Annotated in this window: 45 protein-coding genes, 1 tRNA gene and 1 pseudogene; 28 read left to right on the top strand and 19 right to left on the bottom strand. The window is 59.6% G+C overall.

Translation table 11 applies throughout. The annotated features are described in order from the left end of the window. The 5 genes from purC to ACIGDJ_RS11430 all read left to right on the top strand — a co-directional run. A partial coding sequence (purC, locus tag ACIGDJ_RS11450; protein ID WP_397504554.1) for a phosphoribosylaminoimidazolesuccinocarboxamide synthase occupies positions 1 to 674 on the top strand: 674 nt, incomplete at its 5' end. Positions 675 to 758: 84 nt separating this feature from the next. Beyond that, a tRNA-Ser gene (locus tag ACIGDJ_RS11445) sits at positions 759 to 848 on the top strand. Positions 849 to 968: 120 nt separating this feature from the next. Next, positions 969 to 2324 (top strand): chromate efflux transporter, encoded by a 1356-nt coding sequence (gene chrA, locus ACIGDJ_RS11440; RefSeq protein WP_101158523.1) that lies wholly within the window; start codon positions 969 to 971, stop codon positions 2322 to 2324. A gap of 239 nt (positions 2325 to 2563) precedes the next feature. Further along, positions 2564 to 3448, top strand: a complete 885-nt coding sequence (locus tag ACIGDJ_RS11435) for a manganese catalase family protein (RefSeq protein ID WP_101158524.1) — start codon at positions 2564 to 2566, stop codon at positions 3446 to 3448. A gap of 77 nt (positions 3449 to 3525) precedes the next feature. Further along, the gene (locus ACIGDJ_RS11430) at positions 3526 to 4035 is read left to right on the top strand and encodes a ferritin-like domain-containing protein (RefSeq protein WP_101158525.1); all 510 of its coding nucleotides are present in this window, start codon (positions 3526 to 3528) and stop codon (positions 4033 to 4035) included. A 48-nt stretch (positions 4036 to 4083) separates the two neighbouring features. Here ACIGDJ_RS11430 and ACIGDJ_RS11425 read toward each other — a convergent pair whose 3' ends face one another. Next, on the bottom strand, positions 4084 to 5073 hold the full coding sequence (locus tag ACIGDJ_RS11425; RefSeq protein WP_397478408.1) for a ribonuclease Z: 990 nt from the start codon (positions 5071 to 5073) through the stop codon (positions 4084 to 4086). Positions 5074 to 5291: 218 nt separating this feature from the next. Here ACIGDJ_RS11425 and ACIGDJ_RS11420 point away from each other — a divergent pair, with 218 nt between their 5' ends. The 3 genes from ACIGDJ_RS11420 to ACIGDJ_RS11410 all read left to right on the top strand — a co-directional run bounded on the left by ACIGDJ_RS11420 (position 5292) and on the right by ACIGDJ_RS11410 (position 8189). Next, positions 5292 to 6869, top strand: coding sequence for a histidine kinase famiy protein (locus ACIGDJ_RS11420; RefSeq protein ID WP_256589768.1), 1578 nt, complete (start codon positions 5292 to 5294; stop codon positions 6867 to 6869). A 91-nt stretch (positions 6870 to 6960) separates the two neighbouring features. Then, the gene (locus ACIGDJ_RS11415; protein WP_101158528.1) at positions 6961 to 7191 is read left to right on the top strand and encodes a hypothetical protein; all 231 of its coding nucleotides are present in this window, start codon (positions 6961 to 6963) and stop codon (positions 7189 to 7191) included. 20 nt (positions 7192 to 7211) lie between these two features. Then, positions 7212 to 8189, top strand: coding sequence for an SDR family oxidoreductase (locus tag ACIGDJ_RS11410; protein ID WP_101158529.1), 978 nt, complete (start codon positions 7212 to 7214; stop codon positions 8187 to 8189). Positions 8190 to 8205: 16 nt separating this feature from the next. Here the strand turns inward: ACIGDJ_RS11410 and ACIGDJ_RS11405 are convergent, their stop codons facing one another. The 3 genes from ACIGDJ_RS11405 to ACIGDJ_RS11395 form a co-directional block, all read right to left on the bottom strand. Next, on the bottom strand, positions 8206 to 8724 hold the full coding sequence (locus ACIGDJ_RS11405) for a DUF4142 domain-containing protein (RefSeq protein WP_397478407.1): 519 nt from the start codon (positions 8722 to 8724) through the stop codon (positions 8206 to 8208). A gap of 50 nt (positions 8725 to 8774) precedes the next feature. Further along, the gene (locus tag ACIGDJ_RS11400) at positions 8775 to 8999 is read right to left on the bottom strand and encodes a hypothetical protein (RefSeq protein ID WP_397478406.1); all 225 of its coding nucleotides are present in this window, start codon (positions 8997 to 8999) and stop codon (positions 8775 to 8777) included. Between the two features lie 145 nt (positions 9000 to 9144). Continuing rightward, a complete protein-coding gene (locus tag ACIGDJ_RS11395) occupies positions 9145 to 9336 on the bottom strand; it encodes a DUF1508 domain-containing protein (protein WP_101158532.1) in 192 nt (63 codons plus the stop codon). A 202-nt stretch (positions 9337 to 9538) separates the two neighbouring features. Between ACIGDJ_RS11395 and ACIGDJ_RS11390 the strand changes: the two genes are divergently transcribed. Both ACIGDJ_RS11390 and ACIGDJ_RS11385 read left to right on the top strand, forming a co-directional pair. Further along, the gene (locus ACIGDJ_RS11390) at positions 9539 to 10468 is read left to right on the top strand and encodes a LysR substrate-binding domain-containing protein (RefSeq protein WP_101158533.1); all 930 of its coding nucleotides are present in this window, start codon (positions 9539 to 9541) and stop codon (positions 10466 to 10468) included. A gap of 167 nt (positions 10469 to 10635) precedes the next feature. Then, positions 10636 to 11001 (top strand): 5-carboxymethyl-2-hydroxymuconate Delta-isomerase, encoded by a 366-nt coding sequence (locus ACIGDJ_RS11385; protein ID WP_101158534.1) that lies wholly within the window; start codon positions 10636 to 10638, stop codon positions 10999 to 11001. A 3-nt stretch (positions 11002 to 11004) separates the two neighbouring features. Here the strand turns inward: ACIGDJ_RS11385 and ACIGDJ_RS11380 are convergent, their stop codons facing one another. Beyond that, the gene (locus tag ACIGDJ_RS11380) at positions 11005 to 11940 is read right to left on the bottom strand and encodes a LysR family transcriptional regulator (protein ID WP_101158535.1); all 936 of its coding nucleotides are present in this window, start codon (positions 11938 to 11940) and stop codon (positions 11005 to 11007) included. A gap of 189 nt (positions 11941 to 12129) precedes the next feature. Next, positions 12130 to 12786 (bottom strand): annotated as a pseudogene (locus ACIGDJ_RS11375) (MFS transporter); the annotation flags it as partial. 319 nt (positions 12787 to 13105) lie between these two features. Here ACIGDJ_RS11375 and ACIGDJ_RS11370 point away from each other — a divergent pair. From ACIGDJ_RS11370 to ACIGDJ_RS11355, 4 genes are all read left to right on the top strand, one after another. Further along, entirely contained in the window at positions 13106 to 14755 is a 1650-nt protein-coding gene (locus tag ACIGDJ_RS11370) for a phosphoethanolamine transferase (protein WP_101158537.1), read from the top strand. Between the two features lie 163 nt (positions 14756 to 14918). Then, positions 14919 to 16052: a ribonuclease D gene (gene rnd / locus ACIGDJ_RS11365; RefSeq protein WP_071174688.1), complete on the top strand. Its 1134-nt coding sequence runs from the start codon at positions 14919 to 14921 to the stop codon at positions 16050 to 16052. Beyond that, complete coding sequence (locus ACIGDJ_RS11360; protein WP_101158538.1) at positions 16049 to 16342, top strand: YcgL domain-containing protein; 294 nt, start codon at positions 16049 to 16051, stop codon at positions 16340 to 16342. Before rnd ends, ACIGDJ_RS11360 begins: the two co-directional genes overlap by 4 nt. A 105-nt stretch (positions 16343 to 16447) precedes the next feature. Then, the gene (locus ACIGDJ_RS11355; RefSeq protein ID WP_397478405.1) at positions 16448 to 17380 is read left to right on the top strand and encodes a D-2-hydroxyacid dehydrogenase; all 933 of its coding nucleotides are present in this window, start codon (positions 16448 to 16450) and stop codon (positions 17378 to 17380) included. 123 nt (positions 17381 to 17503) lie between these two features. On the opposite strand, the gene ACIGDJ_RS11350 is transcribed toward ACIGDJ_RS11355, so the two are convergent. Then, entirely contained in the window at positions 17504 to 18097 is a 594-nt protein-coding gene (locus tag ACIGDJ_RS11350; RefSeq protein WP_101158540.1) for a nitroreductase family protein, read from the bottom strand. Positions 18098 to 18262: 165 nt separating this feature from the next. On the opposite strand from ACIGDJ_RS11350, the gene ACIGDJ_RS11345 reads away from it, so the two are divergent. Continuing rightward, a complete protein-coding gene (locus ACIGDJ_RS11345) occupies positions 18263 to 18712 on the top strand; it encodes a YcgN family cysteine cluster protein (RefSeq protein ID WP_101158541.1) in 450 nt (149 codons plus the stop codon). Between the two features lie 121 nt (positions 18713 to 18833). On the opposite strand, the gene ACIGDJ_RS11340 is transcribed toward ACIGDJ_RS11345, so the two are convergent. The 4 genes from ACIGDJ_RS11340 to ACIGDJ_RS11325 form a co-directional block, all read right to left on the bottom strand. Then, positions 18834 to 19211 (bottom strand): DUF2892 domain-containing protein, encoded by a 378-nt coding sequence (locus ACIGDJ_RS11340; protein WP_101158542.1) that lies wholly within the window; start codon positions 19209 to 19211, stop codon positions 18834 to 18836. Between the two features lie 81 nt (positions 19212 to 19292). Beyond that, entirely contained in the window at positions 19293 to 19763 is a 471-nt protein-coding gene (locus ACIGDJ_RS11335; RefSeq protein WP_007911337.1) for an RNA methyltransferase, read from the bottom strand. A gap of 131 nt (positions 19764 to 19894) precedes the next feature. Further along, positions 19895 to 20266 carry a YajD family HNH nuclease gene (locus tag ACIGDJ_RS11330; RefSeq protein ID WP_003222612.1) on the bottom strand — a complete coding sequence of 124 codons (372 nt, stop codon included), beginning with the start codon at positions 20264 to 20266 and terminating at the stop codon, positions 19895 to 19897. 49 nt (positions 20267 to 20315) lie between these two features. Then, positions 20316 to 21002, bottom strand: a complete 687-nt coding sequence (locus ACIGDJ_RS11325) for a spermidine synthase (protein ID WP_101158543.1) — start codon at positions 21000 to 21002, stop codon at positions 20316 to 20318. Positions 21003 to 21082: 80 nt separating this feature from the next. Between ACIGDJ_RS11325 and ACIGDJ_RS11320 the strand changes: the two genes are divergently transcribed. Continuing rightward, a complete protein-coding gene (locus ACIGDJ_RS11320; RefSeq protein ID WP_016771228.1) occupies positions 21083 to 21367 on the top strand; it encodes a hypothetical protein in 285 nt (94 codons plus the stop codon). On the opposite strand, the gene ACIGDJ_RS11315 is transcribed toward ACIGDJ_RS11320, so the two are convergent. Next, positions 21364 to 21837, bottom strand: coding sequence for a cyclic nucleotide-binding domain-containing protein (locus tag ACIGDJ_RS11315; protein WP_101158545.1), 474 nt, complete (start codon positions 21835 to 21837; stop codon positions 21364 to 21366). The two genes, ACIGDJ_RS11320 and ACIGDJ_RS11315, sit on opposite strands and share 4 nt — an antisense overlap. 195 nt (positions 21838 to 22032) lie before the next feature. Continuing rightward, the gene (locus tag ACIGDJ_RS11310) at positions 22033 to 24087 is read right to left on the bottom strand and encodes a S9 family peptidase (RefSeq protein ID WP_397478404.1); all 2055 of its coding nucleotides are present in this window, start codon (positions 24085 to 24087) and stop codon (positions 22033 to 22035) included. Between the two features lie 234 nt (positions 24088 to 24321). Here ACIGDJ_RS11310 and ACIGDJ_RS11305 point away from each other — a divergent pair, with 234 nt between their 5' ends. The 3 genes from ACIGDJ_RS11305 to ACIGDJ_RS11295 are packed head-to-tail and all read left to right on the top strand — an operon-like array spanning position 24322 to position 26166. After that, positions 24322 to 24819 (top strand): MFS transporter, encoded by a 498-nt coding sequence (locus ACIGDJ_RS11305; RefSeq protein ID WP_312996303.1) that lies wholly within the window; start codon positions 24322 to 24324, stop codon positions 24817 to 24819. A 15-nt stretch (positions 24820 to 24834) separates the two neighbouring features. After that, positions 24835 to 25611, top strand: coding sequence for a class II glutamine amidotransferase (locus tag ACIGDJ_RS11300; protein ID WP_101158548.1), 777 nt, complete (start codon positions 24835 to 24837; stop codon positions 25609 to 25611). Positions 25612 to 25623: 12 nt separating this feature from the next. Beyond that, entirely contained in the window at positions 25624 to 26166 is a 543-nt protein-coding gene (locus ACIGDJ_RS11295; protein WP_397478403.1) for a DUF2937 family protein, read from the top strand. An 82-nt stretch (positions 26167 to 26248) separates the two neighbouring features. Here the strand turns inward: ACIGDJ_RS11295 and ACIGDJ_RS11290 are convergent, their stop codons facing one another. Next, positions 26249 to 27163, bottom strand: a complete 915-nt coding sequence (locus ACIGDJ_RS11290; RefSeq protein WP_101158549.1) for a LysR family transcriptional regulator — start codon at positions 27161 to 27163, stop codon at positions 26249 to 26251. Positions 27164 to 27322: 159 nt separating this feature from the next. Between ACIGDJ_RS11290 and ACIGDJ_RS11285 the strand changes: the two genes are divergently transcribed. The 5 genes from ACIGDJ_RS11285 (at position 27323) to ACIGDJ_RS11265 (ending at position 31700) form a co-directional block, all read left to right on the top strand. After that, the gene (locus ACIGDJ_RS11285; protein ID WP_397478402.1) at positions 27323 to 28609 is read left to right on the top strand and encodes an MFS transporter; all 1287 of its coding nucleotides are present in this window, start codon (positions 27323 to 27325) and stop codon (positions 28607 to 28609) included. Between the two features lie 62 nt (positions 28610 to 28671). Continuing rightward, the gene (locus ACIGDJ_RS11280; protein ID WP_397478401.1) at positions 28672 to 29424 is read left to right on the top strand and encodes a 5-oxoprolinase subunit PxpA; all 753 of its coding nucleotides are present in this window, start codon (positions 28672 to 28674) and stop codon (positions 29422 to 29424) included. After that, positions 29421 to 30125, top strand: coding sequence for an allophanate hydrolase subunit 1 (locus ACIGDJ_RS11275; RefSeq protein WP_312996314.1), 705 nt, complete (start codon positions 29421 to 29423; stop codon positions 30123 to 30125). Before ACIGDJ_RS11280 ends, ACIGDJ_RS11275 begins: the two co-directional genes overlap by 4 nt. Further along, positions 30122 to 31039: a biotin-dependent carboxyltransferase family protein gene (locus ACIGDJ_RS11270; protein WP_312996317.1), complete on the top strand. Its 918-nt coding sequence runs from the start codon at positions 30122 to 30124 to the stop codon at positions 31037 to 31039. Before ACIGDJ_RS11275 ends, ACIGDJ_RS11270 begins: the two co-directional genes overlap by 4 nt. Before the next feature lie 118 nt (positions 31040 to 31157). Beyond that, positions 31158 to 31700, top strand: a complete 543-nt coding sequence (locus ACIGDJ_RS11265) for a hypothetical protein (protein WP_312996320.1) — start codon at positions 31158 to 31160, stop codon at positions 31698 to 31700. Between the two features lie 53 nt (positions 31701 to 31753). On the opposite strand, the gene ACIGDJ_RS11260 is transcribed toward ACIGDJ_RS11265, so the two are convergent. The 3 genes from ACIGDJ_RS11260 to ACIGDJ_RS11250 all read right to left on the bottom strand — a co-directional run bounded on the left by ACIGDJ_RS11260 (position 31754) and on the right by ACIGDJ_RS11250 (position 35007). Beyond that, positions 31754 to 32932: a VWA domain-containing protein gene (locus ACIGDJ_RS11260; protein ID WP_007956512.1), complete on the bottom strand. Its 1179-nt coding sequence runs from the start codon at positions 32930 to 32932 to the stop codon at positions 31754 to 31756. Between the two features lie 12 nt (positions 32933 to 32944). Then, positions 32945 to 33790: a MoxR family ATPase gene (locus tag ACIGDJ_RS11255; RefSeq protein WP_076566454.1), complete on the bottom strand. Its 846-nt coding sequence runs from the start codon at positions 33788 to 33790 to the stop codon at positions 32945 to 32947. Positions 33791 to 33930: 140 nt separating this feature from the next. Continuing rightward, a complete protein-coding gene (locus ACIGDJ_RS11250; protein WP_397478400.1) occupies positions 33931 to 35007 on the bottom strand; it encodes a DUF748 domain-containing protein in 1077 nt (358 codons plus the stop codon). A gap of 154 nt (positions 35008 to 35161) precedes the next feature. Between ACIGDJ_RS11250 and cysK the strand changes: the two genes are divergently transcribed. Both cysK and ACIGDJ_RS11240 read left to right on the top strand, forming a co-directional pair. Then, on the top strand, positions 35162 to 36136 hold the full coding sequence (gene cysK, locus ACIGDJ_RS11245; protein WP_101158556.1) for a cysteine synthase A: 975 nt from the start codon (positions 35162 to 35164) through the stop codon (positions 36134 to 36136). Between the two features lie 183 nt (positions 36137 to 36319). Continuing rightward, positions 36320 to 37258, top strand: a complete 939-nt coding sequence (locus tag ACIGDJ_RS11240) for an aspartyl/asparaginyl beta-hydroxylase domain-containing protein (protein ID WP_312996332.1) — start codon at positions 36320 to 36322, stop codon at positions 37256 to 37258. A gap of 42 nt (positions 37259 to 37300) precedes the next feature. On the opposite strand, the gene ACIGDJ_RS11235 is transcribed toward ACIGDJ_RS11240, so the two are convergent. Continuing rightward, a complete protein-coding gene (locus tag ACIGDJ_RS11235; protein ID WP_101158558.1) occupies positions 37301 to 37714 on the bottom strand; it encodes a hypothetical protein in 414 nt (137 codons plus the stop codon). A 441-nt stretch (positions 37715 to 38155) separates the two neighbouring features. Here ACIGDJ_RS11235 and ACIGDJ_RS11230 point away from each other — a divergent pair, with 441 nt between their 5' ends. Continuing rightward, positions 38156 to 39019, top strand: coding sequence for a DMT family transporter (locus tag ACIGDJ_RS11230; protein WP_397478399.1), 864 nt, complete (start codon positions 38156 to 38158; stop codon positions 39017 to 39019). A gap of 118 nt (positions 39020 to 39137) precedes the next feature. On the opposite strand, the gene ACIGDJ_RS11225 is transcribed toward ACIGDJ_RS11230, so the two are convergent. Beyond that, entirely contained in the window at positions 39138 to 40046 is a 909-nt protein-coding gene (locus ACIGDJ_RS11225) for a DMT family transporter (RefSeq protein ID WP_312996341.1), read from the bottom strand. Positions 40047 to 40260: 214 nt separating this feature from the next. On the opposite strand from ACIGDJ_RS11225, the gene aceK reads away from it, so the two are divergent. Continuing rightward, entirely contained in the window at positions 40261 to 41982 is a 1722-nt protein-coding gene (aceK, locus tag ACIGDJ_RS11220; RefSeq protein ID WP_397478398.1) for a bifunctional isocitrate dehydrogenase kinase/phosphatase, read from the top strand. Positions 41983 to 42171: the final 189 nt, after the last annotated feature.

The following is a 42171-nucleotide window of genomic DNA, read 5'->3' as shown; positions in this document are numbered from 1 at the left end:
CGGTTTACAAGACCGACGACGCTGACCGCTTGATCCTGCTGTTTCGCAACGATACCTCGGCGTTCGACGGCAAGCGCATCGAACAGCTCGATCGCAAAGGTATGGTGAACAACAAGTTCAACGCCTTCATCATGCAGAAGCTCGAAGCGGCCGGCGTGCCGACCCAGTTCGACAAACTGCTGGGCGACAATGAATGCCTGGTGAAGAAGCTCGACATGATCCCGGTCGAATGCGTCGTGCGTAACTACGCTGCCGGCAGCCTGGTCAAGCGTCTGGGCGTCGAGGAGGGCATGAAGCTCAATCCGTACACCTTCGAACTGTTCCTCAAGGACGACGCCAAGGGCGACCCGTTCATCAACGAATCCCACGTCGTGGCATTCGGTTGGGGCACCGCCGAGCAACTGGCGCGCATGAAGGAACTGTCGCTCAAGGTCAACGAAGTCCTGAGCAAGCTGTTCGACGACGCTGGCCTGCTGCTGGTCGACTTCAAGCTTGAGTTCGGCGTGTTCAGCGACGGCTCCATCGTCCTGGGCGATGAGTTCAGCCCGGACGGCTGCCGCTTGTGGGACAAGGACACCAAGAAAAAGATGGACAAGGACCGCTTCCGCCAGGGCCTCGGTGGTGTCATCGAAGCCTACGAAGAAGTCGCCGCTCGTCTGGGTGTACCGCTTTAATCGACGCAAGCATCTGATAGCACGGAAAAAATTTCGTTTGGGGGGTTCGCAACCAACGAAAGTGTTGTTATGATGCGCGCCGTTGGAGAGATGCCAGAGTGGCCGAATGGGACGGATTCGAAATCCGTTGTACCTTCACCGGTACCTAGGGTTCGAATCCCTATCTCTCCGCCATTATTGAACAAGACGAAGCCCCCGTAATCATTGCTGATTACGGGGGCTTTTTCGTTTCTGGCGTTTTGTTCGTTGCGCTTTTCCGGTACAACCTGCCGACTGCATGAAAGGAACAGCTCGATGAGTGAAGTTCAGCCATTGGTGGGTGATGACGACGTGAAGCCGCAGGCCGTCAGTTTGCGCGAGGCGTTCTGGTTCTGGCTGAAGCTGGGCTTTATCAGTTTTGGCGGGCCGGCCGGGCAGATTTCAATCATGCACCAGGAGTTGGTCGAGCGGCGGCGCTGGATTTCCGAGCGGCGTTTTCTGCACGCGCTGAACTATTGCATGTTGCTGCCGGGGCCTGAGGCGCAGCAATTGGCCACTTACATCGGCTGGCTGATGCACCGAAGCTGGGGCGGGGTGCTGGCCGGTGCGTTGTTCGTGTTGCCTTCGCTGTTCATCCTTATTTTCCTGTCGTGGCTGTACATCGCCTTCGGTGAAATGCCGGTGGTGGCCGGGCTGTTTTACGGGATCAAGCCTGCGGTGACCGCCATTGTCGTGCAGGCGGCGCATCGCATTGGCTCGCGGGCGCTGAAGAACAACTGGCTGTGGGCGATAGCGGCGGCGTCGTTTACCGCAATCTTTGCATTCAATGTGCCGTTTCCGCTGATCGTGCTGGGCGCGGCAGTGATCGGTTATTTTGGCGGTCGCCTGGCGCCCGACAAGTTCAGGGTCGGTGGCCATAGCGCGGCGAAAAAGTCTTTTGCCCCGGCATTGATCGATGACGACACGCCAACACCAGTACATGCCCGCTTCAGCTGGACAAAACTGGCCATGCTCGCCGTGATTGGCGCCGCGCTGTGGGCATTGCCCATGGGCGTATTGACCGCGCTATTCGGCTGGCAGGGCACGCTGACGCAGATGAGCTGGTTTTTCACCAAGGCAGCGCTGCTCACCTTTGGCGGGGCTTATGCGGTGTTGCCCTATGTCTATCAAGGCGCAGTCGGCCACTACGGCTGGCTGACCCCGACGCAGATGATCGACGGACTGGCGCTCGGCGAAACCACGCCTGGGCCGTTGATCATGGTGGTGGCGTTTGTCGGTTTTGTCGGCGCTTATGTATCGCAGGTGTTTGGCGCCGATCAGGTATTTCTCGCCGGAGCGATCGCCGCCGCGCTGGTGACCTGGTTCACCTTTCTGCCCTCGTTCCTGTTCATCCTCGTCGGCGGCCCGCTGGTGGAGTCGACACACGATGAACTCAAATTCACCGCACCGCTGACCGCCATTACCGCTGCGGTAGTTGGGGTGATTCTCAATCTGGCGTGTTTCTTCGGCTATCACGTGCTCTGGCCACAGGGTTTCAGCGCCAGCCTGGATTGGCCCTCGGCTTTGATTGCCATTGCGGCGGGCGTTGCGCTGTTTCGCTTCAAGCTCGGGGTTATTCCGGTCTTGCTGGGGTGTGCGCTGGTTGGGCTGGCGGTGCATCTACTGCGTTAAAAATTCTCTGCCAAGGGCGTTCGTGTCGTCATCATCCGCCCTGCAACCACACCGTCTCGAGCCACCCTGACTGAACAAGCGCAAGCGGCAGACTGCCGTTTCGCTTGCTCACGCGGTTCAAACCATTTGTCCTCTGATTGAAAATTTTTTGAAATTTCCTCGCGAGCAGTGCTTCACAAAAGGGTAGGCAGGCTTTTAACCCACGACTTGCCACGCTTATCCGACTGAGGAGATTTGTCATGTTTCTACATAACAAGCGACTTCAATACACCGTTCGTGTCGCCGAGCCCAATCCCGGGCTGGCCAATCTGTTGCTCGAGCAGTTTGGCGGCGCACAAGGTGAACTGGCGGCGGCTTCGCGCTATTTCACTCAAGCCCTGGCCGAGGACGATCCGGGACGCAAGGACCTGCTGATGGACATCGCCACTGAAGAACTCAGTCACCTGGAGATCATTGGCTCGATCATCGTGATGCTCAACAAGGGCGCCAAAGGCCGGATGGCTGAAGGCGTCGAACAGGAAGGCGAGCTGTATCGCTCGCTCAATGGCAACGGCAATGACTCGCACATTACCAGCCTGCTCTATGGTGCCGGTTCGCCGCTGACCAACTCGGCCGGCGTGCCATGGACGGCGGCGTACATCGACACCATCGGCGAGCCTACCGCCGACATGCGCTCCAACATCGCCGCTGAGGCACGGGCGAAAATCGTCTATGAGCGTTTGATGAACGTGACCGATGACCCCGGCGTAAAAGAGGCTCTGGGCTTTCTGATGACCCGCGAGATCGCGCACCAGTTGTCCTTCGAAAAGGCCCTGCACTCGATCCAGCCCAACTTCCCGCAAGGCAAGCTGCCTGGCATGCCTGAGTTCACCAACGTCTATTTCAACATGTCGCAAGGCACCGAAAGCATGCGCGGCCCGTGGAACCAGGGCGACGACTGGGAGTTCGTCGAAAGCCCAGCGCCGGCGGTCGACGGCGGCGATGGCCTGGCCACCGTGCAACTGGACAGCGCCGACGAAGCCCTGCTGGAAAAAATGAAAATGCGCACCATGTCCGACCCCAACAGCGAACCGGTTACCGGTGCGGACCTGGGCTCCGGCGCGCAGGCCAAGCCTGGCTTGTAAGGCACGTGGGGCGCGCCTGACATGCGATGGCGCGGCCCGGTTGATCACTGTGAAATCATCAAGAAGAGGACTCGACAATGGCTACTCCACAGGAAAACCTGCTCGACTGGCTGCGTGACGCCCATGCCATGGAGCAACAGGCCGAACAGATGCTCAAGGCGCAATCCAAGCGCCTGGAACACTACCCGCAGCTCAAGGCGCGCATCGATCAGCACATCGAAGAAACCCTCGGCCAACAGAAACTCATCGACGAATGCCTGCAACGTCTGGGTGGCGATTCATCGACGATCAAGGACCTGGGCGGCAAGTTGATGGCGTTCGGTCAGGCCGTCGGTGGATCGTTGATGAGCGACGAGGTGATCAAGGGCGCCATGGCTGGCTATGTGTTCGAGAACATGGAAGTCGCCAGCTACACCGTCCTGATCGCAGCGGCGAAAGCAGCGGGGGACACGCAGACACAGAAGGCCTGCGAACAGATTCTGCCGCAGGAAGTGGCCATGGCCGAGTGGTTGCTCAAGCACTTGCCGCAGCTTACCGAAGCGTTTCTCGAACGCTCGGCGGATCCGGACAAGGAAGCCAAGAAGTAACCCTGCCCACCGGCGTCCGCCTGCTCACCGGGCGGACGCGGTTTATAGCTAAGGCGCGACTTCCAGAGGTTTGCGCTCGATTGCCACAGGCTGCAAATGCCCAAAGCGGTCGAGGTGATAGCGCTGCAGATCCCGCGCCAGAACCAGTTGGCCGTTGTACAGCGCCGCCGCTTCGCTACGCACATCTTCGATCGACGGACTCACCGCCGGGTTGGCCTGATAGCGCGCGCTGAAGTGCGTCAGCACCAGATTGCGCACCCCGGCGGATTCGGCGAAACCGGCAACAGCGGCGGCGCTACTGTGGCCGTAACTGGCACGCGCGCGGTCGATCGCTGCCTGCACGAATGTGGCTTCATGCACCAGCACGTCTGCCGATTGCGCCACTTCTGCCAGCAGTGCAGGGCGATCGTTATCGCCACAGACGATGATGCGCCGATCAGGGCGTGCGCTGAGCAGATAGTCGCGAGCGTGCAGTGTCCGACCGTCAATCACCACGTCCTGACCATGGGCCAATTGACCCCAGAGCGGGCCGCGTTCGATTCCCTCGGCATCCAGACGCTGAACGTCCAGACGCGGTTCCGGGTCGGATTCGGTGAACACATAACCGTGACACGGCACGCGATGTGACAACTCGATGGTCTGCACCTGGACGTTGACGTTGCGCCACTGCGTGAGCGTTTCCACCGCGTGCAGGTTGATCTCGAATGGCAGGTGCGATTGCGTCACCTCCAGACTCATTTTCAGCCACGGATGCAGCGCTGCCGGCAGGATGATATCCAGCGGCCGCGTGCGCCCGGACATGCCGGTGCTCGCCAGGAGACCCGGCAGGCCCAGGCAATGATCAGCGTGCACATGGGTGATGAAAATCGCCCGCAACTCGCTCAGCGACAGCGGCGTGTGTAGCACCTGATGCTGGGTGCCTTCGCCGCAATCGATCAGGTACCAACCTTTGCCGGCGGACGCGATCAGTGCCGTGGCGCTGACATTGCGCTGGCGGGTCGGCACGCCGGCAGACGTGCCCATAAACAACAAATCCACGGTGGTTCTCCCTGGCGGTTCGGATTTGACTATGCAGACTGCCAGACGCGGTAACCGCGTGCAGTGCTCGGTGTGCTTTCGACACTCAGCGACGCGATTCGGATCCATCGATATTGTGCGGCAACTCATCGGACACCCGTGCTGTCGGCGCCCGGCCTTGGCACTCTTCTCGCTGGTAATGGTCACAGCGAAACGCAATGAGCTTAGCGGAGGTCAACTTGCCAAGAAAATCCAGGCCGATCGTCGACCGCGCCGACGCAGCGGTTCTTTCGCAAGAGCGCAAAGATGTGTTCTTCGCGGCGGTGCAGGTCAGCCGCATGGCCATGATCGTCACCGACCCTGCGCAGCCCGACGATCCCATCATTTTTGCCAACAATGCGTTTCTTGAACTCAGCGGCTACGAGCTGGAAGAAGTGCTCGGGCGCAACTGCAGGTTTCTGCAGGGCGAACAGACCGATCGCGCCGTGTTACAGCAGGTCAAGCAAGCGCTCAAGCACCAGCACGAAACCTGTGTGGAGGTGCTCAACTATCGCAAGGACGGCTCGTCGTTCTGGAACGAGTTGTTTATCGCGCCGTTATTCAACGAGCGCGGGCAACTGGTGTATTTCTTCGCCTCGCAAATGGACGTCAGCCGCCGCCGTGATGCCGAGGACGGTTTGCGTTACAGCGAAAACATGGAAGCGCTGGGGCAGTTGACCGGTGGCATTGCCCACGATTTCAACAACCTGCTGCAAGTGATGATCGGCTACATCGAACTGATCCAGCACACCGTCAAGCGGCCGAGCATTGATCCGCAACGCATTGTGGTAGGCGCCGGTCATGCGCGCGCGGCGGCGGAAAAAGCACGTCTGCTCACCCAGCATCTGCTGGCGTTTTCACGACGGCAGCGGCTCGAAGGTCGGGTGATCAATCTCAATGCCTTGCTCGAGCGGTCAACACTGCCTTCGCATGAATCCGCTGATCTTGAGCCGCGATTCGAACTGGCTGCAGACTTGTGCAATTGCCGCCTCGACCCGGCGCAGGCCGAGATGGCGCTGAATCATCTGCTATCCAATGCCCGCGATGCGCTGAGTCAGCAACAGCAGCCGATGATTACGGTGCAGACCCGCAACGTCGATGTACCGGACGCGGCGGATCCGCATCAGGCCGGACTGGTCGAAGGGCGTTACGTGTGCATCGCGATCGCCGATAACGGCGTGGGTATTGCCGCCGACGATCTCGACAAGGTCATTGAGCCGTTCTACACCACCAAAGAGGAGGGCAGTGGCGCCGGCCTCGGGCTGTCGATGGTCTACGGCTTCGTCAAGCAATCCGGTGGCGTTATCAAGATCGAATCGACGCCAGGCCTCGGCACCACGGTGCGCCTGTTCTTTGCGGCCGACGACAGTCTGCTGGTGAAGTCCGAGTCGTCGCCCGATGCCGAACAGCTCAAGGGCACGGAGCGCATCCTGATCGTCGAGGACCGTCCGGAAGTCGCTGAGCTGGCGCGTCTGGTTCTGTCCGAACACGGTTACCGCACCGACATCGCTGCAAATGCGAGTGAGGCGTTGGCAGGGCTGCAGAGCAACAAGTACGACTTGATGTTCACCGATCTGGTCATGCCCGGCGAGATGAACGGGCTGGCCCTGGCGCGGGAAATCAGCCGGCGCTATCCGACCATGAAAATACTGCTGACGACCGGGTACTGCGCCGACGAGTCGACGGCCAGTGAGCTGGCGGACAATGAATTCGAATTGATCGCCAAGCCCTACGCGCCCGTGGATCTGCTGCGCAAGCTGCGCTCGATGCTCGGCTGAAAAAACGAACTGTTTCCCCATCGCAGACGTCCATCCTTAAGACCGCTATAAGCAGCCAGAGACGGGGCCAACCCCCGGGGAGATATTTGCAATGAGCGATTATCCGATGGACGAAACCGATGCCGATCACCGCAACCGCCAGTTTGGCCAGGCGCTGGGGCTGGATGCTGACGAGGTCGAGCTGTGGGTCAGCGCGATTGAAGAGGACGGCAGCGGCATGGGCTACGTCGTGCACTTTTCCAGCGAGACGCCGGTCGATGTGCTGGCCAAGGTGCAGGGGCTGGGCGATGACCTGATGATCAACATCGGGCCAATTGACTGAATCGCCAGGGAGGACGATCCATGCAGGAGCAACCCTTGGTGGTGATAAGCGGCGCCAGTGCTGGCGTTGGGCGCGCGGTGGCTCATCGATTTGCCGCTGGCGGCTACCGCATCGGGCTGCTCGCGAGGGATCCAGCGGGGCTGGCCGCTACGCAAGAGGAGCTGCGCGCGTATGGTGTTCAGGTTGAAATCGTCAGCGTCGATGTCGCCGATGCGCTCGCTGTGCAGGAGGCCGCCCAGCAACTGGAAGCCACCCTCGGCCCCCTGGCGGTGTGGGTCAACGCGGCAATGGTCACGGTGCTCTCGCCAATTGAGCAATTGTCCGCCGCCGAGATCGAGCGCGTCACTCAGGTGACCTACCTCGGTACCGTCCACGGTACCTTGGCGGCGCTGTCGTTGATGCGTCCTCGTAACCAGGGGCTGGTCATCCAGGTCGGCTCGGCACTGTCCTATCGTGCCATCCCACTGCAGGCCGCCTATTGCGCAGCAAAATTCGCCGTGCGCGGTTTTACTGACTCGTTGCGCTGTGAGTTGCTGCATGAGCGCAGCCGTATCCGCGTGTGCATGGTGCAACTGCCGGCGATCAACACGCCGCAGTTCGATTGGGCGCGCAACAAATTGCCCAAGCGCCCGCAACCGGTGCCACCCATTTATGATCCTGACGTGGCAGCGCGGGCAATTTTCAGTGTGGTAAAGCATCCGCCCCGCGAGCTGTGGCTCGGTGGATCGACGATCAAAGCGATTATTGGCCAGTCGGTCATGCCGGGTTTGCTCGACCGTCTGATGGCGCGAAGTGCGTGGTCCGGTCAGCAGACCAATGAGCCGCAAGACAATGAGCATCCGGACAACCTGTTCGAAGCGCAGTCCGGTTTGCATCAGATTCGGGGCCGCTTCGTCGGCCGCTCGAAGGACGCGGCGATGGCGCTGACTTCGACGCAAGTCATGGCGTTATTGGCAATCATCGCCGTGCTGGTGGGGGTGATTCTTTTACAACTCTGATGAGTTCCCGGTTCGCTCAAGGGGTGACGGATTTCAGCGCGCCGGCGGAGGGCTTGAGTTTTTCCTGCAAGTCGCGTGCAGTTTTTGCCTGCTTCTCGATGCCCCGCAACGCGGCCTCGGCGAACGCTTTGAGCTGCGGATTTTGTGAAGACATGGCTTCTTTCTTGAACAGCATCAGCCTTTGCTCAAGGGTTTCGGCCTGGCTGTCGATGTAAATGCGGTCGAAAGACTCGTCCCGCGACTCAAGCCGCAGCTGCTTGGCTTTGGAAGCGACCGAAGGCTCGGCGGGAACCGCCATGTTCTGGCTTTGCCCCAGTTGCCTGATCTGTTTATCGAACCGCTCGTGGTCGGCGATCATCTGTTTGGCAAATTCCCTGACCTCGGGCAGCGCGCTTTTTTCCAGTGCTACACGCGAGCTGCTGTTCTGGAACAGGCTCTGCTGTGCCGCCTCTTCGACAAAGGCGTCAATCGTGTCAGCGTGACCCGACTGGATGCCCAATGCCATTGCGAGACAAATCGCGGCAAGTGATTTCATGGCTTGTGACCCTCGGCAGATTCGATGGACGGTGGCAGTCCCCGATCCGCTCACGGCTGCTGGTAGTGGCCAGGCGTGATGTGGCCTTCGTCGTGCCTCGTGCGTTTTTGTACCTGGACGTCACTCAATGAAACGTCTTTGAGTTCCGGAAAAGCGGTCTTGAGCAGCGTTTCAGCCAGGCCAGGTTCAAGCGTATCGCCATCATGGATCAGCGAGCGGCATTGCGGCTGATTGTCGACGATGAAGCTGATGAGGTAGTGATGCTCATGGGACATGGCTCTAATCCTTCAATGCGTGGCAGCAGAACTTGCAGTGCATGCAGCTTTTGATGAACGGCGCTGACGAGCATTCAAATAAACGCTTCGAATCGCGACAAACGGTGCCCCTCTCAAGTGGAAAAGGGCACCAGCCCTGGGTCGCTCAAATCTCCTTGACGGGCGTCTCGCCCTGGACGGCTTTGATCAGGCTGATCACATGCAGGCAATCGGCCTTGTTCACATACGATTCGCCACTGGCCACCGTCTCGTGGTTGCCCGCGCGCAGACGCCAGCGCCATTGGCCTTTGCCAGTGCTCGGGGTGCCTCGGATTTGTCGGTAGATTTCGAAATACATGCGGTTCGCTCCCTGCGATAGATAAGTGCGCCAGCCTGTGTGACGCATCGACGCAAGCCTAGCGCAGCGGGCTTTTTTGGCTATTGGGGATTTGTTTCCAATCGTTCGCGGATGTTTCTGCGAGCACCGCCGCGTAAAGGTTTATGGACGCAATGCCTGAGGCCTTTCTACACTGCCGCTATTCCGGGAGCAGGGGCAATGGATGAACCGCAATGAACTACGCAAGGCCGACATCAACCTGATGGTGGTGTTCGAGACCCTGATGCTCGAACGCAACGTGACCCGCGCGGCAGAGAAGCTGTTCCTCGGCCAGCCGACCATCAGCTCGGCGCTCAACCGTCTGCGCACGATGCTCAATGACCCGCTGTTCATCCGCGTCGGCCATCGCATGGAACCGACGGCCCGTGCCGAAGACATTTACCGCCATCTCAAACCTGCCCTGGATTCACTGTCGGCGGCGCTGAGCCTGACCCGTGATTTTGATCCCGCCACCAGCAGCATGACCTTCCGCATCGGTCTGTCCGATGACGTCGAATTCGGCCTGCTGCCGCCGCTCTTGCGCGCGTTGCGCCAAGAGGCGCCGAGTGTGGTGTTCGTCGTGCAGCATGTCGATTACTGGCGCATTCCTGATCTGTTGGCCGCCGGCGATATCACCGTCGGCATCAGCCAGACCCGTGGCCTGCCGGCGAACGCGAAACGTAAACTGCTGCGGCACATCCAGCCAAGCATCCTGCGCGCCGACGCCTCTGATACGCCGCTGACCCTCGACGAATATTGCGCTCGGCCGCATGTGCTGGTCTCGCACACGGCCAATGTCAGTGGCTACGCTGATGAATGGCTGGCGGAACTGGGGCGCACGCGGCAGGTGGTGTTGTCGGTGCCGCAGTACAGCGCATTGCCGGCGCTGCTGGCGGGCACCGATCTGATTGCCAGCCTGCCGGATTACACCGCAGCGGCCATGGCGGCGTCAGGGCTGCTGTTCCAGGAACCATTCCCGTTCAAGACGCCGACCCTGGACCTGTCGATGGTCTGGCTCAGCCACGTTGACAGCGACCCGGCCGAACGCTGGCTGCGCGCGCGGCTGGAGGCATTCATGAGTGAACGGCCAGCTGAGTACCACGATCCCTTGTAGGCGCTGCCGAAGGCTCGGGCCGCGATCGGACGATCTTTTGATCTTGATTGTGAAAAACACAGAATCAAAAGCTCGCAGCCTCGTTTCACTCGACAGCTCCTACAGGTAATGCGCTGAGCCGACTGTGGTATACGTACGCCCCCGCACCCATCGACTGGAGACCCGCAATGCCACACCTGCACATGGAATACACCGCCAACCTGACGCAGTTGAACGCCGACATCGCCCTGATCCGGCTCAACAACACCCTGGTCGGTTCCGGTCAGTTCGGCGCGGAGTTTGATATCAAGAGCCGAGCGATCAAGGTGGAAAACTTCAAGGTCGGCACGGCGCTGGGCGAGCGCGCCTTCGTCCATGTGAAGCTGGCCTTGCTCAGCGGGCGTTCGGCAGAGATCAAGAAGCAGCTGTCGCAAAGTCTGCTGGCGGTGTTGCAGGAACTCTGCGAATGGCCGGCCGGCCTCGAAGTGCAGCTGTGCGTCGAACTGCTGGACATCGATCGCGAGTCCTACAGCAAAGCCGCGATCGGCATCTGAGGCTCAGACGCTTTCCAGCTCGCTGCACACCTGTATCACCTGCTCGCGCAGCCAGACGTTGGCGCTGTCCTGATCGGCGTTCTGGCTCCACTGCATGTCGAGGGTGAAGCCCGGCAAACCATTGGGCGCCTCGCAGTGATTGAACACCGCATCGTTGGTCAGCAAACGCTGGATACGCCGGGGCAGGGTGAGGATGAAGTCTGTACCGGTGATCATCTTCAACGCGGCACTGTAGCTGTTGGAGCGCGCGACAATCTGGCGTTTCTGCGCCTGACGCGCGAGCCAGCCATCGACCATGTTGCTGCTCGAGGTCCATGGCGTAGGAAACACATGTCGACGCTCGGTGAACGCTTGCAGGCTCAGGCGCGGCTCCAGTGGCGTGGCGCGTTTGTCGAAGACACAGACCAGATCATCTTCAAGCAACATGCGTGATTTCAGATCTGCATGCTGGCGATGAAAGTGCGGGCCGAAACTGATCACCAGGTCGAGGCTGCCGTCGCGCAACTCTTCGGCGGGCACGTCAGTTTCAAACTTGTGCATGTTGACCATCACCGGCAAGTCGTCGAAGTCGAAACGCTTCAACAGCCGCGGCAGAATCAATTGCTCGAAATATTCGGGGGCGCAGATGTTGAAGGTCACCGCCTGCCGGCTCGGGTCGAAGGCCGGGGCGCCGGCGTGGCAGAGGTTGATGCTTTCGATGATCTTCTGCACATGCCCGTACATGCTGCAGGCCTTGTAAGTCGGGCGCATGCCGGTGCGAGTGTTGATGAACAGTTCGTCTTCGAAACTGGTGCGCAGTTTTTTCAGGCAATAACTGACGGTGGACTGGCTGACGAACAGGGTTTCCGAGACATCGGTGACGCTGCTCTGCTCGTACACGGCGACAAATACCATCAAGTCCTGCATGTCGAGCTTGCGAAGCAAATTACTGTTCAGCATGAGTTCCGTCTCGCTGTGCCCCTTGCGCAGAAGTCGCGCAAACGTGTGCGTACGATCCTAACGGAACGATGGTTCCAGAAGAAACCCTTGTAGGACATTTCACGGATACATGTGGGACAGAAACTTTTACTAACACGACGTTACCGTACCGGTGCCTAAAAGGTGGCCAGAGGCCTCTAGCCTGGGCCAGCAGGTATAGGACGCTGTGCCGAGACCAAAGAAAATCGCCAGCAACCAGGCGCGACGGCGCGTGATGAAGGACTCACGCCTGGTCATCCTTGATATGGCTTGCGTGGGCTGTAGACACCAGACCAGCAAGGCGAGCAACGCAAGCCCGGCCCAAACGGCCAGCCCCGCGCGCCAGCTGCCGCTTTGCATCATTACCAGCGGCGCCAACGATGCTGCAAGCGCAGCGCCGCCCATGATCGACGTTACGTAGACCCCCATACACAGCGCCACGTTGTCAGCAAAACGCGACTTGATCAGCGCCGGCATCAATGCCTGAATCAGGGCTATGCCAACGCCGGCGAGTATCGCGCTGACGATCAGCTCGGCCGCCGAATCGATGAACAGCCGCGATAAAGTCGCCAGCCCGATGATCAGCAACGACACAAGCACCGCCCGTTGTTCACCCAGACGCTGGCTGATGTGCAGACCGAAAAACATCGCCAGCCCCATGGCCGTCACTGGCAGCATCGTCAGCAGAGAAGCGAGGCTGAAGCTCAACGGGATATCGCCACGGATTGCCGAGAGCAGCGGACCGACTGCCGCCATGGATGGACGCAGATTGAGCGCGACCAGGACGATTGCGAGCATCAGCCAGACGGGGGGGCGGGGGTGGTTCATCAGCAAGCCTTCAAGTGCAGAGGCTGATGATTAGGCGTGGCTTCGCTCGCATGGGCAAATCAAAAAGTCCCGGGCCAGACCTGAAAACTCGATAACACGCCGCTCACGCCTACAAGGGAACGGTAAAAAGCCGGGAAGCTGAATAAAACCTGAACCATTCTCAAATGCTCGCAAAGTTTCACGTTGTTAATTGAGTCCAACTAATCATTAGCATCTTTTTCACGAAAAATTGATCCGGGCCTGCCTAAAGTTTGTCATGCCTCGGTGAATGAATTTTTCACAATTGACGAGGCTCTTCTTTCAGGAACAGTCACTCATCATGTTGAAGTTAAAAGCCGTGCGCCCGGAATGGGTGACGTTGTTCGCCAGCGCCTTTTTGTTGCTCGGTTTCAATCTGGTGCTTTGGCAGCATCTGTTCGAGATCACCGCCGCCGATGGCAAAGGCATCGCCATGCGCGTGGCGTTCGGTGTAATGATCCTGGCCGCATTCAACATTGTCCTGACGTTATTCGCTTTCCGGCCGTTGCTTAAGCCAGTATTGACCCTGTTGTTTTTTGTCAGTGCCGGCGTGGCTTATTTCATGAGCCAATATGGCGTAATGATCGATGCCGGCATGTTTCGCAACTTTGCCGAAACCAATGTGACGGAAGTTCGTGATCTGTTGTCGTTGAAGTTGTTTGCTTATATTGTCTTGCTCGGCGTTTTGCCGTGTTTGTGGCTGTGGAAAGTGCCGGTCATTTATCGGCGCTGGCACCGTGAGTTGTTCAGCAAGGTTATTGTCAGTGCCGCCTCTGCAGCGGTGATCGGTGTTGTGGCATTGGCTAACTATCAAGGCTTGTCGTCACTGTTTCGCAATCACCATGAGATTCGCCTGATGCTGGTACCGAGCAATTACATCGGTGCCTCCATCGGGTATCTGCAGGAGCAAGTCGTCTCGGCGCAGCAGCCGTTCATCAAGATCGGCGAAGATGCCCAGCGCAATCCTGACTTGCAGTTTCAGCCGCGCAAATCGCTCACCGTGCTGGTGGTGGGGGAAAGTGCGCGGGCGCAGAACTTCGGCATTCTCGGTTATGACCGTGATACCACGCCGCAGCTGAACAAGGAGGCGGGGCTGATCGCCTTCACCGATGTGCATTCCTGCGGCACGGAAACAGCGGTCTCGGTGCCGTGCATGTTTTCCAACATGGGCCGCAAGAATTACAACGCCAGCAAGGCGAAGAATGAGGAGGGTTTGCTCGACGTTCTCAAGCGCGCCGGCATCGATGTGGTCTGGCGCGATAATCAGTCCGGTTGCAAGGGCACTTGCGATCGCGTGACGGTGCAGGATGTCAGCAAGTTGCAGGACCCGGCGCTGTGCGCCAACAGCGAATGCCGCGATGAAATCCTCCTGCAAGGTTTGCAGAACTTTATCGATCATCTGGATAAAGACACCGTGCTGGTCTTGCACCAGATGGGCAGCCACGGCCCGGATTACTTCAAGCGTTATCCCAAGGAGTACGAACACTTCACCCCGGTTTGTGAAAGTAATGCGCTGAACAATTGCAGCCGCGAAAGTATCGTCAACGGTTACGACAACACGCTGGTGTACACCGACCACGTGCTGGCGAGCCTGATCGATGTGCTGCGCAGCAATCAGGACAAAGTCGATACCGCCATGCTCTACCTGTCGGATCATGGTGAATCGCTGGGCGAGTACAACCTGTTTCTGCACGGCACACCTTACATGCTGGCGCCCGAGCAGCAGAAGCATGTAGCGATGCTGGCATGGTTCTCAGACAACTATCAGAAGGCCTACTCGGTCGACACGCACTGTTTACAAATGAGCCGAGACAAACCGCTGAGTCAGGACAACCTGTTTCACTCAATGCTGGGTCTGCTCGAGGTACGCAGCAGCGTCTATCAACCTGCCTTGGACATGTTTGCCGGCTGTCGCGGCGCGGTGATCGACGGCGTGTTGGCCAAGGAGTGAAGCGTTTCCGGCCTGTCGCCTCGATGTGACGGGCCTTTCTGTTTCTGCCGTCAGACTATTCTTGCTGACAGGCAAGACATTTCCTTACAGCTCTTGCCCTGCAAAGGCGCGTAAATCGCCGGCGGCGATATATACTGCGCGCCATTCTTCAAGGGAGAGCCGTGTGGCTATCGATATTCACTGGATTCGCGACAACGAAAGCCTCGCGCAGTTTTGCGCCGAGTGGCAGCAGCTGCCGTTCGTTGCCCTCGACACCGAATTCATGCGGGTCGACACCTTCTACCCGATTGCCGGCCTGTTGCAGATCGGCGACGGCAAACGCGCCTACCTGATCGATCCGCTGACCATCAACGCCTGGCAACCGCTGGCCGCGTTGCTGGAAAACCCGGCGGTGCTGAAAGTCCTGCACGCCTGCAGCGAAGACCTCGAAGTGCTGTTGCGCCTGACTGGCAGCCTGCCGGCGCCGTTGTTCGACACGCAGCTGGCCGCCGCTTACCTGAACCTCGGTTTCTCGATGGGCTACTCGCGACTGGTGCAGGAAGTGCTCGGCATCGACTTGCCCAAGGGCGAAACCCGCTCCGACTGGTTGCAGCGTCCGCTGTCCGAAACCCAGATCAGCTATGCCGCCGAAGACGCCGTGCATCTGGCCGAAGTGTTCGTCGAGTTACGCCCCAAGCTGTCCGCCGACAAGTTCGCCTGGGTGCTGGAGGATGGCGCCGAACTGGTCGCCAATCTGCGCCGCGAAACTGATCCGTACGAGGTCTATCGCGAAGCGAAACTGGCGTGGAAGCTGTCCCGTGCGCAACTCGCCGTGCTGCGTGAGCTGTGCGCCTGGCGCGAAAAAGAAGCCCGCGCCCGCGACTTGCCGCGCAACCGCATCGTCCGTGAACACTCGCTGTGGCCCTTGGCCCGCACGCAGCCGGATAACCTCGCGGCGCTGGGCAAGATTGAAGACATGCACCCGCGTACCGTGCGTCAGGACGGTCAGTTTCTGCTTGATCTGATCAAGCGCTCTGGCAGTGTGGGGCCGGATCAATGGCCGCCGGCAGTGCCGGAGCCGTTGCCGATCGAAGCCGCTGCGTTGATCAAACAACTGCGTGCGTTGGGTCAGGCCGAGGCCGAACGCCTCGGCATCGCCCCGGAGCTGATGCTGCGCAAGAAAACCCTCGAAGCCCTGGTCAAGAGCGGCTTCCCCGAGGGGCCTTACCAATTGCCCGATTCGTTGCGTGGCTGGCGCCGCGAATTGCTCGGCCAGAAGCTGCTCGACAGCCTGGCCACCGCCGGAGAACAGCCTTGAAACGTATTTGCTCCATCTACCAAAGCTCCAAGCGCAGCGGCATGTATCTCTACGTGCTCAAGAGCGATGCGCTCGAGCGCGTGCCGCAAGCGCTGATGACGGCTTTCGGCAAAGCGAAGCATTCCTTCGATCTGGTGCTGTCGCCCGAACGCAAACTGGCCAGCGAAGACATCACCGTGGTTCTGGAAAACCTCGACAAGCAGGGCTATCACCTGCAGATGCCACCGGCCGAGGACGAGTACATCGAGCACTTGCCCGAAGAGTTGCTGCGACGCAACGACCCGGTATGACCCGCGAGGCCCTGTCCTGGGCCTCGGTTAACCCTTGAACTGTTTTTACCGCGATGGCCGGCCCCAACCCGGCGGCCGTCTGCACGGTTTGCGAAAGGTTTGAAGATGCGCGTTCTGATTGCCGAACACGACCACGCGATATACGCCCGCCTGCTGCGTCAGGCAGCGCCCGAGCTTGAAGTCCTGACCAGCGGCGACTCCGCCGAACTGGCGCGTCAGGCCGCCGATTGCCCGGTGTGGCTGGGCCAGCCGGATCTGCTGGCGACTCTGTTGCGCCAGGGCCATCAACCGCAATGGCTGCAATCGACCTGGGCCGGCATCACGCCGTTGCTCGCCGACGGCCTGCGCCGCGATTATCGCCTGACCCGCGCCGTGGGGATTTTCGGTCAGGTCATGGCCGAGTACGTTTTGACCTACATCCTCGGCCATGAGCGCGAAGTGCTGGCGCGGCTGGTCAGCCAGGTCGAGCGCAAGTGGGACAACCGCAGCGGCCAGAGTCTGGTCGGACGCAAGGTGCTGATCGTCGGCACCGGCGACATTGGCCAGAGTGTCGCGCAATTTCTGCGGCCGTTCGGCGTCGAGCTGTACGGCATCGCCAGCAGCGCCCGCGAACAGGCGCCGTTTGTCGAAGTCGGCTCGCTGGCGGATCTGCCGCGACTGGTGGGCGAGGTGGACTACGTGGTCAATCTGCTGCCGAACACCGAACACACCCACGATATCTACGACGCGGCGTTGTTCAAGCAATTCAAACCGACCGGACTGTTCATCAACGCTGGACGCGGTGTGGCAGTGGTCGATGCCGATCTGGTTGAAGCTTTGAAGGAAGGGCATCTGGCCGGCGCGGTGATCGACGTCTGCCGTCAGGAACCATTGCCGCAACGCCATCCGTTCTGGACAGCCTGGGGCTTGCTGCTGACCGGGCACAGCTCGGCGCCGACCTCGCCAGCGCTGATGGTGGATTTGTTTGTACAGAACCTGAAGGCGTATGAGGCGGGTGAGGCGTTGCGTGGGGAAGTGGATTTCACCCGCGGATATTGATTCGCATCCATCCACTGTGGGAGCGGGCTTGCTCGCGAAGGCGCCGGTTCAGTCGACATCGATGTTGCCTGAACCGGCGCTTTCGCGAGCAAGCCCGCTCCCACATGTGCTTTGCATTGTGGCTTATAAGGTGAAATCGCCCTCAGCCACCAGCTCGCTCAGCGGGCGGCGCGGGCTCGGTGTTTCGCGGGCTTGCAGGTATTCGGCGAGGGTTGCCTTGTCCCCCAGTTTGCCCACTGCCACCGCCGCATGCAGGGCGTAGCCCTCGGGGATATTGAGTTCCTTGCGGGTCAATTCCTGATCGAACCCGGCCATGCCATGTGTGTGCCAGCCGCTGAGGCTTGCTTGCAGTGCCAGATGACCCCACGCCGAACCGGTGTCGAAGGTGCTCCACAGCGCCGGTGTTTCCTCGCTGGCGCCCGGTGCGACGAAGGTGGTTTTTGAGATCACGATCACCAGCGCCGAAGCGTGCTGCGCCCAGCTGCGGTTGAATTCGTTGAGTAGGCCCAGATAACGTTCCCAGTTCGGCGTGTCGCGACGTGCATACAGGAAGCGCCACGGTTGCGAGTTGTACGCCGACGGCGCCCAGCGCGCGGCTTCGAAGAAGCTCAGCAGGGTTTCTTCAGGGATCGCTTCGCCGCTGAAGGCGCGCGGCGACCAGCGCTCGGTGAACTGCGGGTGAATGGCGTAATCGGCAACGCGAGGGTTGGCACTCATGCACGGATTCCTTGCAACGGATTGGGTAGAAGTTCGCTGCAAAACCCTACTGGCCGGCGCTGGGGCTGACAAGTGGATTTACCGACAGTCGCCAACGCTTGGCCCCCGCGCGCGCTGGCACTAGACTGGCGGCCTTTTCACCACCTTGATGTTGATGCTTGAGCCATGGCCGCCATTGTCGAACCGTTCTGGAAACGCAAAACCCTCGATCAACTCGATCACGAGGAATGGGAATCGCTGTGCGATGGCTGCGGTCTGTGCTGCCTGCAAAAACTCGAGGATGAAGAAGACAACAGCGTCTATTACACGCGCATCGCCTGCAAACTGCTGGATCTGAAAACCTGTCAGTGCAGCGATTATCCGAACCGGATCAAGTTCGTTCCCGACTGCATTCAGCTAACGCCGGGTCAGGCGCAAGAATTCAAATGGCTGCCGCCAACCTGCGGTTATCGTCTGGTCAGCGAAGGCAAGGATCTGCCGTTATGGCATCACCTGGTGTGTGGCGACCGCGACGCGGTGCACCATGAGCGGATTTCACAGTCCGGGCGAATGCTCGCCGAAGGCAGCGTGCCGGAGGATGACTGGGAAGATCATCTGATTTTTCGCGCGGGCTGATGAAGTGGTGGGTTCTTGAACCCGTAAAGATCAAAAGATCGCAGCCTTCGGCAGCTCTTACAACGGAAAACGTGATTCCGTGCAGGAGCTGCCGAAGGCTGCGATCTTTTGCTTTAAAGCCTCAGACGCCGGCCTTCGGCGAGACCAGCGAATCATTGCCGGTAACGGTTGCCGTTTCGGTAGCCACTTCGGCGTTGGTCTTGAGCTTGCTCAGTTCTTCCCCGGCGCGTTCGATCTTTGCCCGCACGTTGTTCATATCCTGACGGCCTTTTTCCAACAGGCTTTTTGCCGAGCAATGGCCGGTGATGCCGCGGGCCACGGCCATGCCGCCGAGCGCCACTTGAATCAGGCCGAACACGCCGCCACGGCGCAGGCCCTTGCCGACCATCAGCACGCCGCCGGTCAACGAGCCGACGCGCTCCCAGCCGTGCACGTTCTTGTGCGCAGGGGACTGGAACGGGGTGGATTCGATGCGTTCTACGCGTTTGAGCTCGCTCATGATCTATCTCCAGGCAGGGTGCGATTGATAGATAAGCTGACTGCCGTGGCGGTCAGCTTGTTCCATCGAATGTGCAACGCTTCAGCGGAATTTCGGCCCGGAGCGAGTATTCAGGCCTTTGGCCATGCGGTCGTAGAGCACGACGTTGACCGTGGCGGCGAGGTTCATGCAGCCGGTGGTCGGGATGTACACGACGTCTTCGCACCAGTCGCGAATCTCTTTGTCCAGCGAGCCGTCTTCCGGGCCGAATATGTATAGCGCGCGGTCGGGGTGGGTGTATTCCGGCAGCGGCCGGGCGCCTTCGACCAGTTCCACCGCCACTGGCACGCAGTTGAGCGGGAGGATTTTTTTCAGGTCGTCGATGCCGATCAACGGAATGTCGTAGTGCACGCGTTTGGTGTCGGTGACGAAGTCGGCGGCGCGTTCATAGCGCTTGCCGGTGTAAAACACCGACGCTACGCCGTAGCAGCCTGCGGCGCGCATCACCGAACCGACGTTCTCCGGTGATTTGGGGTTATACAAACCAATGCAGCTGTACCGTTTGTCTGCCACGAGCGGGGTGCCTTCGGGAAAAAGACGACGATTATACGGGGATAAGATCAAAAGATCGCAGCCTTCGGCCGCTCCTACAGTGCAATCTCGTACACCGTGCAGGAGCTGCCGAAGGCTGCGATCTTTTGCTTTTAATCTTCTTTTTTCATCAGGCCAGCGAGGGCCGCAAACGGATTGTGCGTGGCCTTGGCGATCTTCGGTGTGCTCAGCGAGCCGTCGCCGAAATACTGCTGGTCGGTGTAGCGCGAGTGCTCGTTGTCGTGGCAGTACAGGCACAACAGTTCCCAGTTCGAGCCGTCCTGCGGGTTGTTGTCGTGGTTGTGGTCGCGGTGGTGCACGGTCAGTTCGCTCAGGCGCTTGCCGGAAAACTCACGGGCACAGCGGCCGCAGACGTGCGGGTACATTTTCAGGGCTTTGTCGCGGTAGCCCATTTCCTTGTCGCGCTGGTTGTCGGCGAGGATGCGGTCCAGCTTCGACGTGTTGGTGGGGGTGGACGAACTCATGGGTTCACCTTTGCAGAAAGACTGATGACGGTTATGCGCAGAGTTTAGCTCAGCCCTTGAGCTTCTCGGCAATCCAGATCGTGTGGCGGGTGCCCTTGTTGCCGTGGGCGAAGACCTGGACTTCTTCGGCTTTGAAACCGGCCTTCTTCAACTTGTCGGAAAACTGCCGATCGGCGCTGGCCGACCACACGGCCAGTACGCCTTTGGGGCGCAGCGCCTTGGCGCAGGCATTCAGGCCTGCGGCGCAATACAGCCAGCTGTTGGCCTTCTGGGTCAGGCCTTCGGGGCCGTTGTCGACGTCGAGCATGATCGCGTCGAAACCGTTCGGCTCGCTTTGCAGCACATTGGCCACGTCTTCCATGCGGATCACCGTGCGCGGATCTAGCAACGGCCGCCCGGACTTCTCCCCGAGGGCGCCGCGATTCCACTCGACCACGCCGGGCACCAGCTCAGCGACCACCACTTCGGCCGACTTGCCCAAATGCTTGAGTGCCGAAGCGAGGGTGAAGCCCATGCCCAGGCCGCCGATCAACACCCGCGAATTCGGCCGGCCGGCGACCTTGCGGCAGGGAATCTCGGCCAGTGCGTCTTCGGAACCGTGCATGCGCGTGTTCATCAACTGCCCGCCATCGCCGCCCTGAATCTTGATGACGAAGTCCTCGCCATATTCGAACAGGCACAGGGCACCGCCGTTTTCAGGGATCGGGGTGGTGTCGAGCAGAACGAAACGTTTCATGGAAATCTCTACAGGGGGGAAGGCAAGCAGACGCGTTGGGAGTAGCCTGAGCACAGACTAAAGGCCAAACGGAGCCCTTGATGAAGCGCACCATTCTAACGGTCATTACCCTGGCCGCGCTCGCGATTACTGCAGTTCAGGCCCAGCAGAGCGTTCCGGTCAGCCCGACGCCGCAACCTGGCTCGCCCGGCACCGCGACGCCGACGCCGTATCCGCAGATCACTCCAATCACCTTGCCCAAGTCGGGCGCCGGCAGCGGCAGCCCGCCGCTGGTGCCGATCGAAATGCCCAGCCCGCCGAGCAAGGATCAACCGGTGCCGGGCATCGAGCCGAACGGCAACAAGGTCAAATCCCCCGGTGGTTAAACCTGTTGCGCGGCGAGTTGGCCGTCGGCCATGCGCAGACGTTTGGACAGCGAGACGGCGAGGGCGCGGATGATCTTCGCGGCGATTTTCGGTGCGTCGTTGAGCATTTTTTCCAGCGAGTCCTTGCCCAGATTGAGCAACTGACAATGGCTCGCCGCGATACAGGTGGCCGAACGACGCTCGCCATCGAGCACAGCCATTTCACCGAAGGCACGGCCGCTGCGCAGGGTCGCCATGGTGATCACCTGGCCGTCGGCGCCGGTTTTCTGCACGGCGACCTGACCGGTGTGGATGATGCACATGAAACTGCCCGCATCGCCCTCGCGGAAAATCGCCTCGCCTTCAGCCACGGTGCTGATGCTGAAGTAGCCGGAAGCGGCCGCGAAATCGGCCAGTTGCAATTGATCGAACAGGCCACAGTCCATCAGCCAGTCGCGGATTTCGTTGTTCAGGAAGGTCGGTTCTGACATGTCGGTGCGGTCTTTTTGTTATCACTGTTTCCAGGGGGCACACGATCCCCATGTAGGAGCTGCCGAAGGCTGCGATCTTTTGATCTTGTCCTTCAAAACCAGGATCAAAAGATCGCAGCCTTCGGCAGCTCCTACACAGGGAATCGGTGAAGGCTTTGGGTCTGCTGTTAAGACCCAGGCCACCCACAGAGTTCCTCAGGCAATGCCCAAAACCTTGAACACAAATGCATATTCGAGCGCTACGTCACGTAATCCCTGATAGCGCCCGCTCATGCCACCGTGTCCGGCGCCCAGTTCGGTCTTGAGCAGCAGCACATTGTCGTCAGTCTTGCTCGCGCGCAATTTCGCCACCCACTTGGCCGCTTCCCAATACTGCACACGGCTGTCGTTGTAACCGGCGATCACCAACAGCGGCGGATAAGCCTGCGCGGTGACGTTTTCGTAGGGCGCGTAAGCCTTGATCCGATCATAGACGTCCGGTTCTTGCGGGTTGCCCCATTCGTCGTATTCGGTGACGGTCAGCGGCAGTTCGGGGTCGAGCATGGTGTTGAGCACGTCGACGAACGGTACCTCGGCGATCGCCACGCCGAACAGGTCCGGGCGCTGGTTGAGCACTGCGCCGATCAGTAGCCCGCCAGCGCTGCCGCCGCTGATCGCCAGTTTCTGCGCCGTGGTGATGCCGTTGAGGATCAGAAACTCGGCGCAGGCGATGAAGTCGCTGAAGGTGTTGTGTTTGTGTTCCTGCTTGCCGGCGCGATACCAGGCCTCGCCCAGTTCACCGCCGCCGCGTACGTGGGCGATGGCGAATGCCATGCCGCGATCGAGCAGGCTCAGGCGTGCATGGGAAAACCACGGATCAAGGCTGGAACCGTAGGCGCCGTAACCGTACAGATACAGCGGTACTGGTTTGCCGACCATCTCGCGCTTCATCACCAGACTGATCGGCACCTGCGTGCCGTCCGGAGCGGTGGCCCACAGGCGCTGGCTGACGTAGGCGTCGGCATCGAACGGGCCGAGCACCGGGGTTTCCTTGAGCACCGTTTGCTCGCCCGTGGCGAGAATCAACTGGCGCACCTGGGCCGGGCGATTCAATGCTTCGTAGCGCAGACGAATGCGGTCGCTCTCGAACTCCAGGCTGTTTTGCACATGGAGGCTGTAGGCCGCATCGGGCAATTGCACGCGGTACGACGCCTGGCCCTGCGGGTGAACCTCGATGATCGGCAAGCCGCCTTCGCGCAGGCTCAGGGTCATCGCCTCGGTATTGAGGCTGACACCGTCGAGCATCACGTCTTCGTTGTGCGCGATCAGGTTCTGCCAGTCGGCCTCGCTCGGCGGCACGCCGGTGTCCGGGGCCTGATACAGGGCGAAATTGATGCCGTCGCGGTTGGTGCGGATGAACCAGGTCCAGACGCCATCGAGCAGGCCGTGGTCGACGTCGTATTCGTGATCTTCGACCCGTGGCGCCAGGCAGGTGAACGGCAGATGCGGCTGATTGGCGTCCAGCGCCCAGACTTCGCTGGTGGTCTTGCTGCCCAGCGACAGCAGCAATTGCTGTTCGGAGCTGGCGCGGTAGCAATGCAGGAAGAAGCGCCCGTCCGGCTCGTGGAAGACTTCTTCAGCGGCAGTGCCATCGAGGCGATAGCGGAACAGTTTATGCGGGCGGTGGGTGTCGTCGAGCACGCCGAAGAACAGGGTCAGGCTGTCGTTGGCCCAGGTCATGCTGCCGTCACAGTCCCCGAATTCCAGTTCGCTGACCCGATCGTTGGAAAGCTCCTTGACGAACAATGTGTAGACCTCGTCGCCCGAGGTGTCGACGCTGTAGGCCAGACGCTGGTGGTCGGGGCTGATGCTGAAGGCGCCCAGCGAGAAGAAGCCGCCATTGGCCAGCGTGTTCGGGTCGAGCAGCAGTTGCTCGCGGCTTTCATCGAGGGTCAGGCTGTCGTCGGCCGGACGCGGGCAGCGGTAGTGCCGGGCGTATTCGTCGCCGGCAGTGGTGCGCGTGTAATACAGGTAAGGGCCCCAAGGCGAGGGCAGGGACAGGTCGGTTTCGAGGATCCGGCCCTTGATCTCGTTGAACAGGTTTTCACGCAGCTCGGCCTGGTCGGCGGTTTGCGCCTCTTGATAAGTGTTTTCTGCCTTGAGGTAGTCGAGCACCGCGTCGGTATCGCGCTCCTGCAGCCAGGCATACGGGTCGGCGCCGGGCGCCCGGTGGGCTATCGGGGCAGTCATGACATGGGCGGATTGGGGCATGGAAGGCTCTCGGACAATATTCGAATAAAGGTTTCGCGCAATTTGAAACCGCCGCAGACGCCTGTAGGAGCGAGCTTGCTCGCGAAGGCGTCGTGGCAGATGACTTTGTTGCAATGACCTACAGCTTTCGCGAGCAAGCTCGCTTCCACAGGGTCGGCTGCTGGCCGTCTGGTATTGGGACAAGCCGCATGGGCGAAAAGTCGTTACTATAAGCGCCTCTTTGCCTGCCTTGCCATGGACACCATGACCGAGAACGACTATCTGATCGCCTGGGGCGTTTACGCCTTTGCCGCCGTAGGCTGCCTGCTGGTATGGATGCGCCTGACCACCTGGATGTGGCGCTGGCTGCGCGAGCCGCTGCGTGTGCTGATGGCGGTGTTGCTGTTCAGCCCGACCATCGTCGATCCGGTGAAAGCCAAAGTTGCGCCGGCCATCGCCATTACCGCACTGGACATGCTGTTCAAGGTTGGCAACAACGCCTGGCGCGCGGTTTCCGACCTGTTCATGTACGGCATGATCGCGTTCGGTGTTTATCTGGTCTTCGTGTTGATCCGCCTGCCGATCGAGCGTGCCGCGACCGCGCGGCGCGAACGGGCCGAGGCCGCCAAAACCGCGGCCCGCGCTGAGGAACGCGACGACGATCAACCGTTCGGCGGCGCCGGTGACGACCGCTACGGCCGCCCGCCAGTGCCGAACAATCCGCAGCGCATGCGGGTCGAGCCGCGTCTGTAATCCGAGAGTCCGCACATGTGTGAATTACTGGGCATGAGTGCCAACGTGCCGACCGACATCGTGTTCAGCTTCACCGGCCTGATGCAGCGCGGCGGTCGTACCGGCCCGCACCGCGACGGCTGGGGCATCGCTTTTTACGAAGGCCGCGGCTTGCGCCTGTTCCAGGACCCGGCGGCAAGCAGCGAGTCGGAAGTGGCCAATCTGGTGCAGCGTTATCCGATCAAAAGCGAAGTGGTCATCGGCCATATCCGCCAGGCCAACGTCGGCAAGGTCTGCCTGTCCAACACGCACCCGTTCGTCCGCGAACTGTGGGGACGCAACTGGTGCTTTGCGCACAACGGCCAACTCGCCGAATTCACCCCGATCAAGAGTTTCTACCGCCCGGTCGGCGATACCGACAGCGAAGCGGCGTTCTGCGATTTGCTCAACCGTGTCCGCGCAGCCTTTCCGGAACCGGTCGATATCGAAGTGCTGCTGCCGGATCTGGTCGCCGCCTGCGCCGAATATCGCACGAAGGGTGTGTTCAATTGCCTGCTCAGCGACGGCGACTGGCTGTTCTGTTACTGCTCGACCAAACTGGCCCAGATCACTCGGCGCGCACCGTTCGGCCCGGCGCGACTCAAGGATGTCGACGTGATTGTCGACTTCCAGGCCGAAACCACGCCCAACGATGTGGTCACCGTGATTGCCACCGAGCCGTTGACCGAAAATGAAACCTGGTCCCGCTACGAGCCGGGCCAATGGAGCCTGTGGCGACGCGGCGAATGCGTAAGCCAGGGCAAGACCGAATAAGGATTTGCATCCATGTTGCTCAGTTATCTACGGCTGGTGTTGTTTGCGGCGGGCCTGTTGATCGGTGTTCAGGTGCCGGGGTTCATCAACGATTACGCCCAGCGTGTCGAAGCGCACCTGATCGAAGCGCAGACCGGTCTGCGTGGTTTTCAAGGCACGGCCGACCAGTTTTTCAAGGGCGATATGCAGGCGCTGGTCGCGCATTATCGTGCCAGCGAAGACCCGATTTTCCGCAGCGATGCTGACAGCCTGAACACCTTGCTCACCCGTCAGGTTGCGCTGGACAAGCAATTCCAGGCGATGCAAGGGCCGTGGTATGTGCGTTTCCTGCAAGTGGTGCTGGCGGCTGATCCGGATATTCGCAAGGAAACCTGGAAGGGCTACAGCTATCAGATTCTGCTGACGCCAGAGGCAATGATCTGGGGCATGAGCGGCGCGTTGCTGCTGTCTTTCGGCATCGAATGCCTGTTTCGCCTGATCGACTGGGTTGTGCTTGGCGGTCGCCGCCTGCGCCAGAGCCGACCGATCGAAGATCGCGACGTGCGCGGTTTGTAAACCGAAGATCAAAAGATCGCAGCCTTCGGCAGCTCCTGCACCACCCCTGTCGGAGCTGCCGAAGGCTGCGATCTTTTGCTTTTCAGGCGTTCAAGACAATGTAACTGTCGCCCACTTTATCTGCATACCCCGCCAGCACCTGCTGACACAACGTCACTACCTCCTCGACCCACTCAACCCCGACCCGCCACGACACCACCACCGGCAGATTCGCCGGTCGCTGCCCGATGTCGAGCAAGGTCAAGTCGCCGCGCGCCAGCTCCTCGGCCACCAGTACCGGCGGCAGGGCGCCGATGCCAAAGCCGTCACGCAATAATCGGGTGATCGCCGACACCGAATTCACGCAATTCAAGCGGGGCGCCAGCACGCCGCTGGCCTGCATCAGCGCGACGATATCCTGATGCGGTCGTGAGTTTTTCGAATAGGTGATGATCCGCTCCTGCGCCAGTTCGGCGAGGTCGGCGTAGTCGCGGTTGTAGATCGAATTGCTCGCGACGATCCAGCCCAGCGGATGGCTCGCCAGTTCCAGGCTGCGCACGCTTTCATGGCGGATCAGATCGGTCTGCAGAATGATGTCGAGAAAGCCTTTTTGCAGCTGATCACAGAGGTTCAGCGCAGTGTCTGCCACCAATTCGATTTCCACCCGTGGGTACGCGTCTGTCATCTGCGCCACCAGCGGGCTCAGCCAGGTATGGATGACCGTGTCCATCACACCGATGCGCACCCGCCCGACCTTGCTCGAACGGGTCTCGATCGACTGTTTCAGCGCCGCCATGGTGTCGAGCATCTGCTCGGCATAGTCGAGCACTTTCAGGCCTTCCGGGGTCAGGCTGACACCGCGTGAATCGCGCAGGAACAGCTTCACCTTGAGCTCACCTTCAAGCACTGCGATGCGGCTGGAAATCGATGCCTGGGTGGTGAACAGCTTGTCGGCGGTCAGGCGAAAACTCTTCAGGCGCGCGACCCAGACAAAGGTCTCGAGAAACTTCAGATTCATGGGCAAGGCTCGGGTGACAAATTTTTCTTATGCCTAAGGCGGGTTTTTATTTGTTGGACGGCGCAGGGCTGGGCGGCGAAAAATCGGCGCATCCGGTTCCCACGATAGGCGTCGTCGGAGCTTCGAACAAGACCAATAAAAGCCCTGCGGAGATTTGCCATGAGTGCTCCCGACACCCTTCCTTTATCCAAGCCAGCGGCGCGTCCCGGGCCGTTCGACTGGTATCGCAACATCGACCAGCAGGAGCGCCGCACGTTCTGGAGCTGCAAGATCGGCTACGGTCTGGATGGCATGGACACGCAGATGCTGAGCTTCGTCGTGCCGACATTGATTGCGATGTGGGGCATCACCACGGGCGAAGCGGGGCTGATCCACACCAGCACCTTGATCGCCTCGGCGATTGGCGGCTGGGTCGCCGGGATTCTCTCCGACCGCATCGGCCGCGTGCGCACCCTGCAACTGACGGTGCTGTGGTTCGCCTTCTTCACCTTCCTGTGCGGTTTCGCGCAAAACTACGAGCAACTGCTGATCGCCCGTACCTTGATGGGCTTTGGTTTCGGCGGTGAATGGACCGCTGGCGCAGTGTTGATCGGCGAGGTGATCCGCGCCAAAGACCGCGGCAAAGCGGTGGGCATGGTGCAGTCCGGTTGGGCGTTGGGCTGGGGCCTGACGGCGATTCTCTATGCTGTGCTGTTTTCGCTGTTGCCACCGGAGGATGCCTGGCGGGCGCTGTTCATCCTCGGCATCGTGCCGGCAATATTCGTGATTTTTGTCCGCCGCCTGGTGAAAGACCCGGAAATCTATCGCGAAGCCAAAGCCGCGCAAACGCCAGAGAATCCGGCGAAGTTCTACGAGATCTTTGCCCCCGGCATGCTTTTCACCACCTTTCGCGCGTCCTTGCTGACGACCGGTGCGCTGGGCGGTTACTACGCAATCACCTCCTGGCTGCCGACTTTTCTCAAGAACGAACGCGGTTTGAGCGTGCTCGGCACTGGCGGTTATCTGGCGATGGTGATCGTCGGTTCCTACGTCGGTTATGTGATCAGTGCTTATCTGACCGACCTGCTGGGGCGCAAAAAGAATTTCATTTTGTTCGCGGTCGGCTCGTTCACCATCGTTCTGCTCTACACGCAGATGCCGGTCAGCAATGGCGTGATGCTGTGGCTGGGCTTTCCGCTGGGCTTCTTCGCCTCGGGGATTTTCAGCGGCATGGGCGCGTTTCTCACTGAGTTGTTCCCCACGCGGATTCGCGGCTCGGGTCAGGGTTTCTGCTACAACATCGGCCGCGCGCTGGCGGCGTTGTTCCCGCTGCTGATCGGCCTGCTCAGCCAGAAAGTCCCGCTGAGCATGGGCATCGGTGCCTTCGCGGCGGTGTCCTACGGCGTGGTGATTCTGGCGGCGCTGAGCCTGCCGGAAACCCGGGGCAAGCAACTCGACGCGCAGTAACTGATACCCTGCGCGGCACTGTCCTACAGATAAAAAGACCAGCAGCTACAGGAGTGTTCACCGTGAGCCGCCTGCTATTGAATTGCGACATTGGCGAGAGCTTCGGCAACTGGACCATGGGTCTGGATGCCGAGGTCATGCCCTTCATCGATTGCGCCAACATCGCCTGCGGTTTCCATGCCGGCGACCCGAGCATCATGCGCAAAACCGTGGCGCTGGCCCTCGAACAAGGCGTCCAGATTGGCGCGCACCCGGCCTATCAGGATCTGGTCGGATTCGGCCGACGCTCCATGGCCTGTTCTGCGCAAGAACTGCAAGACATCCTGCATTACCAGATCGGCGCCCTCGACGGCATCTGCAAGGTGCAGGGCGGGCGCGTGAGTTACGTCAAACCTCACGGCGCGATGTACAACGACATGATGGCCAACCCGTTGCAACTGCGTGCGGTGGTGCAGGCCGTGGCCGCCTATGATCGCGATCTGCCGCTGATGTTGATGGCAACCCGGGACAACGCGGCGGCGCAGCAAATCGGCGATGAATATGGCGTGACCCTGTGGTTCGAGGCTTTTGCCGATCGCGCCTACGACAGCGCCGGCCGGCTGGTTTCGCGGCAGTTGCCGGGCGCCGTGCATCACGATCCGCAGACAATCATTGAGCAAGCGTTGACCATCGCCCGTGGCGGCGAACTCATTGCCAGCGATGGCAGCGCCTTGATCCTGCGCGCCAACACCCTGTGCGTCCACGGCGACAACGCCAGTTCGGTAGCCGCCGTGCAGCGCATTCGCCAAGCCTTGCAGCAGTCGAGTGCGTCATGAATCCAAGGATTGAAGTGGTAGCCCTCGATTGCCTGATGCTGCGTCTGTTCGATGAAATCGCCGAAGCCAACATGCCGTGGATGCTCGCCGCCAGCGAGCGATTGCGCACGGCGTTTGGCGCACAGTTGATCGATCTGGTGCCGTCCTATACCACGCTCATGGTGCATTTCGATCTGACGCTTTCGAGTCCGGCTCAAGCGCGCCAAAGGATCGCCGACGCGCTGGTCGATCTGGCGCCGAGTGCGCGCAGTGCTGGGCAATGTCACGTCTTGCCGGTTTGGTACGACCTCAGCGTCGGCCCGGAGTTGAGCTTGTTGGCTGAACGCAGCGGGCTGCCGGTGGCGGAGGTGATTCGCCGCCACTGCGCACGTGAATATCAAGTGTTCGCCCTTGGTTTTGCGCCCGGTTTTGCTTTTATGGGCCTGGTCGAAGAGATTCTCGCCACGCCACGCCTGAACACGCCACGCAAGAAAGTCGCCGCCGGCAGCGTCGGTATCGCCGAGCGGCAGACCGCAGCTTATCCGGTCGTCTCACCCGGTGGCTGGAACCTGATCGGGCGCACCCCGGCAAAACTGTTCGATCGGCATCGCGACGGTTACAGCCTGATGCAGCCCGGCGACACAGTGCGCTTCGAAGCCGTGGATCACGCCGAATTCGTTCGTCTGGGCGGCGACGACACACCGTTGGAGGCGCTGGCATGAGCCGATTGACGATTACCGCGAGTACGGCGCTGTGCCTGTTGCAGGACGCCGGACGTTTTGGTGTACGCCATCTCGGCGTAACACAGGGCGGCGCGGCGGACTGGTGTTCGATGAGCTGGGCCAATTGGCTGCTTGGCAATGCGCTGAATGCGACGGTGGTTGAGATCACCCTCGGCGGGTTTGCCGTGGTGGCTGAGGAGGATTGCCTGCTGGCATTGGCCGGAGCGGATCTCGGCGCGCAGCTTGAGGGACTGCCGCTGGCGCCATGGCGCAGTTTCAAGTTGCACAAAGGACAGAAGCTGCAATTCACGCAACCCTTGCTCGGTGCCCGGGCTTATCTGGCAGCCCCCGGCGGTTTTGATGCACGCCAAGTGCTGGGCAGTAGCGCCACGGTGGTCCGCGAAGAACTGGGTGGACCTGATGGCATGGGCTTACCGCTGGCCAGGGGCGGGGCGCTGAGTTATAGCGGTGAATCGCGATTACTGCGTGAAGTGCCGTTGTCGCTGCGGCCGGATTTGCAATCGAAGGCACCGCTGGATCTGGTGCTTGGCGCTCAGATCGGCCAGTTCAGTGGCCAGAGTCTGTTTGATGCATTCAACACCGCCTGGTCGCTGGACAGTCGTGCCGACCGCATGGGCATTCGCTTGTTGGGCAATGCCTTGCACTATCAGGGGCAACCCATGATTTCCGAAGGCATTCCGCTGGGTGCGGTGCAGGTACCGCCGGACGGGCAGCCGATCGTGCTGCTCAATGATCGTCAGACCATTGGTGGTTATCCAAGGTTGGGGGCGCTGACGCCGTTGGCAATGGCGCGCCTGGCGCAACAGTTGCCGGGAGACAGGATTCGCTTCGCTCCGGTCATGCAGGACCGTGCATGGCAAGCTCATAACAACTATCTGAAGTCCTACTTGTGATCGTCCAAACTTCGGACTGAAAACCGAGACGATTCGTTGAGCCCGAGGACATTGCCCTACATTGGTTTTCGGCGATGTGTGAAATCATCGAACCTCATCTCTCACAAGGAAGTTTCAGATGCGTTATATGAAAGTCAGTGTTCAGGTTAGCGTTGAAGGCGCGGCCAAGGTCGAACGTCATATCGTCGAGTTCTATGAGTCCGGCGAAAGTGATGCGATTTATAAAGTCGAGGTGGATCGTTTTGGCAATCTGCAGAAGTTGAGCATCGACAAGCTCGGCTTCGAAGGATTCGCGCCCATGTTCGAACAATTCATATCCAGGGCGAGGCTGGATATGACACGCATGTTTGACCGGCATCACCATGGAAATCAGAACGGCAAATCCATGCTGCTGATTGCCGGGGACCACGCCGCAGCGGACGCTGCTACGGGTGTCCTGTTTCGCTTTTTTGCAGCAGATGGCGAACTCAAACACGAAGAGTTACTTACAGCTGCCACCGATCTGGAACGAAAAAAACGGCGAAAGCTGCAGGCCCAGAAGAGGATAGAAATGGCGCTGGTGGCGAAACGGCGAGGTGTGCAACCTCCGGTCATTTGCGAAACAGATGACCGCGAGTTCATGGACAGGCTTTGCAAGTCCTACATCAAACTAGGCTGGTAACGGCTGCTGGTTTTCTGCATCGTCCCCACGCAGAACGGGGGACGATCCGGTGTTTATTTGGATAAAAACCTCATGCCTTCTTCCAGCCCGCGCAACGTCAGCGGATACATCTGATCCTCAATCAGATCGCGGACAATATTCGTCGAGGACGTATAGCCCCAGGTATCTTTCGGATAGGGGTTGATCCAGATGAGTTTCTTGTACTTCTCCATGAAACGCTGCATCCAGACATAGCCCGGCTCTTCGTTCCAATGCTCGACACTGCCACCGGCCTGGGTGATTTCATAAGGCGCCATGGCGGCGTCGCCGATGAAGATCACCTTGTAGTCGGCGCCGTACTTGTGCAGCAGATCCTGCGTCGAGGTGCGCTCGGAAGTGCGGCGCATGTTGTTCTTCCACACTGACTCATAAATGAAGTTGTGGAAGTAGAAGTACTCCAGATGCTTGAACTCGGTCTTGCAGGCCGAGAACAATTCCTCGCAAATCTTCACGTGCGCGTCCATCGAACCGCCGATGTCGAACAGCAGCAACAGCTTGACGGTGTTGCGCCGTTCCGGACGCATCTGGATATTGAGCAGGCCGGCATCTTTGGCGGTGTGGTCGATCGTGCCGTCAATGTCGAGTTCTTCCGCCGCACCCTGGCGAGCGAACTTGCGCAAACGACGCAGGGCGACCTTGATGTTGCGCGTGCCCAGTTCCACCGAATCGTCGAGGTTCTTGTACTCGCGCTGATCCCAGACTTTCACCGCTTTGCCCTGGCGTTTGCCAGCATCGCCGACGCGAATGCCTTCGGGGTTGAAACCGCCCGAGCCAAACGGGCTGGTACCACCGGTGCCGATCCATTTATTGCCGCCGGCGTGACGTTCTTTCTGTTCTTCCAGACGCTTTTTGAACTCTTCGATGAGCTTGTCCAGCCCGCCAAGGGACTGGATCTGCGCGCGCTCTTCGTCGGTCAGCGAGCGCTCGAATTCCTTGCGCAGCCAATCCTCGGGAATCAGCGCCTGCAAGTGGTCGTCTAGTTTCTCCAGGCCATTGAAGTACGCGCCGAAGGCCCGGTCGAACTTGTCGAAATGGCGTTCGTCCTTGACCAGAATCGCCCGCGACAAGTAATAGAACTCGTCCATGTCGGCGAAGGTCACGCGCTGTTTCAGCGCGTTGATCAAGTCGAGCAGCTCGCGCACCGACACCGGCACCTTGGCTGCGCGCATTTCGTTGAACAGGTTGAGCAACATGGCAGCAGCCTCTTAGCGGGTGCCGCGCCGGCTCATGAACGCCAGGCGCTCAAGTAGCTGCACGTCCTGTTCGTTCTTTACCAGGGCGCCTGCCAGCGGCGGGATGGCTTTGGTCGGATCGCGCTCGCGCAGCACCGCTTCGCCGATATTGTCGGCCATCAGCAGCTTCAGCCAGTCAACCAGTTCCGACGTCGAAGGCTTTTTCTTCAGGCCCGGTACCTTGCGCACGTCGAAGAATACGTCGAGCGCTTCGCTGACCAGGTCTTTCTTGATGTCCGGGTAGTGGACATCGACGATCTTTTGCAAGGTGCTGCGATCAGGGAAGGCGATGTAGTGGAAGAAGCAGCGGCGCAGGAACGCGTCCGGCAGCTCTTTCTCGTTATTGGAAGTAATGATGATGATCGGGCGTTTCTTCGCCTTGATGGTTTCGTCGATCTCGTAAACGTAGAACTCCATCTTGTCGAGTTCTTGCAGCAAGTCATTCGGGAACTCGATGTCGGCCTTGTCGATTTCATCGATCAGCAGAATCACTCGCTCCTCGGACTCGAAGGCTTCCCAGAGCTTGCCTTTCTTCAGGTAATTGCGCACGTCGTGGACTTTTTCATTGCCCAGTTGCGAATCACGCAGGCGACTGACCGCATCGTATTCATACAGACCCTGATGGGCCTTGGTGGTCGACTTGATGTGCCAGGTGATCAGCTTGGCGCCGAACGACTCGGCCAGTTGCTCGGCGAGCATGGTCTTGCCGGTGCCCGGTTCGCCCTTGACCAGCAGCGGCCGCTCCAGGGTGATGGCGGCGTTGACCGCCAGCTTCAGGTCATCGGTGGCGACATAGGCCTGGGTGCCTTCGAACTTCATCTGCAAATCCTCGAACGGTAACGCTGACCTTACGGACAGGACGGGGCGAAATAATCGGATGGCCGACTATAACGCGCACGTCGGTCGACTGTGAACGCAGACGGCTTATTCAGTCTCTGAATGGAGCGTCACATGTTGACTCAGCCCTCATCCGGCTTCGGCCGTTCATACCGGGCATTGAAGGCCTGGATGAATCCATTACGCAAAATCTGCAAAAACGCTTCGAACGCGTTGACATCCTGTTGGTGAACATTGCCGCTGAGTTCGACGCGGGTGGCGAACTGGTTTTTGTTCTGGTTCTTCAGCACGGTCTCGGTGCCGCCGACCAGTGCTTCCCAGATCGAGCGGAACAGGCCTTTGTTTTTGTTCTCGACGTCTTGCTGCCAGTTGAAGACATCGACATCGCGCAGCAGGGGCTTGATGTAACCGTTGAGCCGGGCCTTCTCTGCCTTCGCTTCGATGACCACATCGCCGTGACCGGCGTTGAAGTCGAATTTGCCATAAGCCGACGCGAAGTCGTTCATGCGTTTGAGCTCGATGTCGCGGGCACGCAGGCGAAATTCGAAATCTTCGAAATCGCTCAGCGGATCGAACGTAGCAGTCACTTCGACAGGGGCATGACCCAACAGCAAAGCCTTGCCTTCAAAAAGGGCGTCGCGTTTGCCTTCCTTGTCGACGACGTTGGTCAGGTTGTAGATGCTCGCATTGACCTTGCTTGCATTCATGTTTACCGGCGGCTTGGAGTTGAAGTTGCGGAAGGTAATGCGGCCATCGTTGATCTGCACTTCATCGAGGGTGATCGGCAGCAGTTTGCCCAGTTGCTCCCGCCAATCGGTGCCTTGACCAGTCTGGGAGTTCTGTTTGTTGGCGCCGCCATCGACAAAGTTGATTTCAGGATTGAGAAATTGCACCTGCGCGACCACGGCATGGTCGTACCACAGCGAATGCCAGCTCACTGACAGATCGATCAACGGTGCATCGACGAACGGCACCGGTACCTTGCCGTCGACCTTGACGATTTTCAGGCCGTTGATTTTGTACGCGCCGCGCCACAGCGCAAGGTCGACGTCGGTAATCTGTCCACGGTAATCGCCCATGTCGGCGAGCTTGTCATTGAGGTAGTCGCGCACCAGATAGGGCAGGGCGAAATGCAGGGCGACCAGCAGCACCACGACACCCGCCAGGGTCCAGAGCGGCCAGCTGTAACGACGCTTCATGAGAGTGTTTCCTTGAACAGTGTTCCCTGATGAGGGTTGCATGGGTTCAATCCGATTGACTGCGCGCGTTTGCAGACGTTCGACCCGACTGGACTGTGATCGGCAACAGGCTTACCTTGAAAGGCTGAATTCAACGCTGCATAAGGACCCAGCCATGAGCCGTATTTACGCTGACAACGCCCATTCCATCGGCAATACGCCGCTGGTCCAGATCAACCGCATTGCGCCGCGCGGGGTCACCATCCTGGCCAAGATCGAGGGGCGCAATCCCGGTTACTCGGTCAAATGCCGAATCGGCGCCAACATGATCTGGGACGCCGAAAGCAGCGGTAAACTCAAGCCGGGCATGACCATCGTCGAGCCCACCTCCGGTAATACCGGCATCGGTCTGGCCTTCGTCGCCGCTGCGCGTGGCTATAAATTGATGCTGACCATGCCGGCGTCGATGAGCATCGAGCGGCGCAAGGTCCTGAAAGCCCTGGGTGCGGAGCTGGTGTTGACCGAGCCGGCCAAAGGCATGAAGGGCGCCATCGAGAAAGCTGCGGAAATCGTCGCCAGCGATGCCGACAAATATTTCATGCCGGCGCAATTTGATAACCCCGCCAATCCGGCGATTCACGAAAAGACCACCGGCCCGGAAATCTGGAACGACACCGACGGCGCCGTCGATGTGCTGGTGGCTGGCGTCGGTACGGGCGGAACCATTACCGGTGTTTCGCGGTATATCAAGAACACCGCCGGTAAACCGATTCTGTCGGTGGCCGTGGAGCCGGCGTCTTCGCCGGTGATTACGCAAGCGTTGGCCGGTGCCGAGATCAAGCCTAGCCCGCACAAGATTCAGGGCATCGGCGCCGGTTTTGTGCCCAACAACCTTGATCTGTCGATGGTCGATCGCGTTGAGCAGGTAACCGACGAAGAATCCAAAGCCATGGCTTTGCGCCTGATGCAGGAAGAAGGGATTTTGTGCGGTATTTCCTGCGGTGCCGCGATGGCAGTGGCTGTGCGGCTGGCGGAGACGCCGGAAATGCAGGGCAAAACCATCGTCGTGGTGCTGCCGGATTCGGGTGAACGTTATCTGTCGAGCATGTTGTTCAGTGACCTGTTCACCGAGCAGGAGAACCAGCAGTAACCCGGTTGATTCAGGTCAGCCAGGGTTCAGGTGCTGCATGTTAATAAAGGCTTTGTTGCGTAATGCTTAACACTGAATCTTGTGTCGGGCGGTTTTTCCGCAGGCCGGTAGTGTTTATCATGGCCGGCTGCCATGCCGGGTAAAGGGCATTGCGCAGCGTTGTCTTTATTCAAGGAGTTGTTGATGACCGTTTCGTTTGCCGCCAAGGCGTTTGTGCTGTTGCTCTTTCTGGGCAGCACGCTCTATGTGCATTTGCGCGGCAAGGCGCGTTTGCCGGTATTGCGTCAGTTCGTCAACCACTCGGCGCTGTTCGCTCCGTATAACGCCTTGATGTATTTGTTTTCCGGCGTGCCGTCCAGACCCTATCTGGATCGCAGCAAGTTTCCGGAACTGGATGTACTGCGCGACAACTGGGAAACCATTCGCGACGAAGCGATGCACCTGTTTGACGAAGGCTACATTCGCGCCGCCGAGAAGAATAACGATGCCGGTTTCGGCTCGTTTTTCAAGAAAGGCTGGAAGCGTTTCTATCTCAAGTGGTACGACAAACCGCTGCCATCGGCTGAAGCCCTTTGCCCGAAAACCGTAGCGCTGGTCAGTGCCATTCCCAACGTCAAGGGCGCAATGTTTGCGCTGTTGCCGGGCGGTAGTCATCTCAATCCGCACCGCGACCCGTTCGCCGGGTCGCTGCGTTATCACCTCGGCCTGTCGACGCCCAATTCCGACGATTGCCGGATTTTTGTCGATGGTCAGGTCTACGCCTGGCGCGACGGCGATGACGTGATGTTCGACGAGACCTACGTGCACTGGGTCAAGAATGAAACCGATCAGACTCGCGTGATTTTGTTCTGCGACATCGAGCGTCCGCTGAGCAACCGCCTGATGACCCGCATCAACCGCTTCATCAGCGGCTGGCTTGGCCGCGCCACCGCACCGCAGAACCTTGATGATGAACGCGTCGGTGGGATCAACCAGGCTTACGCCTGGAGCAAGAGCTTCAGTGACCGTTTCAGCGGCGCGGTCAAACAGTGGAAACGTCGCCATCCCAAGGCCTACCGCGTCATGCGCCCGGTGCTGGCAGTGGTTGTGCTGACGTTGCTGGGGTATTGGTTATTTGGGTGAGACTCGATCAGACAATAACCGCTCTTTGAGAGCGGTTTTTTATTAGCGGAAGGAAGATGACGATCCGGCTAATACGCCGCTTGGACGGTATAGAGGTATAGCTCCCGAAAGAGGCTCCTGAATTTCGATTTGCTGGCTGCCGAATCGGCTTTGATTCGGATTGGCGAAACAAAGTCCGCACAGTTCACGATCAAACCAGATTGCCAAATCGAAGCTCATTGGTTCTTTGGCTTTCCATCGGACAATTTCCTCCCGGCAGAAATGCGGATCGAGCCATTGCTCATAAGCTTTCATCGCGGACGCATCAATAGCTTCGAAGCGAACCTTGGAATAATCAACGTCAACAATTGCGCGCGCCTCGAGTTCGCTGTGTCGTTTCGCAAATGTAACTGCGGCCCGCTTCCTCGCCTCCGACCGATAAACCTGATCCCGCAAATACGTCCGTTCCCTTGGCATATGATCTCTTGCATTCCCTGTCTCCTGACAATCCGTTGCCACCGCCAATTACCCTGATCACCCGGCACCGCGCTATCGCTGGCGGCCCTTTGCCCAAGTCATTGCAATCTGTGTCACGCGCTGGTTATAGTCGGCGCTCGTGAATCAGGCGATTCACGTTCCTCCTAACGAGATCCGCATCAATGCCTGCATCCCTCATCAACGCGGTAGTCGATTCAGCGGTCAACGCTGGCGTCGTGCCGTGCGGGAATCAGCAGCCGGTGCAGATCAGTCATTACCCTCCACCTGTCAGTAGCACGCCGGTGTGCGCAGTCGTATCGCCGCCGGGCGTTGGCGTCCGGGGCTGAACGGCAGTTTCTGCTGACCCTGCGCCCGCCAGAAAAACCTACTGGATTTCAGCTTCGGCTGAGTTGGCTTCTTGCCTGACTACAGGTGGTATTCATGTTTGTCCTTTCGAAACAATCCGCGCTCGCGGCGACGTCCACGAGCCTGTTCGTTCTGCTGTGGAGCAGTGGGGCGATTTTCTCCAAATGGGGCCTGGCCCATGCTTCGCCCTTTGCCTTTTTGCTGATTCGCTTCGCCATCGCCCTGTGTGGGCTGGTGTTGCTGGCGCCGCTGCTGAAATTGAAGCTGCCCAAGGGTGGCAATCCGATGCTGTTCGCGATCGCCACCGGTGTGGTGCTGTTGGGCGCCTATCAGATTTTTTATCTGTTGGCGCTGGACTGCAAAGTCACACCGGGCGTGATGGCGACGATCATGGGCGTTCAGCCGATACTCACCGTGGTCTTGATGGAGCGCCAGCGCTCGGCGAGCCGTATATTCGGTCTGGCGCTGGGGCTGGCCGGGCTGATCATGGTGGTTTATCAGGGCATCGGTCTGGCCGGTATGTCCTGGACCGGCATGCTGTTCGGTTTGCTGGCGCTGGCGAGCATGACGCTCGGTTCGATCATGCAAAAACGCATCACCGACAACCCGCTCGGCACGCTGCCGGTGCAGTACCTGGCCGGCCTGTTGCTGTGTGCGATGTTCGTACCGTTCCAGCCGTTTCACTTCGAGCACAGCGCAGGTTTCATTGTCCCGGTGTTATGGATGGGCCTGGTGGTCTCGGTGCTGGCGACACTGTTGCTGTATCGGCTGATCGCGCGGGGCAATCTGGTGAATGTCACAAGCCTGTTCTATCTGGTGCCAGCGGTGACGGCGGTGATGGATTACCTGATTTTTGGTAATCGGCTCGCGGCGTTGAGTGTGTTGGGAATGCTGCTGATCATTGTTGGATTGGTGTTTGTGTTCCGTAAGACCGGATAACAGAAAGACAAGCGGTGACTCTTGCGTCGCCATCGCGAGCAGGCTCATGCCTACAACCGGAATGCGTTCCCCTGTAGGCATGAGCCTGCCGCGATGGCGATTTTGCCAACAAAGCGGATTACCGATTTACCATCTCGGCAGGCTTCACCACCGCCGGCTTCAACACCAGCCACAACGCTGCCGCAATCAGCACCCCGCCATAAATGTGCGCCATCGACAACGGCTCATCCAGCAACAGCGCGCCCCATAACACGCCGAACGGCGGAATCATGAAGGTGACGGTCATCGATTTCACCGGACCGATCGAGCTGAGCAGGCGGAAATAAATGATGTAGGCAAACGCCGTGCAGCCCAGACCCAGACCGAGCAGCGACAGCCAGACCTGCCAGCCGCCCCAACTGGCCGGCGGCGCAGTGATCACGCTGAAGGCGAACAGCGGCAGCAAAAACAAGGTGGCCCCGAGCATGCTGCCCAGTGCCGATAAACGGCTGTCCAGCCCACCGGCCTGATCCAGCCAACGCCGTGCGAGAAATCCGGCGAAGCCATAACACGTCGTCGCCAGCAGGCAGGCGACCGCGCCCATCAGCAATTGCAGGTCGAATGCTACGGGACCGGCGCGCGTGAGCACGCCGACGCCGAACAGGCCGAGAAATACGCCGCCGAGCTTCGCGACTGTGAGCTTTTCGCTGAAGAACAACCCGCCAATCAGCACGCCCATCAGCGGCGTGGTGGCGTTGAAAATCGCTGAATACCCAGCCGGCAGCACTTGTGCGGCCACCGAATACAGCGTCGCCGGAATCCCCGAGTTGATCACGCCCAGCAACATCACGGTTTTCAGCTTGCCCTTGAAATCCCAGCTGATGCGCATCAGCCCAAGGATCACCAGCAGTCCGGCCGCCGCGATGGACACGCGAAAAAAACCGGTCGGGATCGTGCCGATCACTGGGGCAATGATGCGCATGAACAGAAAACTCGCGCCCCAGATAGCGGCCAGCGACAACATACGGAAAATATCGACAGGGCTCACGGCGGGCTCCTTCCTTGATCGGGACGAGAGTGTTGCCGAGCGTCCGGATCATGGCAACCGCTAATCAGGCATTTAATTCTGCCTGCCGGGGTGTCGGCACGAGAAAGCGCGTCAACGGTCAGCCCTGTATCGGTTTTGGCAGAAATTGCGCTTTTCCTGCGAGTGGTTCAGTGACTAAGCTCAGACGAACCGAATTCCCGCCGAGGTTTCACCTATGTCGCAGCAATGGCCAGCCACCGAGATCGCCCGGATGATCCTCGCCGGCTTCGACGATTACCGCGAGCATTTCCGCCGCATCACCGATGGCGCGCGGGAGCGCTTCGAACAGGCGCGCTGGCAGGAGGCGCAGGCCGCGTCAGCGGCGCGGATCAGTCTGTATGAAGAAAAGGTCGGCGAAACCGTCGCTCGCCTGCGCGAGTATTTCGACGAAGAAACCCTAATGAACGTCAGTTGCTGGCCCCTGGTGAAAAGCGCCTACATCAGTGTGATTGACCTGCGCTTTGACGATGAGCTGTCCGAAACCTGGTACAACTCGATTTTCTGCGGGCTGTTCAGCCACGACCTGATCAGCGACGGCTGCATGTTCATCCACACCACGCGCCCGAGCCTGCGCCGTGCACGCGCCGCGCAGACCCGCACCTACAAGCCGCAGGGCCAGTTGTCGGCCATGCTCGCGAGCATGTTTGTCGACTACCGCTTCAGCGAGAATTACGCCGATTTGCCTGCCGACTTGTTGCGGCTCGAAGCGCAATTGCGCGAAAACCTGCCGGACTGGGTCTGCAAGGACCCGGAACTGAGCGTCGAGCTGTTTTCCTCGGTGCTCTACCGCAACAAGGGCGCGTATCTGGTCGGGCGCATCTACACCCGTGATGAGCAATGGCCGCTGGTGATTCCGCTGTTGCACCGCGAAGGTCGGGGCATTCAGATCGATGCGTTGATTACCGACGAAGCCGATGTGTCGATCATCTTCTCTTTCACCCGTTCGTATTTCATGGTCGACGTGCCGGTGCCGGCCGAATTTATTGGCTTCCTGCGGCGGATTCTGCCGGGCAAGCACATCGCCGAGCTGTACACCTCGATCGGTTTTTACAAACACGGCAAATCCGAATTTTACCGTGCCCTGATCAATCATCTGGCCAACACCGACGATCAGTTCATCATGGCGCCGGGCGTGCGCGGCATGGTCATGAGCGTGTTTACCCTGCCGGGTTTCAACACGGTGTTCAAAATCATCAAGGACCGTTTCTCACCGTCGAAAAACGTCGACCGCGCCACGGTGATCGAAAAATATCGCCTGGTGAAGAGCGTCGACCGGGTCGGGCGCATGGCCGATACCCAGGAGTTTGCCGATTTCCGTTTTCCACTGAGCAAGTTCGATCCGGCGTGTCTGGAGGAATTGCTTGAGGTGGCGCCGTCCACGGTCTCGGTCGAAGGCGAAACCGTGCTGATCCGTCACTGCTGGACCGAGCGCCGGATGACCCCCCTCAACCTGTATCTGGAAAACGCCAACGACGCGCAGGTGCGCGAAGCGCTGGAGGATTATGGTCTGGCGATCAAGCAGCTGGCAGCGGCGAATATTTTTCCCGGCGACATGCTGCTGAAAAACTTCGGCGTCACCCGTCACGGGCGGGTGGTGTTTTACGATTACGACGAGATCTGCTTCCTGACCGAAGCCAACTTCCGCCACATCCCCGCGCCGCGCACGCCGGAAGATGAAATGGCGTCCGAGCCGTGGTACTCGATCGGGCCGCTGGATGTGTTTCCCGAAGAGTTTCCGCCGTTTCTGTTCGCCGATGCGGGGCAGCGCAAATTGTTTGATCAGCTGCATGGCGAGTTGTATGACGCCGATTACTGGAAGGGTTTGCAGGAAGCGATTCGGGCCGGGAAGGTCATCGACGTCTTTCCATACCGGCGCAAGGGCCGCGATAGTGAGTAACGCTTGGTCGGTCACCTGATCGTTCCCATGCTCTGCGTGGGAATGCCTCATCGGACGCTCCGCGTCCGCTTCTGGGACGCGGAGCGTCCCCGGCTGCATTCCCACGCGGAGCGTGGGAACGATCACTAAGGGCCGCGATAACGAGTAACAACCCATTGTAGGAGCTGCCGAAGGCTGCGATCTTTTGAT

Source organism: Pseudomonas sp. NPDC079367 (assembly GCF_044542195.1).
Taxonomy (GTDB): Bacteria; Pseudomonadota; Gammaproteobacteria; order Pseudomonadales; family Pseudomonadaceae; genus Aquipseudomonas.
This window is presented reverse-complemented; position numbering and strand designations above follow the sequence as displayed.

Bases quoted from the DNA above. Each gene is read 5' to 3' on its own strand.
- ACIGDJ_RS11320 (WP_016771228.1), top strand. From the start codon at position 21,083: ATGAAGCGCACCATTCTAACGGTCATTACCCTGGCCGCGCTCGCGATT.
- ACIGDJ_RS11315 (WP_101158545.1), bottom strand. From the start codon at position 21,837: ATGTCAGAACCGACCTTCCTGAACAACGAAATCCGCGACTGGCTGATG.
- ACIGDJ_RS11370 (WP_101158537.1), top strand. From the start codon at position 13,106: ATGTTGAAGTTAAAAGCCGTGCGCCCGGAATGGGTGACGTTGTTCGCC.
- ACIGDJ_RS11250 (WP_397478400.1), bottom strand. From the start codon at position 35,007: ATGAAGCGTCGTTACAGCTGGCCGCTCTGGACCCTGGCGGGTGTCGTG.
- ACIGDJ_RS11330 (WP_003222612.1), bottom strand. From the start codon at position 20,266: ATGAGTTCGTCCACCCCCACCAACACGTCGAAGCTGGACCGCATCCTC.
- ACIGDJ_RS11435 (WP_101158524.1), top strand. From the start codon at position 2,564: ATGTTTCTACATAACAAGCGACTTCAATACACCGTTCGTGTCGCCGAG.
- ACIGDJ_RS11340 (WP_101158542.1), bottom strand. From the start codon at position 19,211: ATGAGCGAGCTCAAACGCGTAGAACGCATCGAATCCACCCCGTTCCAG.
- ACIGDJ_RS11290 (WP_101158549.1), bottom strand. From the start codon at position 27,163: ATGAATCTGAAGTTTCTCGAGACCTTTGTCTGGGTCGCGCGCCTGAAG.
- ACIGDJ_RS11270 (WP_312996317.1), top strand. From the start codon at position 30,122: ATGAGCCGATTGACGATTACCGCGAGTACGGCGCTGTGCCTGTTGCAG.
- ACIGDJ_RS11400 (WP_397478406.1), bottom strand. From the start codon at position 8,999: ATGTCCCATGAGCATCACTACCTCATCAGCTTCATCGTCGACAATCAG.
- ACIGDJ_RS11260 (WP_007956512.1), bottom strand. From the start codon at position 32,932: ATGTTGCTCAACCTGTTCAACGAAATGCGCGCAGCCAAGGTGCCGGTG.
- aceK (WP_397478398.1), top strand. From the start codon at position 40,261: ATGTCGCAGCAATGGCCAGCCACCGAGATCGCCCGGATGATCCTCGCC.
- ACIGDJ_RS11345 (WP_101158541.1), top strand. From the start codon at position 18,263: ATGGCCGCCATTGTCGAACCGTTCTGGAAACGCAAAACCCTCGATCAA.
- ACIGDJ_RS11430 (WP_101158525.1), top strand. From the start codon at position 3,526: ATGGCTACTCCACAGGAAAACCTGCTCGACTGGCTGCGTGACGCCCAT.
- ACIGDJ_RS11230 (WP_397478399.1), top strand. From the start codon at position 38,156: ATGTTTGTCCTTTCGAAACAATCCGCGCTCGCGGCGACGTCCACGAGC.
- ACIGDJ_RS11265 (WP_312996320.1), top strand. From the start codon at position 31,158: ATGCGTTATATGAAAGTCAGTGTTCAGGTTAGCGTTGAAGGCGCGGCC.
- ACIGDJ_RS11240 (WP_312996332.1), top strand. From the start codon at position 36,320: ATGACCGTTTCGTTTGCCGCCAAGGCGTTTGTGCTGTTGCTCTTTCTG.
- ACIGDJ_RS11300 (WP_101158548.1), top strand. From the start codon at position 24,835: ATGTGTGAATTACTGGGCATGAGTGCCAACGTGCCGACCGACATCGTG.
- ACIGDJ_RS11255 (WP_076566454.1), bottom strand. From the start codon at position 33,790: ATGAAGTTCGAAGGCACCCAGGCCTATGTCGCCACCGATGACCTGAAG.
- ACIGDJ_RS11390 (WP_101158533.1), top strand. From the start codon at position 9,539: ATGAACCGCAATGAACTACGCAAGGCCGACATCAACCTGATGGTGGTG.
- chrA (WP_101158523.1), top strand. From the start codon at position 969: ATGAGTGAAGTTCAGCCATTGGTGGGTGATGACGACGTGAAGCCGCAG.
- ACIGDJ_RS11295 (WP_397478403.1), top strand. From the start codon at position 25,624: ATGTTGCTCAGTTATCTACGGCTGGTGTTGTTTGCGGCGGGCCTGTTG.
- cysK (WP_101158556.1), top strand. From the start codon at position 35,162: ATGAGCCGTATTTACGCTGACAACGCCCATTCCATCGGCAATACGCCG.
- ACIGDJ_RS11395 (WP_101158532.1), bottom strand. From the start codon at position 9,336: ATGTATTTCGAAATCTACCGACAAATCCGAGGCACCCCGAGCACTGGC.
- ACIGDJ_RS11310 (WP_397478404.1), bottom strand. From the start codon at position 24,087: ATGCCCCAATCCGCCCATGTCATGACTGCCCCGATAGCCCACCGGGCG.
- ACIGDJ_RS11380 (WP_101158535.1), bottom strand. From the start codon at position 11,940: ATGCTGAACAGTAATTTGCTTCGCAAGCTCGACATGCAGGACTTGATG.
- ACIGDJ_RS11350 (WP_101158540.1), bottom strand. From the start codon at position 18,097: ATGAGTGCCAACCCTCGCGTTGCCGATTACGCCATTCACCCGCAGTTC.
- ACIGDJ_RS11275 (WP_312996314.1), top strand. From the start codon at position 29,421: ATGAATCCAAGGATTGAAGTGGTAGCCCTCGATTGCCTGATGCTGCGT.
- ACIGDJ_RS11325 (WP_101158543.1), bottom strand. From the start codon at position 21,002: ATGAAACGTTTCGTTCTGCTCGACACCACCCCGATCCCTGAAAACGGC.
- ACIGDJ_RS11415 (WP_101158528.1), top strand. From the start codon at position 6,961: ATGAGCGATTATCCGATGGACGAAACCGATGCCGATCACCGCAACCGC.
- ACIGDJ_RS11235 (WP_101158558.1), bottom strand. From the start codon at position 37,714: ATGCCAAGGGAACGGACGTATTTGCGGGATCAGGTTTATCGGTCGGAG.
- ACIGDJ_RS11410 (WP_101158529.1), top strand. From the start codon at position 7,212: ATGCAGGAGCAACCCTTGGTGGTGATAAGCGGCGCCAGTGCTGGCGTT.
- ACIGDJ_RS11305 (WP_312996303.1), top strand. From the start codon at position 24,322: ATGGACACCATGACCGAGAACGACTATCTGATCGCCTGGGGCGTTTAC.
- ACIGDJ_RS11285 (WP_397478402.1), top strand. From the start codon at position 27,323: ATGAGTGCTCCCGACACCCTTCCTTTATCCAAGCCAGCGGCGCGTCCC.
- ACIGDJ_RS11385 (WP_101158534.1), top strand. From the start codon at position 10,636: ATGCCACACCTGCACATGGAATACACCGCCAACCTGACGCAGTTGAAC.
- ACIGDJ_RS11405 (WP_397478407.1), bottom strand. From the start codon at position 8,724: ATGAAATCACTTGCCGCGATTTGTCTCGCAATGGCATTGGGCATCCAG.
- ACIGDJ_RS11355 (WP_397478405.1), top strand. From the start codon at position 16,448: ATGCGCGTTCTGATTGCCGAACACGACCACGCGATATACGCCCGCCTG.